This is a genomic window from Microbacterium testaceum StLB037, assembly GCF_900104345.1.
Classification (GTDB): domain Bacteria; phylum Actinomycetota; class Actinomycetes; order Actinomycetales; family Microbacteriaceae; genus Microbacterium; species Microbacterium testaceum_A.
In genome coordinates this window covers 510,172-565,290 of the sequence record NZ_FNJN01000003.1, presented here as the reverse complement: position 1 = coordinate 565,290, position 55,119 = coordinate 510,172, and the positions used below count along the sequence as shown (strand labels likewise).

Below are 55,119 nucleotides of genomic sequence, written 5' to 3'. Positions count from 1 at the left end.
CGACCCCACGGCCGCGATCCTCTCCGTCGCCCTCCTGCTCGATCACCTCGGGCTCACCGACGAATCCGCCCGCGTCACCCGCGCGGTCGAGGACGACATCGCGAACCGCGACGGGGTCCGCACCACCGCCCAGATCGGCGACGCCATCGCCGAGCGCGTCCGGGCGTAACCTGGACCGATCGGCGAGCATCGCCCCCGGCACTCGACAAGCTTTGGACAACGAATGACCACCATCGACACCGATCCCGACACCGGACTCGACCCGCTCGAGTTCGCCGTCACCCGCAACCTCGCGGCCAAGAGCGCCACCGACCGCGATGCGATCCTCGCCAACCCCGGCTTCGGGCAGAGCTTCACCGACCACATGGTCGACATCTGCTGGTCTGTCCGCGGCGGCTGGCACCGCCCGCGCGTCTCGCCCTACGGACCCATCTCGCTCGACCCGGCGGCCGCGGTGCTGCACTACGGCCAGGAGATCTTCGAGGGCATCAAGGCCTACCGTCACGCCGACGGCTCGGTCCACACCTTCCGCCCCGACCAGAACGGCCGCCGCCTGCAGCGCTCGGCCCGTCGCCTGGCCCTCCCCGAGCTGCCCGTGCCGTACTTCCTGCAGTCGCTGCGCGAGCTCATCGCCGTCGATGGCGCATGGGTGCCCTCCGGCGACGATCAGAGCCTGTACCTGCGTCCGTTCATGTTCGCGAAAGAGGCGTTCCTCGGCGTCCGCCCCGCGCACAAGGTCGCGTACTACCTGATCGCCAGCCCCGCCGGCGCCTACTTCAAGGGCGGCGTGCAGCCGGTGTCGATCTGGCTCAGCGAGGACTACTCCCGCGCCGGCAAGGGCGGCACCGGAGCAGCCAAGACCGGTGGCAACTACGCCGCGAGCCTGCTGCCGCAGTCCGAGGCGTACGAGAACGAGTGCGACCAGGTCGTCTTCCTCGACCAGGACCGCAACGTCGAAGAGCTCGGCGGCATGAACGTCGTGTTCGTCTACAAGGACGGCTCGATCGTCACCCCGCAGTCCGACTCGATCCTCGAGGGCATCACGCGCGACTCGATCCTGCAGCTCGCTCGTGACCGCGGCCACCACGTCGAGGGACGCAACGTCTCGCTCGACGAGTGGCGTCAGGGCGTGGCATCCGGAGACATCGTCGAGGTGTTCGCGTGCGGCACCGCCGCGGTGGTCACCCCGATCGGCATCCTGAAGGGCCGCGACTTCATCGACGAGCAGCCGACCGGCACCCTCGCGCTCGAGCTGCGCGAAGAGCTCACGAACATCCAGTACGGCCGCGCCGAAGACAAGCACGGCTGGCTGTACCGCCTCGACGCCTGACCCGCGTCGTCTCACGGAGGGGTTCCCGGATGCCGGGGGCCCCTCCGTCGCGAGTGTGGGGGTCGCAGCCCATCCGCGGCCCGAGCGCCCCGTGATCCACGTATGAACGCGACGCGCGCGCAGAAACGCGTGCGCCCGTGTTTCTCGGCGAGGGGCGTCTTCACCCGGGGAGAGGGACGGGGGCGGCCCCGCGCGTGTCGGAGGGCGCGGATAGGCTGGCACGGTGAAGATCGCTCGTTTCAGCCACCAGGATGCCCTTCGCTACGGGATCGTCGACGACGGCGAGCTCGTGGTGCTCGCCGGAGACCCGATGTTCGCCGGATTCGACACGACGGGGGAGCGCATCCCCCTGTCCGAGGTCGCGCTGCTCGCGCCGGTCATCCCGCGCTCGAAGGTCGTCTGCATCGGCAAGAACTACCACGACCACGCCGCCGAGATGGGCGGGGAGGCACCGGCCGAGCCGCTGATGTTCCTCAAGCCCAACACCTCGGTCATCGGCCCGAACGATCAGATCGTGCGCCCGACGAAGCTCAGCTCGCGCACCGACTACGAGGGTGAACTGGCCGTCGTCATCGGTCGCATCGCCAAGAACGTCCCCGCCGAGCGCGCGGGCGAGTACATCTTCGGCTACACCGTCGCCAACGACGTCACTGCTCGTGACCTCCAGGCCACAGACGGCCAGTGGTCCCGCGCCAAAGGCTTCGACACGTTCTGCCCCGTCGGCCCCGTCATCGAGACCGACCTCGACCTGAAGGCCGCGTCCATCACGACGCGCGTGAACGGCGAGGTGCGTCAGCAGGGCCCCGTGTCCGACATGATCCACGACATCCCCGCCCTCATCGCCTACGCCAGCGCCGTGTTCACCCTGCTCCCGGGCGACCTGATCCTCACCGGCACGCCGGCGGGCATCGGCTCGTTCGACGCCGGCGACGTCGTCGAGGTCGAGATCGACGGCATCGGGGTGCTGCGCAACACCGCGCGAGATGCCTGAGATCCCGACGCCCGCGGGCGTCGATCTCGCCGCCACTCAGCGCCGGACGGTGCGAGTGCTCGCGGCGGGGCAGGTGCTCACGGGTGTCGCGTTCGGGGCGACGCTGTCGCTCGGGGCGTTGCTGGCCGCCGACCTGTCGGGTCAGGAGGCGTTGTCGGGCTTCGCGACGGCATCGGTCACCCTGGGCGCGGCGCTCACCGCGATCCCGCTCGCTCGACTGGCCGGCCGCCGAGGCCGGCGTGTCGCCCTGACGACGGGCAACATGGCCGCGCTCCTCGGCATCGCGGTCGTCGTCACCGCGGCGGCGCTGCGCGCGTTCCCCCTGCTGTTGGTCGGCATCGCCCTGATCGGCGCCGGCAACGCGGCGACCCTGCAGTCGCGGTTCGCCGCCACCGACCTCTCCACCACCTCGCGCCGCGGGCGCGACCTGGCGACCGTGGTGTGGGCGACGACGGTGGGCGGTGTGGTCGGGCCCCTGCTCCTGGCACCGGGTGAGCTCATCGGCGCGAGCGTGGGCATGCCTCCGCTCACCGGGGCGTACCTGTTCTCGTTCGCCGCGCAGGTCTGCGCCTTCGGGCTGTACGTGCTCGTGTTGCGCCCGGATCCGCTGCTGCTCGCCCAGCGCCTCGACCGCGAGCGCACGGCATCCGCCACCGCTCCCGCCCCCGAGGCCGATCGTCCGTTGACCGCCCGCTTCGCGATGCTCGCGGTCGCGGCCTCGCACGTCACGATGGCGTCGGTCATGGCGATGACTCCGGTGCACCTCTCGCACATCGTCGCTCCGGATGCCGTGACCCTGGCCGTCGGTGTCACGATCGCCCTGCACGTGTTCGGTATGTACGGGCTGTCGCCGCTGTTCGGCGGGCTGGCGGACCGGTGGGGGAGGATCCCCGTGATCCTGCTGGGGCAGGTGCTGCTGGCCGCATCGCTCGCTGTGGCCGCCGCCTTCTCGGACACGCAGGGCGGAGTCCTCGTCGCCCTCGTTCTGCTCGGGCTGGGGTGGAGCGCGGCGACCGTGGCGGGCTCCGCGCTGTTGACCGAAGCCACACCCCTCGCCCTGCGTCCTCGACGTCAGGGCCGCAGCGACACCCTCATGACCGCGTGCGCGGCGGTGGGTTCCGTGCTCGCCGGAGTCATCCTCGGCCTCGTCGGCTACGGCGGACTCGCGCTGTGGGCGTTCGTGCCGGTCACGCTGGTGTGCGCGGGGGCGGTCGTCGTCGGGTCCCGCCGGCCGATACCCGCCGCGTGAGGCACGGGGCGTGTCGTTTCGAGCCCCGTCCTCGTGACGGTCCTCGGTGGCTCACGCGTCAACGCGCCGCCGGGTGAGCCGACGGGCGTGGGGCGCCTCAGATCGCGTAGACCAAGCCGTCGAAGGCCGAGAGGTCCTCGCCGCCGCGGACGCCGAGCGCGTGCAGAGCCCGGTCGACGTCGAGTTCGTCGTTGAACACGTGGAATGCCACGCGGGCTCGACCCGCGCGCCCCGACGCCGTGATCCCGTGGGCGGTCAGTTGGGCGAGGGCTTCACCCGTGGCATCCGGCCAGGTGACGATCGCCGAGGGGCGCTCGGGGTGCTCCAGGCCGAGGCCCTCGCGGAAGCGTGCCGCCAGGCCCGTCACGTGCGCGTAGGTCGCCGTGATGTCGGTGTCGGCGAACAGGGCGAGCGCGGGGGCGGCCCCCACGAACGCCTGCCACGCGGGCGAGACGTCGAAGCGGCGGGCATCGGCGGCGAGGGTGCCGCCCGTGCCGTAGCAGGACGACCACGGGTCGTCGCCCGCGTACCACCCGGCCTGTACGGGCCGGATCTCGCTCGCGAACGCGGGCGTGATCGTGAGGAAGGACACGCCGCGGGGGCAGCAGAGCCACTTGTAGGCGTGGCAGATCGTCGCGTCGAACATGGTCGCGTCGACGGGGAGCCACCCCGCGGCCTGGGTGAGGTCGCAGAGGGTGCGCGCTCCGGCGCGGGCGGCCGCGGCGGCGATGCCCGCGGCATCCGCGACCTCTCCGGTGGCCGACTGCACGAGCGAGAAGGCGACGAGCCAGGTGTCGGGGGAGACGGCGGCGGCGAGTTCCCGAAGGGGAGCCGTGCGCAGTCGCACGCCCCGGCCCGCGTGGGCGAACGGGGCGACGAGCGACGAGAAGTCGCCCTCGGCGCACAGCACTTCGGCGCCATCGGGCACCGAGGCGGCCAGCAGCGCCACCTGGACCGACGTCTGCGAGCCGATCGCGACGTCGCTCACCGGGGAGCTCACGAGACGCGCGTACGAGGCTCGAGCCTCTTCGACGGCCAGGGACGCAGCGACGACGTCGGGTCGACCGGATGCCGCCGACTCGAGGTCGGCGCGGACCGCGGCCACCGTGGCGCGCGAGGGCAGGCCGAGGGTGCAGGCTGCGAGGTAGTCGCGGCCGCCGGCGAAGTGCGATGCGAGGCTGCTCATGAACCCAGGATCTCGCCGCGCGTGTCATTGCACCAGAACAGGTGTTGCATGAAAACCATCACGTCTGCTTATGTATGCCCATGGTCGACATCGACGACTCCCTCGACGCGAACGCCCTGCGGGTGGTCAAAGCCATCGCCGACACCGGGTCGATCACGGCCGCCGCCCGAGCCCTCGGCTACAGCCAGCCCGCGGTGAGCCAGCAACTGCGGCGGCTCGAACGACGGGCCGGGATGCCGATCGTCGAACGCGTCGGCCGAGGCGTGCGTCTCACCGAGGCCGGGTCGATCCTCGCCCGTCACGCCGCCGCCGTGACCACGGCCCTCGACGCCGCAGCCGGGGATCTCGCCGAGCTCCGGGGACTTCGCGCCGGCCGGGTTCGCATCGCCGCCTTCCCCTCCGCATCGTCGACCGTGGTGCCGCGCGTGATCGCCGCCGTCACCGCGCGCCGCCCGGGCGTCTCGATCAGCTTCGTCGAGGCCGAGCCGCCCGAGGCCATCGCCGCCGTGCGCGAGAACCGTGCCGACATCGCCCTCACCTACAGCTACCCCGGTGATCGGCGCGAACATCTCGAGTCCGCGGCATCCGGTCTCTCGTCCCGCCTCATCGGCGACGACGACACCGTCGTGGTCGTGCCCACCGGTCACCCGGCCGCCGCGCACGACCCCATCGACCTGTCGCAGCTCGCGGGGGAGCGATGGATCGCGGGCTGCCCGCAGTGCCGCGGGCACCTTCTCGAAGCGTGCGGCCGGGCCGGGTTCACGCCAGACATCGCGTTCGAGACCGACAACTTCATCGCCGTCGAGAATCTGGTCGCCCAGGGGGTCGGCATGGCGATCCTGCCGCGGATGGCGGTGGCGTCGCTCCCGATGCTCGCGGGCATCGCGGCTCCTCGATTGCCCGCGGCCGAGGCGCGCACCCTGCACGTCGTGACCGCGCGGGGGGCCGAGCACGTGCCCGCGGTCGGAGCGGCGTTGGAGGTCATGGGCGAGGTGCTGGCCGATCACCTCCGGCACTCGGGAAGCGACACCGCCCGCCGGTAGGATCGAGGGGATGTCTGCCACGCCCGATCCCCGCACCACGACCGCCACCGGCGCCGACGTTCGCGTCCGCTTCTGCCCCTCACCCACGGGGCTGCCGCACGTCGGTCTCATCCGCACCGTCCTGTTCAACTGGGCCTACGCCCGGCACAACGGCGGCAAGCTCGTCTTCCGCATCGAAGACACCGATGCCGCGCGCGACAGCGAGGAGAGCTACCGGCAGCTCCTCGAGGCGCTGCGGTGGATGAACATCGACTGGGACGAGGGTGTCGAGGTCGGCGGACCCCACGCTCCGTACCGTCAGTCGCAGCGCCACGAGATCTACCGCGAGGTGCTCGACAAGCTCATCGCCGCGGGTGCGGTGTACGAGAGCTACTCGACCGCCGAAGAGATCGACGCGCGCAACGAGGCCAACGGCCGCGCGAAACAGCTCGGCTACGACAACTTCGACCGCGACCTCACGGACGAGCAGAAGGCCGCCTTCCGCGCCGAGGGTCGCGAGCCCGCGTGGCGCGTGCGCGTGCCCGACGAGGACCTCACCTTCGTCGACCTCATCCGCGGCGAGGTCACCTTCCCGGCCGGGTCGTTCCCCGACTTCGTGATCGTGCGCGCCGGCGGCATCCCGCTCTACACGTTCGTGAACCCCGTCGACGATGCGCTCATGGGAATCACCCACGTCATCCGCGGCGAAGACCTCATGCCCTCGACCGCTCGTCAGCTCGCGCTGTACCGCGCGCTGCTCGACGCCGGCGTCACCGACTTCCTGCCGCGCTTCGGCCACATGCCGCTCGTGCTGGGCGAGACCGGCAACAAGAAGCTCTCCAAGCGCGACCCGCAGGCCGACCTGTTCCTGCAGCGCGAGAAGGGCTTCATCCACGAGGGCCTGCTCAACTACCTCGCGCTGCTCGGCTGGTCGCTCGCGAGCGACCGCGACGTGTTCTCGCTCGACGAGATGATCGCCGCCTTCGACATCGCCGACGTGAACCCGAACCCGGCGCGCTTCGACCAGAAGAAGGCCGAGGCCATCAACGGCGATCACATCCGCATGCTGGATGCCGATGACTTCGCGACCCGGATCGTCCCCTACCTCGCGGGGGCGGGCTTCATCGCGGAGCAGCCCAGCGAGGAGCACCGCGCGATCATCGCCCAGGCGGCTCCGCTCGTGCAGGAGCGCGTGCAGCTGCTGGGCGAGGTCCCCGGCATGCTCGGCTTCCTCTTCGTGTCCGAGGTCGACTACGCCGAGGATGCGCTCAAGGGTCTGCCCGCGAATGCGGCGGAGGTGCTCGCGGCATCCGTTCGTGCCCTCGAGGGTGTCGACGACTTCACTGCCGCCGCCGTGCAGGAGGCCCTGTCGACGGCCCTCGTCGAAGAGCTCGGGCTTAAGCCCCGCGTCGCCTACGGCCCGCCGCGCGTCGCGCTGACCGGCCGCCGCATCTCGCCGCCGCTGTTCGAATCGATGGAGCTGCTCGGCAAGGCCGAGTCGATCCGCCGCCTCGAGGCGCTGGTCTCGCACCTGGGCTGAGACGCCCCCCGATCCCCGTGGCCTTCCGGTCGCGGGGATCGCGCGTTCTCGAGCGCGCGGCGGCGCCCGACGCAGAGGATGCGACGCGGATCGGTGAGCGAACCTCCGTCGTCGGCGCGGCTGGCGACGAGTCACCCGGGACGCGCCCGGGACGCGCCGAGCGGGGCGCCGGTTTGGCGCAGGGCTCCGCGTCACGTAAGATTGATCCTCGGCACGAGTTACGGCTCGAAGCCATTGGGGTATGGTGTAATTGGCAACACGGCGGTTTCTGGTTCCGTTGTTCTTGGTTCGAGTCCAGGTACCCCAGCTCTGTGAAAAGGCCCGGTGATCGGAAGATCCCGGGCCTTTCGCGTACCTCGCGCCGCGGCGGTGAGCGGCTCCGGGCCATCGAGGTGCGAACCGTAGGATGACCGGATGCGCCCCCGCGTCCCTTTTCTCGTGGTCGTCTCGCTCGTGGCCGTGCTGATGGCGGGCTGCAGCGCCTCGCCCGCGGCTCCGCGAGAGGCCAGCCCCACATCGACGTCGGCGTGCGCCGCGGCTTCGAGTCTCCCCTCGGGCGAGACGACACGGCTGTCGTTGACCGTCGCGGGCGAGGACCGCCTCTTCGACGTCCACGTGCCCGCCGGCCACGACGGCACCACACCGTCGCCGCTCATCCTGGGGTTCGCCGGGTATCGCGCGCCGGTCGGCGAACTCGAGCGCGAGGTCGGATTGAACGACAGCGGTGCGGTGGTCGTCTACCCTCAGCCCGCCAGTTCCGCCGTCGGCACGGGCTGGCAAGGAGCGCCGTACTCGTCCGGCGCCGATGACGTGGCCTTCACCACGGCGGTGCTCGACGACGTGGAATCGCGTCTGTGCATCGACACCGCGCGCGTGTTCGCGGCGGGAATGTCCAATGGCGGAGGGTTCGTCTCGCTGCTCTCGTGCGCTCTGCCCGAGCGCATCGCCGCGTTCGCGGTGGTCTCGGGAGCCGTGTACCCCGCGACCAACCCACCGTGCCCGGATGCCCGGCCGGTCCCCGTCATCGAGTTCCACGGCACCGCGGACGACGTCATCCCCTATGACGGCGGCACCCGCCACGACGCCGGGGTCGTTCCGGTGACGCTGTGGCTGTCGCAGCTCGTGGCCCGCAACGGGTGCACCCCGGAGCCACGGTCGGAGACGGTCTCCACGGGGGTCGAGAAGCAGAGCTGGACGGGATGCCGGGACCATGTCGCCCTCGTGCACTACCGGATCGACGGGGGAGGGCACGTGTGGCCCGGCGCCCCGGGGTCGGGCGAACACGTTGACGCGACGACCCTGATCGAAACCTTCTTCACAGCTCACCCTCTGCCGTGAACGGCGGATCGGCGAGAGGATGGCTCCATGGGACTCTTCGTACAGCGACCCGAGGAACCGAGCGAGTGGGCCGGGCTCCCCGGCGAACCGGCGCGGCCGAAGACCCGGGCCGAACTCCTGCCCGACGATGAGCACCCCGCGGCCGTTCCCGGGCTGCTCGACCTCGACGGTTCTTCGGTGACCTCGGTCGAGATCCCTCTCGGCGACTGAACCCGGCGCGCGCTCGGCGCGATCAAAGACTTCGCGGGTTAGCATCCGAGCGGGGACGCAGGATGTCTCCCTCCTCGCGGAAGAAGGTCCTCGTGAAGCGCTCCCTCGCTCTTCGGCTCGCCCTGGTCGTCACGGTCGGCGTCCTGCTCGCGGGCTGCGCGCCCGCGGCATCCGACACTCCCGTCGCGCCCGCGGCGGACGCTCCGAGTCCCGCCGCGTCGGTGGACGACCAGGCCTTCGCCCCCACGGTCGTCTCTCCCGAGGACCTCGACGGCAAGGACGCGACCGTGAAGATCGGCACCTCGCTCGTGCTCGCGGTCCCCGACGGCACCGAGGCCGAATGGACCGGGTCGACGGCCGACGTGGCGATCGCCGACTTCTCCCCGGGAGGGCCTTCCGAGGGTTCGGTGTTCCGCCCCGGCTTCCTGCCGCACGAGATCGGTCAGACGGCGGCCACCCTCACGGGCCCGGACGGCAAGACCCTCCGCTTCACCCTCTCCGTCATCGCCCCCTGAGAGGGTGGACGGAAGGGATCAGGATGCCAGCGGCCCGTCGAACAGGATCGTGGAGCGCCCGGTCTCGGCATCCGGGATCACTCTCGCCCTCACCTCGTACACCTCGGCGATGAGCGCCGGCGTGAGCACTTCGGCGGGGGCTCCCGCGGCGACGACGGCGCCCTCGCGCAAGACGAGCACGCTGTCGCAATAGGTCGCCGCGAGGTTGAGGTCGTGCAGGGCGATGATGCTCGTCACCGGCAGGGCAGCGACCAATGCCAGCACGTCGAGCTGGTGACGGATGTCGAGGTGGTTCGTCGGCTCGTCGAGCAGCAGCTCGCGGGGCTCCTGCGCCAGGGCGCGGGCGATCTGCGCACGCTGACGCTCTCCACCGGACAGGGTGTGCCAGAGGCGGTCGGCCTTGTCCGTCAGGGCGACCCGCTCGAGCGCCGCGGCGATCGCCTCCTCGTCGCCGCTGGTCGACCCGCCCCAGATCGGGCGGTGCGGAGTGCGACCGAGGCGCACGACATCGCGGACCATGATGTCGGCGTCGGTCTCGGCGTGCTGCGTGACCACCGCGACCGTGCGGGCGAGATCGCGGCGGCGCCACTGCGTCAGCGGCCGCTCGTCGAGCAGGACCTCGCCGGAGTCCGGCCGCGCCGCGCCCTGCAGCAGGCGCAGCAGCGAAGACTTGCCCGAGCCGTTGGGCCCGAGCAGACCCACGGTGGTCCCGGGGTCGGGATGCAGCGAGACGCCGTCGACGACGAGGGTTCCCCCGCGCGTCCAGCGCACCTCGCGGGTTTCGAGCGTCATGCGCGTCCCCTCCGTCGAACGAGCAGAGCGACGAAGACGGGGACGCCGACGATCGCCGTCCCGACCCCGACCGGCAGGGGCGTCGGAGCGAAGAGCGTGCGCGTCGCGGCATCCACCCACACCATGAACACGGCGCCGACGACCGCCGCGAGCGGGACCACGCGCATGTGACGCTGGCCGACCAGCAGGCGGACGGCGTGCGGCACGACGAGGCCGACGAAGCCGACCGCGCCGACGACGCTGACCAGGGCCGCGGTCATGAGGGCCGTCACGATGAGCAGCCCGACGCGGGTGCGGGCGACGGGAATGCCGAGCGAGGCGGCCACGTCGTCGCCGAACGTGAAGGCATCGAGGGCGCGTGCCGCGAACAGGCACACCGCACCCCCGACGACGACCACGACGGCGCACAGGACGACCTTGTCCCAGCGCATGCCCTCGAGCGAGCCGAGGAGCCAGAACATCACGCCCCGCGTCTCGTCGCTGTCGGCGACCGCGAACACGACGAGAGAGGTCAGCGCCGAGAAGAACTGCGTGCTGGCGACACCGGCCAGGATGACGCCCGAGGTACCGCCCGAGGTGAAGCGCGACAGCAGCAGCACGAGACCGAACGCGACCAGTGCGCCGACGAAGGCTCCGCCCGACAGGCCGAGGACCCCGCCGCCGATCCCGAGCACGCCGATCACGACCGCGCCGGTCGACGCCCCCGACGACACGCCCAGCACGAACGGCTCGGCGAGCGGGTTGCGCAGCAGCGACTGCATGACGACCCCGCAGAGCGCGAGACCTGCCCCGGCGCAGGCGGCGACCAGGGCGCGGGGGAGACGCTCCTCCCACACGATGGCGTTCTTCGCGGCCTTGACCGGGATGTCGGCGAGACCGAGGTGGTTCAGCAGCACGTCGCGCACGTTCACCAGCGACACGTCGGCGGGGCCGAGCGTGACCGCGACACCCACCGAGATCACCAGGACGACGAGGCCGGCGAGAGCGAGCAGGATGCCGAGTCCCGCGGAACCCCGACCGAGTCGGGCCCGCGAGACGACGGGCGCGCTCAGAGCGTGCTCCCGTTCTCGTCCCACCAGGCGCGGATCTTGTCGAGCGCGTCGACGAAGCGGATCGAGGGGTTCAGTTCCGCGCCGTGCAGCGCGATGTACCGCTTCTCCTTCACGGCGGTCATGGTGCTGGTGAGCGGGTCGCTCTCGAGGAACGCGATCTTGTCGGCGAGCCGGTCGCCCGGGAAGCGGTCCCGCTGCAGGTCGCCCAGCACCAGCACGTCAGGGTCGGCCGAGACCATGCTCTCCCACCCGACCGCGGGCCAGTCGTCGGTCTGCCCGGCGAACACGTTGGTCATCTTGGTGGTGGATGCCAGGAGTGCGGCGTTCGAGAATCCGCCCGCGACGTAGGGGGTCTTGGTGTCGGCGAACCAGAAGGCGACGCTGTGGCCCTCGAAGTCGATGCCCTCGGTCGCGGCGGCGGCCCGCTGCTGCAGCGAGGAGATCAGCGCCTCGCCGCGATCCGAGACGTCGAAGACGCGGGCGAGGTCGCGGATCTCGCCGTACAGCGCGTCGATCGTCAGCGGGGTGGTCCGCTTTCCGCCCGCGTTGAAGCTCACGTCTCCGTCGCAGTCGGTGGGGGAGAGGTAGGAGGCGATACCGGTCTCGGCGAAGCGATCCCGCGTGGCGACGCCACCCTGGGCGAAGTGGCGGCCGAACGAGGCGGTGACGAAATCGGGATCGGTTCCGAGCACGGCCTCGTACGAGGGGGCGTTGTCGGACAAACGGGGAATGGCGGCGTTCGCCTCGGCGAGCGAGTCCAGGACAGGATCGGTCCAGGATGCCGTGCCGACCATGCGGTCCTGGAGCCCCAGCGACAGCAGGATCTCGGTGGAGTCCTGGTCGAGCGAGACCACGCGGCTGGGGGCCTGATCGACCGTGATCTCGCGCCCGCAGTTCTCCAGCGTCAGGGGGTAGACCGTGGCGCCCTCTCCGGCCGAGGTGGCGGAGGCTTCGGGAACGACCTCCGACGCTCCGCAGCCGGTCAGAGCGGCTGCGGCGGTCAGCAGGACGAGGGGGAAGGCGAGGGCGCGGGCGCGTGGCATCCGGGAACTCCGTAGGGATCGTGGAACGAGCGGCCCGACGGCGGACCAAAGGTAAGGATAGCCTCACTTTCTGCGCGGCCGAGTCGCGGTTCTTCGTTCGTGTGGCAAATCGCGCTGTCGCTGGATTGCTTTCCCCGTTCGCATTTCTGCTGCCGTGTGTGGTTTCGTGTTGTATCGTGTGGGAATCTTCGAAGGGGATTCCCGTGTACGCAATGGAGCGCCAGCAGCTCATAGAGCGCGAACTGCGCGACGTCGGACGCGTCAGCGTCGTCGACCTCGCCCGCCGCTTCGACGTCACGACCGAGACCGTCCGCCGCGACCTGGACCGCCTCGAGTCGCTCGGATCCCTGCGCCGCGTCCACGGCGGGGCGGTCGACATCGGTCGCGCCAGCACTGCTGAGTCCCCCCTCACCGAGCGCCGCGAGCGCCACCGCGATGCCAAGCGCGCGATCGCCACCGAAGCCGTGTCTCTGCTCGGACCGGACTTCCGCGGCTCGATCTTCGTCGACGCCGGCACGACCCCCGCCGAGGTCGCCTCGCTCCTTCCCGCCGCTCTCGGAGCGGGCATCGGCGGTGTCGAGGTGGTCACGCACTCCCTCGAAGCCGCACACCTGCTCGCCGGAGAGGAGCGTCTCTCGCTCACCACCATCGGCGGGCGCGTGCGCGGCGTCACCGCGGCCGCGGTCGGAGCGCACACCGTCCGCGCGATCGGACAACTGCGTCCGGATATCGCGTTCGTCGGAACGAACGGTCTCAGCGCCGGTTTCGGACTCAGCACCCCCGACCCCGAAGAGGCCGCGGTCAAGGCGGCCATCATCCAGTCCGCCCGTCGCGTGGTCCTCCTCGCAGACGCGGCGAAGTTCGGTGAAGAGCTGCTCGTCCGCTTCGCCCGACTCGACGAGCTCGACGTGCTCGTGACCGACGCCGCCCCTCCGGCGGCCCTTTCCGAGGCCCTCGCGGCCGCCGACATCGAGGTGCGCGTCGCATGATCGTCACTCTGACCGCCAACCCGTCCGCCGACCGCGCCGTCGTCCTGTCCGAGGCCCTGCAGCCCGGCGAGGTGCAGCGCGCCCTGTCGTCGCGCGAAGACGCCGGAGGCAAGGGCGTGAACGTCGCCCGCGTCGTCTCGGCCGCGGGAGCCCCCGCGCGCGCCGTGGTGCCGGTCAACGCCCACGACCCCTACCGGATGCTCCTCGAAGACACCGGCATCGCCCTCGACGCGATCGAGGTGGCCGGTCGGGCCCGGGCGAACCTCACGATCACCGACCCGGCGGGCGAGACGACCAAGCTCAACCTGCCGGGTGCCGAACTCTCGGCGGCCGAAGCCGACGCCCTCGTCGCGGGCGTCGTCGCCGCGTCGCAGGGCGCGACCTGGCTCGTCCTCGCCGGCTCGCTTCCGCCCGGAGTGCCGGTGTCGTTCTACGCCGACCTCATCGCCGCGGTGCGCGAGCGCTGGGGCGCCGCCGCCCCGCTCATCGCTGTCGATGCCTCCGGGCCGGCGCTCAGCGCCGTCGTCGCCACCGCCCGCCCCGACCTCATCAAGCCCAACCACGAGGAGCTCGCCGAACTCGTCGGCGAAGACCCCGCAGCCGACGACGACGTGCACGACGCCGCCTCGCGCCGCGCACGCACGCTGGTTCCGGGCCGCGTGGCATCCGCCCTCGTGACCCTCGGCGCTGACGGCGCCCTGCTCTTCACGGCTGACGGAACCTGGCGCGGTCGCGCCCCCCGCATCCAGGTCGCCAGCACCGTCGGCGCGGGCGACAGCTCGCTCGCCGGCTACCTGCTCGCCGACCTCGAGGGCGCGACCGCGCCCGACCGTCTCGCGCGCAGCATCGCCTACGGAGCGGCCGCCGCCACTCTGCCCGGCACGCAGGCGCCGACCCCCGACGATCTGCCCGCGGGGCCGATCGCCGTCACCGAATTCCCCACCCCCATCGCAACATCCTGACCACGGAGGTCACTGACAATGTCCGACATCATCACTCCGGAGCTCGTCACTCTCGACGCGCCCCTGGGCACCGACAAGCAGTCGGTGATCCGTGCTCTCGCCGAGCGCGTCGTCGCGCAGGGCCGCGCGCGCAGTGCCCAAGAGCTGTTCGACGACGCGTGGGCGCGTGAGCAGAAGGACGAGACCGGCCTGCCCGGCGGCATCGGCATCCCGCACGCGCGCAGCGCCTCGGTCACCGAGCCCACCCTCGCCTTCGCGCGGCTCACGCCCGGCGTCGACTTCGGTGCCCCCGACGGACCCGCCGACATCGTGTTCCTCATCGCGGCGCCCGAGGGTGCCGACGAGGCTCACCTCTCGGTGCTGTCACAGCTGGCCCGCAGCCTCATGAACAACGACTTCATGTCGGGCCTGCGTTCCGCGCAGACGCCCGCCGAGGCCGTGACGCTCATCACGGCTGCCATCACCCCGGCCGCCGCACCCGCGGCAGCCCCGGCGGCGGCAGCGCCCGCGGCCACGCGCGCCGAGGCCCGCACCGCCACCAAAACCAAGAAGATCGTCGCCGTCACCGCGTGCGCCACGGGCATCGCCCACACCTTCATGGCCGCCGACGCGCTCACCGCCGCCGGCGCCGAGACCGAGGGCGTCGAGCTCATCGTCGAACCGCAGGGCTCGAGCGGCTACAAGGCCCTTCCGCAGAGCGTGATCGACGACGCCGACGCCGTGATCTTCGCGGTCGACGTCGACGTGCGCGAGCCGCAGCGCTTCGCGGGCAAGCCCGTCGTCCGCGCGGGCGTCAAGCGCGGCATCGAGCAGCCGAAGCAGCTCATCGCCGAGGCCCTCGCCGCCAGCGAGAACCCGAACGCCGCTCGCGTGCAGGGCGGTGGCGCCGCGGCATCCGCTCCGGACGCCCCCGTCGCGCAGCAGTCGGTGGGGCGCCGCATCCAGCGCTGGCTGCTGACGGGTGTCAGCTACATGATCCCGTTCGTCGCCGGTGGTGGTCTGCTCATCGCGCTCGGCTTCCTGCTCGGTGGCTACGAAGTCACCAAGAACGCCGCGAACGTCATCATCCAGAACTCGCTCTGGGACCTGCCGACCGAGAACATCACCTCGTCGTTCGGCCCGGTGGGTCAGTACCTCGGGTCGGTCGCCTTCATGATCGGCGCCACGTCGATGGGCTTCATCGTCGCCGTGCTCGCGGGCTTCATCGCCTACGCGATCGCCGACCGCCCCGGCATCGCGCCCGGCTTCGTCGCCGGTGCCGTCGCCGTGCTCATGAACGCCGGCTTCATCGGCGGCATCATCGGTGGTCTGCTCGCGGGCTTCATCGCCTGGTGGCTCGGTCGCTTCGACGCGCCCCGCTGGCTCCGCGGCCTCATGCCCGTGGTCATCGTGCCGTTCCTCGGTTCGATCTTCGCCTCGGGGCTCATGATCCTGTTCCTCGGTCGTCCGATCGCGGCCCTCATGGCGGCGCTCACCGACGGTCTGACCTCGCTCGCCGCCAGCGGTGCCGGAGCCATCGTGCTCGGCGTCATCCTCGGTCTGATGATGTGCTTCGACCTCGGTGGACCCGTCAACAAGGTGGCGTACGTCTTCGCCACCACGGGGCTCGCCGCCGCGACCCAGACGAACACCACCCCGTACCTGATCATGGCGGCCGTCATGGCCGCCGGCATGGTGCCCCCGCTCGCGATGGCCCTCGCCTCGACGCTGCTCGCCCGCAAGAAGTTCACCCCGGTCGAGCGCGAGAACGGCGCGGCCGCGTGGCTGCTCGGTGCGTCGTTCATCTCCGAGGGCGCGATCCCGTTCGCCGCGGCCGACCCGCTGCGCGTCATCCCCGCGTCGATGGTCGGTGGCGCTATCACGGGTGGTCTGAGCATGCTGCTCTCGGTGCAGTCGTTCGCACCTCACGGAGGCATCTTCGTCTTCTTCGCGATCAACCCCTTCTGGGGTTTCGCCCTCGCAATCGTGGCGGGTACCGTCGTGACAGCGCTGATCGTCGTCGCCCTCAAGGGCATCGGCCGCAGCACGCAGGACGCCGCCGTCACCGAGGCTGCTCCCGCAGCCACGGTCGCCGCGTAACACCCCGTCGAATCGGAAGGATTCACCATGGCAGAACGTCAGGCCACCATCGCGAGTGCCTCGGGCCTCCACGCCCGCCCCGCGAAGCTCTTCGTGCAGGCCGTGCAGGAGAAGAAGATCCCCGTCACGATCGCCGCCGAGGGCGGTGCCGACCTCAACGCCGGCAGCATCCTGTCGCTCATGGGCCTCGGCGCCGGTCACGGCACCGTCGTGACGCTGAAGGCCGAGGGTGAGGGTGCCGAGCAGGCGCTCGACGAGCTCGTCGCCCTTCTCGAGACCGATCTCGACGCGCAGTAAGCGCCTCTTCCCAGAACACCGGATGCCACGGCCCCAGGGCTCGTGGCATCCGGTGTTTTTGGCGTCAGGGGGTGCGGAACTCCTGAGAACTCGACAACCGATGCTGATCTCTCGGGTCTCCGCTCGCACGCTCGCCGCATTCTCAGGGGATGGGGCACGCTGCGGTCGTCACACCTCGACCGAGTCGCCCGGCTTGAGGTCGACGAACGAGCCGCCGTTCTGCTCGACGGCCCAGGTGAGGCGCGCGTCGCCCATCTGCTTGCCGGCGACCGACAGGGTCATGTCGTGCGTGGCGAAGACGCGCTCGGGCTTGACGTCGAGGACGTAGTCGATGACCTCGCCGATCTTCAGCCAGGGGGCGCCGACCGGTGCCGCGAGCAGGGCGATCTTCTTGTGCTTGGGCACCGCGTAGGAGTCGCCCGGGTAATACACCGCGTCGTTCACGAGGACGCCGACGTTGTCGACCACCGGAATGGAGGAGTGGATGACCGCGTGCTTCCCGCCGAAGAACTCGAGGTGGAAGGGGCCGAGGTCGAGAGTGTCGCCCGGGTGTACCACGGTGACCTCGAAGCCCGCGGCGGCCTCGCTCACGCCCTCGGGTCCGTAGATCGGCACGCCCGGGTGCGCCTTCTGCAGGCGTGTGAGGTGCTCTGGCGTCCAGTGATCCGCGTGCTCATGCGTGATCACGACCCCCGCGAGGTTCGTGAGGTCGTCCAGCGGCGAGGTGAAGCTGCCCGGATCGATCACGAGCGAGTGACCGGATTCGACGAGGACCAGGGCGGCGTGTTCGTGCTTCGTGAGGCGCATGTTCCGAGTCAACTCCCGACGGCGGGAGAGAGGCAAGCGCTGGCGCGAAGGGTGAACAGCGTCTAACGGCTCTTCCCTGAGCGCCCAACTCGCGGTACCGTGGCCGGACACGCCCGGGATTTCGACGGCTCGGCCTCGATTTTGCGTGCGCGTCAATCGTGATGCATACTTGAACGGTTGCGACGCGGCCCCATCGTATAGCGGCCTAGTACGCCGCCCTCTCACGGCGGTAACGCGGGTTCGAATCCCGCTGGGGTCACCAACACGACGAAGAGCTTCGACCGAATGGTCGGAGCTCTTCGTCGTTGTGGTGGGTGCGGCCGGGGAGAAGGAGCTCGCGAACGCTCGAGTGGACTCGGATGCCGAGACGATCCGGCATCCGATCCCCGGCTCCTTCCGTCGGTCCGAGGCTGCTGAGCGTTGCAGCTCAGCCTTCGCGCGCCTCGCGACGGCGCCGCAGCGCCCGGCGCACGCCCCACGTCACCGCGAGGACCACTGCCGCGACCGCGATCCAGGGCAGCAAGAAGCCGAGGCCGATCACGATGCCGTTGAGCGTGGCCACCAGACCGTTCCAGCCGGCGCCGAGCCCGTCGCCGAAACCGGCGGGGTCGGCGGCGACGGCGGGGGAGCGTTCGACGAGCTGCACGCTGAGCGACGACATCGCGACCTGTGTCTCGACCGACTGCAGCACCTGACGGTCGGAGTCCAGTTGCGCCTGTCGCTCGGCCAGGGCGGATTCCGCCGTGATCAGGTCGGACACCGAGCCCGCCTTCGCCATCAGCTCCGTCAGTCGCGCCACCGAAGCCTCGCCGGCCGCGACGCGCGCGCGCAGGTCGACCGTCTGCTCGGTGACGTCGGAGCGGTTGACGGTCGTGGCCGTGATCACTCCGACCTGGCGCAGTCCGTCCATCGTGCTCGCGAGGGCGGCGGCGGGGACGCGCACGGTGATCCAGCCCGAGGATGCTGCGGGCCCGGTCGCCGAGCCCTCATACGGCACCGCGCCGATCGCACCGCCCAGCTGCGACGACTCGACGTATCCGCCCGCCCCGGTCGCGGCGGAGCCGATCGCGTCGATCGCCGCGGCGATGTCGTCCACTTCGACCGTGCTGGAGCCGGTGGCGACGATGTCGCGGCTCGCCGCGTCGCGCGCCGCCGCGTCTCCCGCGGCGGCCCCGGACGACGAGGACGACCCCGCGGCCTGCTCGCCCGGGGCGATCGGCGCGACGGGTGGGTTTAGGGCGGATCCGCTCGAGTACTGGTCCGTGAGCCCCTGGCTCTCGGCCCCGGCGACGGTGCTCGATCCGCTGGACCCCGAGGTGGCGGTCAGCGACGGGCCGACGAATGCGGCGACCACGACCACGGCGGCCGCGGCTCCGGCGCCCGTCCAGATCCCGCGACGACGGCGGCGCGTGCGCTCGCGCTCGTCGGCGATCCGGCCGAAGACGGCGGCTTCGATGGCATCCATCCGGTCGGCGGGGAGAGGGGGAAGAGTGGGCGTGGTCATGGGGTCTCCGTCTCCATCGCGGTGGCGCGCACCCGGGAGCGGATGCGGGAGAGGCGGTTGCGAACGGTCCCGTGCGACACGCCCAGCGAGGCGGCGGCGGCTTCGTACCCGTAGCCCTCGGCGGCGCACAGGCGGAAGATCTCGCGGTCGAGGTCGCTGAGCCGATCGACGGCGGCCAGCATCGCGGCCACGGTCTGCGCCTGCACGACCTGAGCCTCGACGTCGACGGCCGAGGGGATCTCGTCGTCGAGCGCCGCGTGCGATCCATGGCGACGACGCGCCCTCAGTCGGTTCTGCGCCTGCAACCGGCAGACGGTCGCGAGCCAGGGCAACAGGGACTCGCCCTCGAGCCGCAGCGACGGAATCTTCCGCCAAGCGACCACGAACGTCTCCTGCACCACGTCCTCGGCGTCCGCGGGCTCGCCGACCAGACCGAAAGCGATCCAGTACACGGGTCGCGCGTACGCCCGATACAGCTCGCGATACGCGACCTCCGACCCGCCGGCGGCGCGCGCCACGAGGGCCCTGTCGTCGATGACTCCGTGGGTCATGGCATCCGTTCCGCTCTCCGGGTGAGCCCCGGGAAGCACTCTCTCACTCAGAGGTGTCCGGCCCGCGCGGATCGTCTCACGGATGTACGCACGTTATGAGCACTAGGTGCACAACCCCGTGCCCGGCGGGAGCGAGCGGATAAACTCGAGCGTTTCCCCGATGAAAGGCCCCGCGATGGAGCTGCAGCTCGACCCCCTCTTCCAGACGATCACGCTCGTCGTGCTCGTGCTGATCCTGGTCGCCGACCTGCTGATCATCCTCAAACGCCCGCACATCCCGGCGGCGAAAGAGTCGACGCTCTGGGTCGTGTTCTACGTGACCCTCGCGCTCATCTTCGCCGGCGTCCTCTGGATCGTCGCCGGGGGAGAAGTCGCGGGACAGTTCGTGGCGGGCTGGCTGACCGAGTACAGCCTCTCGATCGACAACCTCTTCGTGTTCGTGCTGATCATGGGGCAGTTCGCGGTGCCGCGTCGGTACCAGCAGGAGGTGCTGATGGTGGGAATCATCATCGCGCTCATCCTGCGCGGCGCCTTCATCCTGGTCGGCGCGACGATCATCGAGAACTTCAGCCCGATCTTCTACCTGTTCGGTGCGTTCCTGGTCTACACGGCGATCCGCCAGGCGTTCCCGGGCGACGACCACGACGACGACTCGCAGAAAGAGAACCTCATCGTGCGGACGCTGCGTCGCGTGCTGCCGATGAGCGACTCGTACGACGGCAAGAAGGTCATCACGCGCGTCAAGGGCAAGAAGCTCTTCACCCCGATGATCATCGTGTTCGTCGCGATCGGCGTGACCGACCTGCTGTTCGCGATCGACTCGATCCCGGCGATCTTCGGCATCACGCAGAGCCCGTTCATCGTCTTCACGGCCAACCTCTTCGCGCTGATGGGTCTGCGCCAGCTGTACTTCCTGCTCGGCGACCTGCTCGACCGCCTGAAGTTCCTGCACTACGGCATCGCGTTCATCCTCGCGTTCATCGGTGTGAAGCTGATCCTGCACGCGATGCACGTCAATGAGCTCTCGTTCATCAACGACGGTGAGCCCATAGAGTGGGCGCCCGAGATCTCGACGTGGGTCTCTCTCGCGGTGATCGTGGTGTCGATGGCGGTCGCGACGATCGCCAGCCTCATCGCCGCCCGCCGCGAGCCTGCGTCCGTCGACGGCCCTCGGGATGCCGCGGCCGACGTCGCCAACGAGAAGGGGACGCCCCGCACGGTCGAGCAGCCGAAGGGCGACTGAGCCGACGAGGACCCTGCGCGTCGACGACCCGCAGCCTGTCGAAGGGTCCGGGCCCCCGCAACCCCCGCCGGGCTCAGCCACCTGAGGCCACGGCATCCGGAATCTAGAACGCGCGCAGATTCGCCTGAAGTCCGCCGTCGACGTACTCCTCGCGGAGGATGCCACGCCGACGCAGGATCGGCACGAGGTCATCGAGTACGCGATGCACGGTGACAGGGTGCAGGTCGCCCCACAGCAGGACGCCGTCGTTGCCCCACTCGCCGAGTTCTTCGATGCGGTCGGCGAACTCGTCGGCCGTCCCCACGAAGCCGGAGCCGTCGTTCAGGCGGCCCAAGCGTGCGTGCGCGGCGAGGATCGTGCGCAGGGGAGCGTCGTCGTCGTGCTTTCCGACGAGCCGCTTGATGCTGCCCTCCGACACGTGCTCGCCGAAGATCGACCGGTCGAGCGGCTTGTCGAGGTCGAGACCGGTGAGGTCGGTCTCGAGATCGCTCGACTGCTTGCGGGCGATGGTGACGAGCGCCTCGTCATCGGGGTGAGCGGATGCCGCGACCAGGCGGTCGGCTTCCTCCGGCGACGAGACGAGCACGGGCTGGATCGCGAAGAGGATCTTGATGTCTGCCGATGTGCGCCCGGCGGCCTCGGCTGCCGCGTGGATGCGGCCGCGGTAGGCCCGGATGCTCTGTTCGTCGAGAGGTGCGAGCGCGAGCTGCACGTCGGAGTTGTGCCCGGCGAACGACAGGCCGCGGCCGGATCCGCCGGGGGACACGATCGCGGGCTCGCCGTCGGTGAAGGGCACCGCGTTCAGCGGCCCGTCGAAGCCGAAGTGCTCTCCCCGGTGCCGCACCGCCTCGAGCTTCGTGCCGTCGGCATAGACACCCGTCTCTTCATCGGCGACGAGAGCGCCCTCGCCCCAGCTGTTCCAGAGCTTCCGGATGCCGTCGAGCCACTCCTCCGCCCGGTCGTAGGCCGCATCGTGCCCGAGCTGCGGCGCGGTCGAGAAGTGGCGCGCGCTGCCGGTGTCGGTGACGACGTTCAGGCCGAGACGGTGGCCGCTCAGGTGCTGGAGCGTCGCGAACTGTCGAGCGGCGGTGTACGGCAGGTACGCGGCCGGGTTGACCGTCGGCACCACGCCCAAATGCTGCGTCGCCGCGAACAGGTACGGTGCGAGCAGTAGCGGGTCGTGCTTGGGCCCGCCGAAGGCGTGACGCACGCGCAGGTCGATCGTGTCGGCGCTGCCCAGCGAGGGCGCGTCTTCGATGATCAGCAGGTCGAAGCCGGCCTGCTCGAGCGTGCGGGCGGAGTCCTGGTAGAGGCCGGGCTCGGTCCAGCGGTGGTTCCAGCGCAGGTAGGGGTGGCCCCACCCGTGGGGGCCGAAGCCGCGCGCGAGGAACCAGCCGAAGTGCTGCAGCCGGCTCACAGCACGACCGTCTCGCGCTCGAGCACGGGGACGCGCACGAGCGCCTGTTCGAGGTCGGCGAGCAGGTCGTCGATGTCTTCGATGCCGATCGACAGGCGGATCGTGCCGGGGAAAACGCCCGCCCGCTCGCGCTCGGCGACGGTGCGGGCGGCGTGCGAGGTGCTCTGCGGGTGCAGCACGAGCGAGCGCACGTCGCCGAGGTGGGTCATGTGCGTGATGACCTCGACCGACTGCACGACGTGGCGCGCCGCCTCGAGACCGCCGCGCAGGGTGACGGTGAAGACCGACCCGAAGCCGCGCGTCAGGTAGCGCTCACCGAGACCGTGGTGGGGGTGCGAGTCGAGACCGATGTAGTCGACGCGCTCGACCTCGGGGCGCTGTTCGAGCCAGCGGGCGACGGCGAGGGCGTTCTGCGACTGCCGCTCGACGCGCAGGCTCAGGGTCTCGATGCCCTGGCCGATCAGGAAGGCGTTCAGCGGCGAGGGCGAGGGGCCGAACCGCGGCGCCACGCTCTCGCGGATGTACTGCCCGCGCGCGCGGGCGCCGTACTTCTCGGCGTAGCTCGCCCCGCCCAGACGGTCGGTCTGCACGAGGTGGGCAAAGCGGTGACCGGATGCCGCGGCGTCGAATCGACCGTCGTCGACGATGACACCGCCGAGCACGGCACCCTGACCCGCCAGGAACTTGCTCGCCGAGTGCACGACGACGGCGGCCCCGTGCTCGATCGGGCGAAGCAGGTACGGAGTGGTGAACGTGCTGTCGACGACGAGCGGGATGCCCTGCTCGGCGCCGATGGCCGCCACCGCGGCCACGTCGAGCACGTCGTTGCGGGCGTTCGAGAGCGTCTCGGCGAAGAGGGCCCGCGTGCGGGGCGTGATCGCGGCGCGCCAGGCGTCGAGGTCGTCGGTGTCGACGAAGGTCGTTTCGACGCCGAGGCGCGCGAGGTTGTCGAGCAGGAGGCCGCGCGTGCCCTCGTAGATGTGCTCCGACACGACGACGTGGTCGCCGGCTCCGGCGAGGGCGAGCAGCGCGACGGTGACGGCCGCCTGACCGCTCGAGACGAGCACGGCCTGGTCGCCGCCCTCGAGCGAGGCGAGACGCTCTTCGACCGCGTGCACTGTGGGGTTGCCGGTGCGGCTGTAGCCGAAGCCCGTGCCCTCGCCGAAGTGCGCGGCCGACTCGTCGAGGTCGCTGAACGTGAAGCCCGCCGTGAGGTAGATCGGGGTCGCGCGCGGGCTCGCCTGCGCGGTCGCCGCTCCTGCGTGGACCTGGCGAGTGGAGAAACCGGTGTCGGCGCCTGCGGCCATGGCGCACTCCTTCCTTCGGGTCGGCCCAGATTCGCACGCGCGGGCTCCGGGCGGCGAAACGTGCGTCGCTCTGTGACGCCGCCGACGCGGCATCCGCCACCCGTCCCCGGCGGCGGGGGTGTCGGACGCCGGTGGTATCGTGACGACGTGCGGATCGCTCGCCTCCTCCTTAGCGGCCGCGACGAGACCTTGTTCTAGGCCTCTCTCGTCGCGGAGTTCGTCGCGGGCCTCACACCCCCTTCCGAGGAGAAACGCAAACATGAGCACGATTCCCGAGAACCCTCGCACCCTGGCCGAGAAGGTCTGGGACGACCACCTCGTGGTTAAGGGCGAGAACGGTCAGCCCGACCTCATCTACATCGACCTCCACCTCGTGCACGAGGTGACGAGCCCTCAGGCCTTCGACGGCCTGCGCGCCGAGGGTCGCCCCGTGCGCCGGCTCGACCTGACGATCGCGACCGAAGACCACAACACCCCGACCCTCGACATCGACAAGCCGATCGCGGACCTCACCAGCCGCACGCAGATCGAGACGCTGCGCCGCAACGCCGACGAGTTCGGCGTGCGCATCCACTCGCTGGGCGACAAGGAGCAGGGCATCGTCCACGTGGTCGGCCCGCAGCTCGGCCTCACCATGCCGGGCATCACCGTCGTGTGCGGCGACTCGCACACCTCGACCCACGGCGCGTTCGGCGCGATGGCGTTCGGCATCGGCACCAGCGAGGTCGAGCACGTGCTCGCCACCCAGACCCTGCCGCTCAAGCCCTTCAAGACGATGGCCATCACCGTGGAGGGCGAGCTGAAGCCCGGCGTCACCGCGAAGGACATCATCCTCGCGATCATCGCCAAGATCGGCGCCAACGGCGGCCAGGGCTACGTGCTCGAGTTCCGCGGCAGCGCGATCCGCTCCCTCTCGATGGAGGGGCGCATGACGATGTGCAACATGTCGATCGAGGCCGGCGCCCGCGCGGGCATGATCGCCCCCGACGAGACGACCTTCGCCTACGTCAAGGACAAGCCCCACGCCCCGCAGGGCCAGGACTGGGACGACGCGGTCGCCTACTGGCGCACGCTGCCGAGCGACGAGGGCGCGGTCTACGACGCCGAGGTGTTCCTCGACGCCGCCGAGCTCGAACCCTTCGTCACCTGGGGCACGAACCCGGGCCAGGGCGTCTCGCTCAGCGACGTCGTTCCGACCCCGGCCGACATCGCCGACCCCAACGAGCGCGCCGCCGCCGAACGGGCGCTCGAGTACATGGACCTGCAGGCCGGCACCCCGATGAAGGACATCCCAGTGGATGCCGTGTTCATGGGTTCCTGCACCAACAGCCGCATCGAAGACCTCCGCGCCTTCGCCTCGGTCATCGAGGGACGCACCAAGGCCGAGAACGTCCGCGTCATGGTCGTGCCGGGATCGGCGCGCGTGCGCCTCGAAGCCGAGGCCGAGGGCCTCGACAAGGTCTTCACCGACTTCGGCGCCGAATGGCGCTTCGCGGGGTGCTCGATGTGCCTGGGCATGAACCCCGACCAGCTGGCCCCGGGGGAACGCTGCGCGTCGACCTCGAACCGTAACTTCGAAGGACGCCAGGGCAAGGGCGGGCGCACGCACCTCGTCTCGCCGCTGGTCGCCGCGGCCACGGCCGTGCGCGGAACGCTGTCGAGCCCGGCCGATCTGGGCCCCGTTCCCACCGAGACCGTTTCGACCGGGGCGGAGGCCTGACATGGAGAAGTTCACCACGCACACCGGTGTCGCCGCGCCTCTGAAGCGCTCCGCCGTCGACACCGACCAGATCATCCCCGCGGTGTTCCTCAAGCGCGTCACCAAGACCGGCTTCGAAGACGCCCTGTTCTCGAACTGGCGCCAGGACCCCGGGTTCGTGCTCAACCAGGACGCCTACCGCTCGGCATCCGTCCTCGTCGCCGGCCCCGACTTCGGCACCGGATCCAGCCGCGAGCACGCCGTGTGGGCGCTGCGCGACTACGGGTTCCGTGTCGTGCTGAGCCCCAAGTTCGCCGACATCTTCCGCGGCAACTCGGGCAAGCAAGGCCTGGTCACGGGCGTGATCACCGAGGACGAGGTCGAGCAGATCTGGGCCGTCCTCGAGGCGAACCCGGGCATCGAGATGACCGTGGACCTTACCGCGAAGACCGCCACGGTCGGCGACCTCCAGGTCTCGTTCGAGATCGACGATTACACTAGGTGGCGGCTTCTCGAAGGGCTCGATGACATCGGGCTCACTCTGCGTGACGAAGACAAGATCACGCAGTTCGAGGCGCGCCGCGAGGCATGGCGGCCGCAGACCCTTCCGGTCCGCTGAGCCCGATCGACCCGATCGGGTCGATCTGCCGCCCCTCGTCCACGAAGTGAGGTCCACCCCCCATGAGCACACTCGTCACCGACTCCGGAGACCAGAACCCCGGACAGCCCGACTGGGAGGCGGCCGAAACTCTTTCGATCCGCGGCGGTCGGCCCCTGCGCGGGACCGTCGAGGTCAAGGGCGCGAAGAACCTGGTGACGAAGGCCATGGTGGCCGCGCTCCTGGGCGAGACCACGAGCACGCTCCGCGACGTGCCGATGATCAGCGACGTCAAGGTCGTCCGGTCGCTCCTCGAGGTGCACGGCGTCACCGTGACCGAGGGTGACGAGGAGGGCACGCTTCACCTCGACCCCTCGGGCGCGGTCGCCGCGCACTTCGAAGAGATCGACGCGCACGCGGGGGCCTCGCGCATCCCGATCCTGTTCTGCGGGCCGCTGCTGCACCTGCTCGGCGAGGCGCTCATCCCCGACCTCGGCGGATGCCGCATCGGCGATCGCCCGATCAACTTCCACATGGACGCCCTGCGCGCCTTCGGCGCCGTCGTCGACAAGAGCTACGAGGGCATCCGCATCACGGCCCCGAACGGCCTCCACGGCGCCAATATCACCCTGCCCTACCCGAGCGTCGGCGCGACCGAGCAGGTCCTGCTCACCGCCGTCCGCGCGAAGGGCGTCACGGAGCTGCGCAACGCCGCGATCGAGCCCGAGATCATGGATCTCATCGCCGTCCTGCAGAAGATGGGCGCGATCATCTCGTACGAGCCCAACCGCGTCATCTTCATCGAGGGCGTCGACAAGCTCGTCGGCTACGACCACCGCGCGATCTTCGACCGCAACGAAGCCGCCTCGTGGGCCTGCGCCGCGCTGGCGACCGACGGCGAGATCTTCGCCAAGGGCGCCCGCCAGCAGGACATGCTGACCTTCCTCAACGTCTTCCGCAAGGCCGGCGGCTGGTTCGACGTCCGCGAGGACGGCATCCTGTTCCGCCGCGGCGACGCCCTCAAGCCCGTCATGGTCGAGACCGACGTGCACCCCGGCTTCATGACCGACTGGCAGCAGCCGCTCATCGTCGCCCTGACGCAGGCCCCCGGCACCTCCACCGTCCACGAGACCGTGTACGAGAACCGCCTGGGCTTCACCGAGGCGCTCAACAAGATGGGCGCCGACATCGTCGTGCACCCCAAGGGCATCTCGAGCCCCGATCGTCGGGTGCCGCGTCGCGACCTCGAGCAGGCGGCCGTCATCAACGGCCCGACGCCGTTGCACGGCGCCGACGTCGAGGTCCCCGACCTGCGCGGCGGCTACAGCTACGTGATTGCGGCCCTGGCCGCCGAGGGCGAGTCGACCGTGCGCAACATCGGCATCATCCGCCGGGGCTACGAGAAGTTCCTCGAGAAGCTGACCGCTCTCGACGCCGACTTCGACGTCGTGGGCTGACCCGTGGCCGCCTCGCCCGAGAAGACGAAGCCGAGCGCCTTCTGGCCGCTCGCGGCGATCATCGTGCCGATCACGGGCCTGTTCGCCCGGATCGAGATCCGCGGGGGCGAGAACCTCCCGAGCGAGGGCGCCTACGTCATCGCTCCGAACCACAACTCGGAGTTCGACCCGGTGATCGTGGCCGTCGCCGTCTGGCGGCTCGGTCGCGCCCCGCGGTTCATGGCCAAAGAGAGTCTGTTCAAGGTGCCCGTCCTCGGTGCGGCGCTCCGTGCCACCGGCATGGTGCCGGTGCCGCGGGCCTCGACCAGCGCGAACCAGTCGATGAAAGCTGCCGAGCAGATCGCCCGCGACGGCCGCGGTGTGATCGTGTACGCCGAGGGAACCCTCACGCGCGACCCCGACCTGTGGCCGATGCGCGGCAAGACCGGGGCGGTTCGCCTGGCCCTCGCCGCCGATCTGCCGCTCATCCCCATGGCGCAGTGGGGCGTGCAGCAGATCCTCCCGCGGTACGGGAAGCTGAAGTTCCCCCGCCGCTCGCACGTCATCGTCGAGTTCGGCCCCGCCATGGACATGAGCGCCTACGCCGCCACGCGCACCCAGCCGGCCACCCTGACGAAGGCCACTGACGCGATGATGAACGAGATCACCGCGATGCTCTCCGGCATCCGGGGTCTTCCCGCTCCCGCGGAGCGCTGGAACCCGTCGCAGCACGGGCAGAACGAGACGGGTCGCCTTGAGTCGTAAGAGCCCCGCGCCGGTCGCCGGACCGAAGGTCGCCGTCGTCGGCGCGGGCAGCTGGGGCACGACATTCGGCAAGATCCTCGCCGACGGCGGAGCCTCGGTGGTCATGTGGGCGCGCCGCCCCGAGCTGGCCGCAGAGATCACCGAGTCGAAGCGCAACAGCCGCTACCTCTCGGGCATCAACCTGCCGCGGACCATGACGGCCACCACCGACCTCGCCGAGGCGCTGAACGGCGCGGAGCAGATCTTCCTGTCGGTGCCGAGCCAGTCGCTGCGCGAGAACCTCGCCGCCATACGACCCCTTGTCGAGCGCACCGACGTGCCGCTCGTCTCGCTCATGAAAGGCGTCGAGAAGTCGACCGGGCTGCGCATGAGCCAGGTCATCGAACAGGTGCTCCAGTGCGACCCGGCCCGCATCGCCGTGGCATCCGGTCCCAACCTCGCCCTCGAGATCGCCCGCGAGCAGCCCACCGCGGCCGTCATCAGCTCGCTGAGCCCCGAAACCGCCGAGGCCGTGGCCCGCCGCGCGCGCAACAGGTACTTCCGCTCGTTCGTGAACACCGACGTGATCGGCACCGAGTTCGGCGGCGTGCTGAAGAACCTGATCGCCGTCGCGATCGGCATCGTCGACGGCGTGGGCTACGGCGAGAACACGAAAGCCTCGATCATCACGCGCGGCCTCGTCGAGATGACCGACTTCGCCGTGGCGCAGGGCGCCCAGCCCGAGACCCTGCAGGGCCTCGCCGGCCTCGGCGACCTCATCGCGACGTGCCAGTCGCCGCTCAGCCGCAACAACACCGCCGGGCGCCTGCTCGGCCAGGGCTACGGCTACAAAGAGGTCGTGACCCAGATGCAGCAGACCGCGGAGGGCTTGGCATCCGTCGCCCCCGTCCTACAACTCGCGAAGCAGGTCGGCGTCGACATGCCCATCGTGCAGCAGGTCAAGATGGTGCTGGACGGGACCATGGACCCGCGCGACATCGCACCGCACCTGACGACAGACGACGACCAGCCGCAGGGCGAGAGGACGCAGAATGACCAAACCGGTGGTGGTGGTGCTCTTCGGCGGGCGCTCCAGCGAGCATTCGATCAGTTCCGCCACGGCGGGCGGGGTGCTGCGGGCGATCGACCGTGACCGCTTCCGGGTCATCCCGGTCGGCATCACCCGCGACGGCGCCTTCGTTCTCGAAGACGACGATCCCGACAAGTTCGCGTTGATCCCCGACGCGCTACCCGAGGTGCGCGACAACGGCACGCGCGTTCGCCTGCCCGACTCGACGCTCTCGCGCGAGTGGACGGTGACGGATGCCGAGGGCACCCGCTCCCTCGGAGACGTCGACGTCGTCCTGCCGATCCTGCACGGCCGCTTCGGTGAGGACGGCACGGTGCAGGGGCTGCTCGAGCTGCTCGGCATCCCGTACGCCGGCGGCGGAGTGCTCATGTCGGCGATCGGCATGAACAAGCACGTGACCAAGCAGGTGCTGCGCGCGGCGAACGTGCCCGTGGTGCCGTGGGTCGCGGTGACCCGCGCCGATCTCGCGCGCGACCGCTCGCTGTGGGAGCGCCGCATCCACGCGCTCGACCTGCCCGTGTTCGTCAAGCCGAACGAGGCCGGTTCCAGCGTCGGCGTCACGAAGGTGTCGCAGTGGGACGACCTCGACGCCGCTCTCGACACCGCGTTCGCAGAGGACGGCCTGGTGCTGGTCGAGAAGGCGATCGTCGGTCGCGAGGTGGAGTGCGGCGTGCTCCCCGGGCGGGATGGCGGACCGGTGCGTGTCAGCGTCGCCGGCGAGATCGTCGTGACGGGACGCGAGTTCTACGACTTCGAGGCGAAGTACCTCGGGGCTGCCGGCGTCGAGCTCGTGTGCCCCGCCGACCTGCGCGACGGTGAGCTCGCCGAGATGCAGCGGATCGCCGCCCAGGCGTTCGAGGCGATCGGTGGCCAGGGCCTCGCGCGCGTCGACTTCTTCTACACCGGCACCGAGTTCTACGTGAACGAGGTCAACACCATGCCCGGGTTCACGCCGATCTCGATGTTCCCGACCTGCTGGATCGCCTCGGGCCTGTCCTACCCCGACCTCATCAGCGACCTGCTCGACGCGGCCCTCGCGAAGGCCTGAGTCGCGGCCCGGCTCGCCGTGCGCAACGGCGGGCCGGGCCGGCGGCGCGCCGTCGCCGGGGTCGGTGACGCCGGTGTGTCGGGAAGAGTCCCGCGGTCGTGCACCTGGGGTCGGACGCGGCGCGCGCTACGGCGTCGGGCTCGGCGAGGGCGCGACGTCGGACGCCGAGGTGCACACGGCGCCCGTCGACGGCAGGTACTGGCTGATCAGCGGTCCGAGGGCCTGGGCCACATCGGCGCTGCTGGCCTCTTTGTAGTCCAGGTAGACCTGGACCGCGGGGCTGCGCCCGAACGTCGTCAGCGTGTACCGGTTGTCGGCCGCCTGCGACTCGTCGACCAGCCAGTCCACGCCGTTGAACGGGCGGCACGGCAGGGTGGACGGGCCGGGCGTCTCGAGCCCGCACGTCATGAGGATCGCGGCGGGATCTCCCCACGCACCGGTCGACTGCGCGTCGGTCCAGCGGCGGTTCTGCCCCGAGATCGTCTGGGGCAGTCGCGAGGTAATCTCGGCGCACGCCGGGTCGTTCGCGTCCTTGGCCGGCTGCATCGCGACCGTGGTGCTGCACGCCGCGAGCCCGGGGAGGAGGGCGGCGGCGGCGAGGAGCGCGAGGAGGCGGGAGGAGCGGGGCACCCCTCCAGGCTAATAGCGTGGGGGAGTGACCGACGCCGAGACCACCCGTGCAACCACTGTGGGCGAGCTGTCCGAGGGACAGATCCTGCGCGGCATCCTGGACCGTCTTCCGCCGTCGACCGCCCCGGTCGGGCCCGGTGACGATGCCGCTGTGCTGTCTGTTCCCGACGGGCGGGTCGTCGCGACGACCGACACGCTCGTGCACGGGCCCGACTTCCGGCTGGCGTGGTCGTCGCCGTTCGATCTCGGCTTCAAGTCCGCGGCGGTGAACCTCGCCGATGTCGCCGCGATGGGTGCGCGCCCCATCGCTCTGCTCGTCGCGCTCGCGATGCCCGACGACACTCCCGTCTCGTTCGTCCGCGGGTTCGCCGACGGCCTCGCGGCGGCCTGCGCCGAACTGGCACCGGACTGCGCGGTCGAGGGCGGCGACCTCACGGTCTCGGACACCCTGACCATCGCCGTGACGGCCCTGGGGAGCCTCGACGGCCGCGATCCCGTGCGTCGCTCCGGTGCCCGCGTCGGAGACGGCGTCTACGTGATCGGCGAGCTCGGCGAGGCCGCGCGGGGACTCGAGGTGCTCTTCGCGCGGTTCCGGGATGCCGACGGCACTCCCGTCGTGATCACGTCCGAGGCCCGGGCGGCGCTCGGTGCCGACGACGCGCGCGGACTGGCTCGCCAGCTCACGCCGCGACCGCCGATCGCGGAGGCTTTGCGGGCCGCGGATGCGGGGGCCACCGCGATGATGGACATCTCCGATGGGCTCGTCCTCGACGCCACGCGCCTGGCCGATGCCTCGGGGGTCACGATCGCGCTCGACTCCGCGACCCTCGGCGACGACCCCGACCGCGCGCTCGGCGGGGGAGAGGACCATGGGTTCCTCGTGACGTTCGCCGCCGAAGCGGACCCGCTGGGCCGTCGTGTGGGAACGGTCGTGGCGCGCGGGAGCGAAGCCGTCACCGTCGACGATCATCCCTGGTCGGGCCGGGGCGGCTGGGATCCCTACCGCGACTGGGACGCCGGTCGCGGCTGAGGGATCAGACGCTTCGCGGTCGTCCCCACCACATCGTGGTGTCGCCGTAGGCGCGGTCGCGCTCGGCCTCGAGTCCGGCGGCGGCCCACTCGGGGGCGGCGGATCGCTTCGCCCGCTCGACGATCACCGTGCCGTCGGGGTGCAGGCGCGGCGCGAGCGCGACGAGCGCTTTCGTGAGCTCGTCGTCGGCGAGGTCGTAGGGCGGATCGAGGAAGACGAGGTCCCATTCGAGGGTGGATGCCGAGAGGAACGTCGTGACGTTCGCCTTGTGCACGCGCGCGGGGGCGGTGACGCCGGCCCCCTTCACCCGTTCTGCGTTCTTGCGGATGAGGGCCGCGGCGGGTGCCGACAGCTCGACGAGGTCCGCGGAGGCGGCGCCGCGGCTGAGGCTCTCGAGCCCCAGGGCGCCGGAGCCCGCGAACAGATCGGCCACGCGTGCGTCGTCGAGCAGGCCCGCGGACTCGAGCGCTCCGAAGAGCGACTCGCGGACGCGGTCGCTCGTGGGGCGGGTGCCCTTGGGGGGTACGTCGAGGACCGTGCCTCCGGCCCGGCCCGAGATGATGCGCGTCACCTCTCCAGCCTAGGGTCCTCGGTGCGGCGGTCGCGTGCGCGCGAGCGAACGGCGATGTCCGGGGGCCTGCCTAGACTCGGAGCATGCCCGGATTCTCGCTCGCGTCGCGCCTGGACGGCGCCATCGGCGGCAAGACCGCGACGGCATTCGAGAAGGCGTTCGGCGTGAAGACGGTGGGTGAGCTGCTCGAGCATTACCCCCGCCGCTACGCCCGTCGGGGTGAGCTCACGCCCATCGATTCCCTCCCGCTCGGCGAGCCGGTCACGATCGTCGCCGAGGTGGTCAGCGCGAACGAGCGTCGCATGCAGAACCGCCGCGGCTCGCTGCTCGAAGTCGTCATCAGCGACGGCGACGGGCGCATGTCGCTCACCTTCTTCAATCAGCCCTGGCGCCTGAAAGACCTCACTCCGGGGCGCCGCGGCATCTTCTCGGGCAAGGTCGGCGAGTATCGTCGCCAGACGCAGCTGACGAACCCCGACTACGAGCTGTTCGACGACATCGCCGAGGCTCGCGCCGAGGCCGAGGTGACGGCGAAGCGGCCCATCCCGATCTATCCCGCGACGAGCTCGATCCCGAGCACGCTCGTGCAGAAGACGATCTCGCTCGTGCTCGACGGACTCGGAGAGGTCGAGGACCCCTTGCCCGACGACCTGCGAACCCGCCGCGGTCTCCTCCCGGCGCGCGCGGCGTTCGAGCAGATCCATCGCCCCGAGACCGATGACGACATCCCGCCCGCGATCGCGACCCTGCGCATGCACGAGGCCTTCGTGCTGCAGACCGCCCTGCTCCAGCAGCGGCAGTTCGTGCGGGCGCTGTCGGCGACCAAGCGGCCGGCGGCGCCCGGTGGTCTGCTCGAGCGCTTCGACGCGATCCTTCCTTTCGAGCTGACCGCCGACCAGCAGAGCGTCGGCGCCCAGCTCGAGGCCGACCTCGTCGCCGACTGGCCCATGAACCGCCTGGTGCAGGGCGAGGTGGGCTCGGGCAAGACGTTGGTGGCGTTGCGCGCGATGCTGCAGGTCGCCGAATCCGGCGGGCAGTCCGCCCTCATCGCCCCCACCGAGGTGCTGGCCGGTCAGCACCTGCGCTCGATCGCCCGCATGCTCGGTCCCGAGCTCGCCCCCGAGGTCATGCCGACCCTGCTCACCGGGCAGATGCCGGCGGCAGAGCGTCGCCGCGCAGCCCTGCGGGTCGCCTCGGGCCAGGCGCGCATCGTCGTGGGCACCCACGCGCTCCTGAGCGCGACCACCACCTTCGCCGACCTCGGCTTCGTCGTCGTCGACGAGCAGCACCGTTTCGGCGTCGACCAGCGCGAGGCGCTGCGCGCCAAAGGCAGTTCTCCGCACACGCTCGTGCTGACGGCGACCCCCATCCCGCGCACCGTCGCCATGACCGTGTTCGGCGACCTCGACGTCTCGACCATCCGCACCATGCCCGCCGGGCGAGCCGGCATCCAGTCGTTCGTCGCCCCGCTCGCCGAGAAGCCCGCCTGGTTCGCCCGCGTGTGGGATCGCGTGGCCGAAGAGGTCGCCCTCGGGCGCCAGGCGTTCGTGGTGTGCGCCGCGATCGACTCGGACCAGCTCACCGCCGACGAGAAGACCGACGAACCGGCGGACGCACCGGCCGCCGCCGCCGAGGGCGCCCGCACGCGGTGGGGTGTCGTGCAGGTCGAGGCGTTGCTGTCGCGATTGCCGACGTTCAGCGGCATCCGCGTGCAGATCCTCCACGGCAAGATGCCCTCCGACGAGAAAGACGCCGTGATGCAGGCCTTCGCGCGCGGAGACATCGACGTTCTCGTCGCCACCACCGTGATCGAGGTCGGCGTCGACGTGCCCAACGCCTCCACGATGGTCATCCTCGAAGCTGATCGCTTCGGCGTCTCGCAGCTGCATCAGCTGCGCGGACGCGTCGGGCGAGGGGGGCTCCCGGGCCTTTGCCTGCTGGTGACCGAAGCCTCGCCCGGAACCTCGGCGCGCTCACGCGTCGAGGCGGTGGCAGCGACCCTCGACGGCTTCGCCCTGGCCGAGGTCGACCTCGACCTGCGCGGCGAAGGTGACGTGCTCGGCGGCGCGCAGTCGGGAGCGCGTTCGTCGCTACGTCTGCTGCGAGTGGTCACCGACGCCGACCTCATCACCGAGGCCCGCGCCGAGGGCGAGAGACTTCTCGCCGACGATCCGGCTCTGCGCCGGCATCCCGGGCTCGCCGCCGCCCTCGAGCGCCGTGTCGGAGTCGAGGAGCGCGCTGCCCTGGCGAAGTCCTGACCGTCGGGTCGCTGCCCCGGTCGCATCGGTAGGCTGGCGGCATGAACCCCCGGATCGCCGTCGTTCCCGGCTCGTTCGACCCTCCCACGCTCGGTCACCTCGATGTGATCCGGCGCGCGGCGGGTCTCTTCGACCAGCTGCACGTGCTCGTGGTCCACAACCCGGGCAAAGAGGCGATGCTCCCCATCGCTCAGCGGCAGAGTCTGCTCGAGCAGTCGATCGCCGAGGCGGGCGTCGAGGGCGACGTGATCGTCGCCGCGTGGAGCATGGGCCTGCTCGTGGACTACTGCACCGAGGTGGGAGCGAAGGTGCTCGTGAAGGGCATCCGTTCGCAGGTCGACGTGGCGTACGAGACGCCCATGGCGATCGTGAACCGCGACCTCGCCCACGTCGAGACGGTCTTCCTGCTCCCCGACCCCTCTCATGCGCTGGTCTCGAGCTCGCTCGTGCGTCAGGTGGCGGGTCTCGGCGGCGATGTCTCGCCGTACGTCCCGCCCGCGGTGGCGCGGTTCCTCGACACCGGCGCCCGCGGCATCTGACACGCTCGGACCGTCGGGCAGGCGACCGTACCGCCGCGCCGACGGGCGACGCCCGGCCCCCGCCCAGGAGCGCACGGGTAGCATTGACGACCGTGAGAACTCGCCGACCCGGACCTTTCCAGCTCCCCGTACGCGACATCGAGCGCCACCCGGGCGAGATGCGCGAACACACGCTCGACCTGCCCACCCCCGAGAAGTGGGGGGAGGGCCTGCTCGCGGTCCCCGAGGGCGAGATCCTCGAGCTCGACGTGCGTCTCGAGTCCGTGCACGAGGGCATTCTCGTCTCGGGCACCGTCGACACCACTGCCGTCGGAGTGTGCGGACGCTGCTTGATCGACATCGCCGAGCCTGTCGAAGTCGAGTTCCAGGAACTTTTCGCGTATCCTGGGGACGAAGCGAACGACTTCGACGTTCAAGACGACCACGTGGATCTTGAAAATCTGGTCCGGGATGCCATTGTCCTTTCGCTTCCGTTCCAGCCGGTGTGTCAGCCGGACTGCCCCGGGCTCGACCCGAACACGGGCGAGAGGCTGACGGAAAGCCCCGGCACCACGGAGCAGACGCCTGTCGATCCTCGATGGGCTGCGCTCCAGCAGTACACCCCAGACGACGGCGATGCGCCCCGCGCCGCCCCCAAGACAGAGAAGAGCTAGTCATGGCAGGTAACCCCCCGAAGCGGAAGGTCTCCCGCTCCAACACCCGCTCGCGTCGTGCGCAGTGGAAGGCTGAAGCCCCCGCGCTGGTCAAGACCATCGAGAACGGCAAGGTCGTCTACAGCCGCCCCCACCAGGCGAAGGTCGTCACCGACTCGCAGGGCACCGAGCTCTTCCTCGAGTACAAGGGCCGCAAGGTCGCCGACGTCTGATCGGCGATTCGTGACGCGTAACAACGTCGAGCGCGCAGCGCTCACCGAGAAGCTCGGGGTCGAGATCGACCCCGAGCTTCTTTCTCTTGCTCTGACCCACCGTTCGTTCGCGTACGAGAACGGCGGCATTCCGCACAACGAGCGCCTCGAGTTCCTCGGCGACTCCGTGCTCGGCCAGGCCGTCACGGTCCGGCTGTTCACGCGGCATCCCGATCTCGACGAGGGAAGCCTCGCCAAGCGGCGCGCGAGCGTCGTGTCGACGGTCGCGTTGGCCGAGGTCGCCCGCACGATCGGACTCGGCGACCACGTGCGGCTGGGCCGCGGCGAGATCCTCACCGGTGGCCGCGACAAGGACTCGATCCTCGCCGACACCATGGAGGCGCTGATCGGCGCGACCTTCCTGTCGGCCGGCCCCGACGCGGCGACCGGCATGGTGCTGCGCCTGGTCGAACCGCTTCTCGCGGACCCCGAGCGGTACGGCGCGGCGATGGACCCGAAGACGAGCCTGCAAGAGATCGCGGCCCGACTCGGTCTCGCGGCTCCTGTCTACACGGTCGAGGCGACCGGGCCCGATCACGACCGCCGGTTCACCGCCACCGTCACCACGGGCGACGTCGTGACCACGGGCGTCGGCTCCAGTAAGAAGCACGCCGAGATGGCTGCGGCTCTCACCGCGTGGCGCGAGCTCGACGCGCGTGCCTGAGCTTCCCGAGGTCGAGGTCGTCCGCGCCGGTCTCGAACCCGCCGTCACGGGCGCCCTCATCTCGTCTGTCGATGTGCGCGACGACCGCGCGCTGACCCGTCACACCGGGGGAGCCGCGCACTTCGAGGCGGAGCTGACCGGCCGACGCATCGCGTCCGCCGTGCGCAGAGGCAAATTCCTGTGGATGCCGGTGGCCGACGACGAGGCCATCGTCACCCATCTGGGAATGAGCGGCCAGATGCTCCTCCGTGCCCCCGGAGCGCCGGAGGAGCGACACGAGCGCATCCGCATCGAGCTGGAGCACCCGGTGCACGGGCCGCTGTCGGTCGTGTTCGCCGATCAACGCACGTTCGGTTCGCTCGCGATCGACAGCCTGGTCGACACGCCCGACGGCGCTGCCGGCGGCCGCGGCTCGGATCTCGCCCGCGTACCGACGCAGGTCGCGCACATCGGGCGCGATCCCCTCGACCCCGCATTCGACGCCGTACGATTCCGCGCGCGATTGGCGCGTACCTCCTCGGGGATCAAACGCGTGTTGCTGGATCAGACGGCGGCGAGCGGCATCGGCAACATCTACGCCGACGAATCGCTGTGGGCTGCGCGCATCCACCCCGAGACCGCGGCATCCGATCTTCCGACGCGCGCGGTGAACCGCCTGCTCGCCGAAGTGCAGGCGGTGCTCGAGAAGGCCCTCGCCGAGGGCGGAACGAGCTTCGACGCCCAGTACGTCAACGTCAACGGGCAGGCCGGCTACTTCGCGCACTCGCTCAATGCGTACGGGCGCACCGGCCAGCCGTGTCCGCGGTGCGGGCGACCGATCGTGCGCGTGTCGTTCATGAACCGGTCGAGCCACTTCTGCCCGCACTGCCAGAAGCGGCGTTGAGAGTAGAGGCGTCATGTGGTTCTCGCGTGCACGTTCTGACCCCTCTGGGCTCGCGGTTCCCGCGGTCTCGGCATCCGTCGTCGACCTCACGACGGATGACCCGTCCGAGAACCGCATACACCGGATGCTCGACGAACTCGGGGTGCCGTGGGCCGTGCCCCTGCGCGAACTGCCGACTCGGTTCGGTGTGACGCGTCATCCCGTCTACGACTGGGACGTCATCGCCCCTCCGCTTCCGAAGCTCACCCTGCCCGGCATGCTGTTCCCCTTGTCGACGAACGCCTTTCGTCTCGCGGCGCCGAGCCCCGCCGACTTCTTCTCCACCGTCGTATCCGTGGCAGATGACCCCCGCATCAACGTCGAGGCGGCCGTCGAGTTCTTCTCCGCATGGCTCGGTGAAGCAGCCATCGAGGCCTCCGGCGGCTTCGCGTTCTGTGCAGAGTGGACCGCAGGTCCTGCGTCGGTGTCCCTCCAGGCGTCCGGACCCCATCCGTACTGCACCCCCGAACCGTCGGAGGCGGACCGACGTGAACCTCGACTTCGTCGGGCGTGCTCGGTCGTGATCGAACCAGGTTTCCGCCCGGCGCTCTCCGTCCTCGAGAGAGAGCAGCTAGAGAGTTCCCGGCTTCTCCTGCGCCTCGATGATGACGCGGCACCGCGCAGCCTGGACGACCTCCGCCGCCGACGACCCTCCGTGACAAACGCGCCGTTCGCGCGCGAACCGGATGATTCGTGCCGGCGTCTGCTGGGCGGTCTGCACGTCTCTGCTGACGGACGGACGCTCGTCGTCTGTCGCGATCAGCTCCTCGTCATCCCTCGAGAGCGAGTCACCGCGGTGCGGGTGAGCAAGCTCACTCGAGCGCGGGGTCCTGCGGGAAGCTGGCTCGACCTCATCTGCGTGGACGAGGCGTCGGACGACGGCCTGAGCGCCGTCACCGTCCTCGAGAAGAGCCGGACCGACCAACTGGACGGACGGGCACGAAGTCTCGGGGCCACGCTCGGAGTCCCGGTGGACATCCGGCCCGCGCAGCAGAACGCGTGACCTCCGGCACCCTATATGCCCGCGGTGCGGGTGACCGATCGTGCGCGTCTCGTTTCGTGAACCGGTCGAGCTACTTTCGCCCGCCCTGTCAGCGTCCGCCGAACGATCGGGCGGCTCTGCAGCAGGGTTGATGCTCATGTTACGCTCACGAGCATTGTGGCTGTGGGGTCTGCGATGGGGGACGGTTTCGCATGGGGCTGATTGAAGTAGACAGCGACGCCTACGACATTGTGCGTCAAGCACTCACGCAGGCGGCCGGGTCGCTGAACTCCGCCAGCGGGCAGTTGGGGTCGGCCGTCCCAGGGATGGCATTCGGTCCTCTAGCCGCCTTTATTCCGCCAGGGTTCAACGCGCTGGGCGGCTTAATAGAGAGCGCATCGTCCTTCGTGGGTGATCGCGCGCAGCGCACCGCGGACGGGCTTCAGGTCGCGGTGTCGGAATTCGAGCGGGTCGAGGACGCCGCACAGGTCGACTTCCAAAAGCTCGGCGGTGACATCTGATGGCACCGATCACCGTCGCGCCCGCAGCGGATGCAGCCGCGGCAGCCCTCGGGTCGTCAGATTGGCAAAGTGGTCTTCCCGCGCCCGGTGCCGGTGGCGACGGATGTGGGAGCGGACTCGCCGGCTTCGCGTCGGTGATCGCACAATTCGTGCAGCCGCTCGAAGAGCTGCTGGAGCAGGTCACCGGCGACCCGGCAGGTCTCTACCACGCTTCTCACGCGTGGGAGGTATACGCGGGTGACGTCCAAGCCGTCTCGCAGATTCTCAACGACACACTCGCTCAGATCCAGGGCCACGTTCAGGGCATCACCGCTGCCGTCGTTGAAGGCTCGCTCCGGGTCCTCTCGGCGGCCACGCACTCCATTGCCGACTGGTCGAAGGTGGTTAGCCAAGTCCTCCAACTTTGCGTGCGCGCCGTCGAGATCATGCGCTCACTCGTATGCAGCGGATTCGAGTTGTTGTCCTCGGCGGCCGGGGTGATCGGTGACGTGCTGTTCGGCAGCTGGCCGTGGGAGGTCGACGAGAAGACCCAGGCCATCCGGGACTTCGCGAACAACTGCGCGCAGGTCATCGACGAAGTTGTGGAGAACATCGACCGGGTTCTTCAGGCTCTGCGTGAGCTGGTGCGACTGCTGACGGACCTGTATCGGGCGATCATCCCGTTTCACCAAGACCTCGAAAATCTGATCGGTCAGCTCCTGGCCGATTACCCGCCGGGGGACATCCCGGGACTCGGAGGTTTGCCCGGGCTCGTGCCGGGAGACGGATCCCTGGGCGACACGTACAACCCGGGACGTGTGCCGTACCCGGGCTCCGATCACGTGTTCCGTCACGAGTACTCGCAGGGCTACCAACATCAGTACGACCTGGGGACGACAGACATGACGACTGCAGAGCTCAACGCCATGCTGCGCCAGCAATTCGGTCACGTGTTCCTCCCTTCTCGGGAAGGCGACAACGGGCAACTGAATATGCAGCTGACCGGAGAAGGTCAGATCATTCACACATCTCTATTCGGCATGGGTGTTCCGGGCGTGACAGCGGGGGATATCTTGGTGCAGCAGGTAACCGACGACGGATTCGTCATCGCCGCGCAGCCGGGTCACCCCGAGTGGCCGGGCGAAGTGGCATTTAGGCTCCGTAACGTCGACGGGCGAGCCGTTTTCGAAGTGACCGGGTCCTACAACGACACGATCCTCGCGAACCTCGGTTTCGACGGAAACACAAACGGCGCTTACGCAGGGATTTCCGATGTCAGCATCTGGGCCGACATGCAATATCGACTTGAGGACATGATGAACTATGGCCCGTCTTAACCGATGGATCGCGGCAGCGATTGTCGTCAGTGGAATCGCTGCGTTGTCCGCTTGCACCCAACCGCGTCGAGACGAGGTTCCTCACAACGCCTCCGCCGGGGGGCAAACTCAGAGTGAAATGCAGGCCGCCGTGTCGAACATCCCCGGGATCTCTGTGGACATCGCGGGGGGCGGCCCGCCCAACGTCAAAGGCAACACAGGCTACGCCATCGCTGTAACCGTGGATCCGGGATATCGGATCACCGATGGTCCCGCATTGATTTCGTTCTTGATTGAGTCAGCGTGGTCTGTGCGCGACGCATATATGCCCAACGCCGAGATCTCAGTCAGCGTCAAAGATGAAACCGACTCCAGCTTCGATGCATCAGCGGCGGCGTCTGAGGCGGGATGGATCGAGCCGTTGGATCCTCCTCCCGGGGGCGCCGGTTTCACCATCGCTGCCGTGGACATCCGCGACGGATCGCCCGCGCGACAGCGCTTAGGCGATTGGCCCGGCGACGTTCCCGCTGTTCCCGCCAACGTGACCGCCGCGAAGTGATTCGAGGACTCGAGATGACCGATCCTTTCACCGGCATGGATGCCGGCTTCGAAAACGCCCGACGCCAACTGCAGGAGATCCGCGTCAAGGCACAGAGCAACAAGCTCCGGGCGGACGCCCTAGCCGACGATGTGGACGCGATCTCCGAAGAGGTCCGCAGCGCCCGCGGCGAGGTGACTGTTCGCGCCGGTGTAGGCGGCCGAGTGCGCCTGATCACCTTCGGTGCCGAGGCGGAGCGTCTCAGTCTCGACGCACTCGGACGTCTCACCACCCAGACGATTGCCGAGGCGCAGCACGCAGCGATGGCCCGACTCGCGGATCGCAGCGCCGAACTCTTCGGCCCCGAATCCGATATCGCCCTAAGCATGCGCCGCGATGCGGACCGGGGCTACCCACGTTCGGGTACGTCATTCTCGTGAGGAGGCTCTGATGCATCTCAAAGGAGACACGAACTCGATCGCCGCATCGGCACAGGTCCTCGCCAGCGCGGCCGACGCGCTGAGCGCTGAGGTGGACACGTTGTCTAATGCCTCGCAGACGATGCGTGCGGGTTGGCAGGGCGATGCTCAAATTGCTTGGACGGGTCGGCACGCGCAGATGGACAGCACCCTGCGTCACAAGGCCGCGACGCTGCGTGTCGCGAGTCAGCATGCATCGCAGTACGCCGAGGACCTCGTCCGGGCGGACGTCGCTGGCGCTCGCGCAGTGCTCGGGTTCTGAACGATCCCGAGATCGACCGGCGCGACAAGCGTTCTCGCTCGCGGCGGAGGCCCACTCGGCGCAGCGCCGGAGGGGCGGGACTTCGCCCCCGCCCCTCCACTGCGTCACAGCACCTTCTTCCACACCCCTTCGTACGAGATCGGTGCGAACCCGATGGCCTCGTTGATCGAGAGCATGGGGCGGTTCTCCTCGGCGTTGTAGGTCAGCACGCGGGGCGACCGGGGAGCGACGTCGTTCCAGGCCAGGAGCCCGGCGCACTTCACGAGCATTCCGAGCCGGTGGCCTCGGTGCGACGCGACGACGAGGGTGTCCTCCTGGCTGGTCGCCGCGGTGCGGTCCTTGCCGATGACCAACTCGTTGAAGGCCGCGAGCTCGCCGGTGTCGACGTGCTGGGCGGCGGTGACGAGCATGTGCCGCCCCGCGTCGGTGTAACCCGCTTCGTAGCGGCGGACGCGAGCGGCATCCCAGACCTCCTCGTCGAACTCGAGGTCCGCCGAGGGGGCGTCCGTCACCATGCGGGACTTCATCCACGCGAAGGAGTCGACGAACTCGTCGGGAGTGGGGAGCGCCCACTGAACGATCCGGTACCCGACGGCCGCCTGCTCCGCCTCGGTGAGGAGTTCCTCGAGACGCGGTCGAGCCCCGGCGAGATCAAGCGCGCTCACCCGAACGATCTGCTCGAGCGAGAATCCGGATGCCAGAAGGAACCGCGCCGCTCGATCCCGGGGAATCGAGCCGAACCCCGTCGGCGCCTCGAGGCGCGGTCCCTCGGCGGCGGGGTGCTCGGCCCACGACTGCAGGACGGTACGCCCGTGCTCGCGCGCGATGTTCTCGATGAGCGCGTAGGCGGCGCGCCCGATTCCGTGCCCCCACGCGGAGCGGCGCAATTCGATGAGCCAGAACCCGGTGCGGGCGCCCTCCTCCTGCGGGAAGTCGAGACCCACGCGCCCGACGACCTCGCCGTGGTGAACGGCGATCCACGCGAATCGCTTCATCTCGGGTCGGGGGTGGTAGAGCGGGAGGAGTTCGTCGGCGGGCATCGACGAGTCGTCGTGGCCCGAGATCTCGGAGGAGATCAGGTTGCGGAGGCGGACCATCTCGCGGAAGTCCGTGGCATCCGGAGCATCGATCCGGGAGGGGATGTGAAGAGGGCGCAGCTCGAGGCAGGCGGGGAGGGAAGTCACTGGAAGGTCTTTCGTCGGATGAGGAGAGGGTGGGGGTGGGGTCGACCCGAAGGCCGACCCCACCGGGATCAGAACGGCGGGCGGCTGAACGCCGCGGCGCTCTGCCAGGCCTGCTCGCGGCGGGCGCGCTCGGCGGCCGCGTCGCGGGCTCGAAGAGCCTCGACTGCTCGGGTGTCGAGGGCGCGGGCTCTGTTGGCATGCCGGTTCAGCAGCCAGAGACCCAGACGCAGCGACAGGCGGTCGAGCAGACCCAGCGGCCGGTACGCCGTCGTGTCGAACGTGATCGTCGAGGGGGTGGGCAGGGGGGAAGGCGCGGCCGAGGAGTGCTGCGGCGCGCGCGTGAACAGGGCGTTCATGCGGAAGCTCCGTAAGAAGATCTAGCGAGGGAGAGACGCGTCGAGCAGACAACTCACGCGGGGCGGACGCAGAGGGTCCGGGTGGCCGACGTCGAGAAGACGGGGCTCACGAGAAGCGGAGACGACGCGGCGTCTCGACGCGACGAACTAGCGCTGACGAGGGGGCATGCCGACGGCGGTGGTCACTCCCGTGGCGTATGCGGAGAGCACGGGGACGGCGGTGAAGCCTGGGGCGGTGAAGCCGGTCGTGGTGCGAATCATGGAAGTAACCTCCTTTCGACGTCGGTTGCGACCTCAGACGCTAGCGAAGGCTGTCAGCGAATGTCAAGCTCTCGCTCAGATTCGGATGGACGCCGGGCGCGTCGAACTCCGCGCACCGGCCCGCCGCCGCGGAATCCCGCGGTTTCTCGGCTACCGTGAACACGCGGGTCGATCGAGCGGAAGGCGGGTGACATGCACCTGAAGAGCGTGACGCTCAAGGGCTTCAAGTCGTTCGCCCAGTCGACCACCTTCGCGCTCGAGCCGGGGGTGACGTGCATCGTCGGCCCGAACGGCTCGGGCAAGTCCAACGTCGTCGATGCGCTCGCCTGGGTCATGGGGGAGCAGGGGGCGAAGACCCTCCGCGGCGGCAAGATGGAGGACGTCATCTTCGCCGGCACGTCGACGCGAGGCCCCCTGGGTCGCGCCGAGGTGCAGCTCACCATCGACAACGCCGACGGGGCCCTCCCGATCGACTACAGCGAGGTGACGATCAGCCGCACGCTGTTCCGCACCGGCGCGAGCGAGTACGCGATCAACGGGCAGACGTGTCGACTTCTCGACGTGCAGGAACTCCTCAGCGACTCCGGCCTCGGCCGCGAGATGCACGTCATCATCGGGCAGGGACGCCTCGACACCGTGCTCCAGGCGTCGGCGGAAGACCGGCGAGGCTTCATCGAAGAGGCCGCGGGCATCTTGAAGCACCGCCGCCGCAAAGAGAAGACCGTCCGCAAGCTCGAGGCGATGGAGACGAACCTCACGCGCTTGAGCGACCTGGCGGGCGAGCTGCGTCGGCAGCTGAAGCCACTGGGCAAGCAGGCCGAGATCGCTCGCGAAGCCGCCACGATCGCCGCCGTGGTCCGAGACGCGAAAGCGCGACTGTACGCCGACGAGCTCGTCCGTCTGCGCGCCGAACTGGCTGACGCCGCACGCGCCGAGAGCGAGCGCCACACCGAACGCCTGGGCCTGCAGGAGCAGTCCGAGGGAGTCCGCGGACGAGTGGAGCGCCTCGAACACGACCAGCGTTCGGAGGCCGTCGATCGTGCGCGCAGCGTTGCCTTCGCCCTCGAGCAGGTGCAGGAGCGACTCCGCGGGCTCTATACGCTCGCGGGCCAACGACTGACACTCCTCGGCGACGACGAGACCGACGGAGCCGGGTTCTCGCCCACCGTCACCCAGTCGATGATCGACGACGTCCGCGCCGAGATCGACGAGATCGCGGCGGGCCTCGGAGATGCGCAGGATGCCGCGGCTGAGGCGGCCCGCGCCGTGACGCGCGCCCGCAGCGACCTCGACGCGCTGGACGTCGACATCGCTGCGCAGAGCGCCCTCGTGTCGGAGCACGACATGAAGATCACGAGCCTACGGGGCGCGGCGGACGCCGCGAACTCCGCCCTCGCCGCCGTGCGCGCCGGGGTCGAACGCCAACAGCGGGCGCTCGACGCCGCTCTCGTTCGACGGGCCGAGGCCGAGCAGGCGCGAGCCGAGCTCGACCCCGACGTCGTTCCCGAAGCCTCCACCGCCGAGCACGCGGCCGCCTACGAGCGCGCGCAGCGCGACGCCAACGACGTCGAGGCGCGAGTCGCCGCACTCCGCGAACGGCTTCACGCGGCTGAGCGAGAGCGCGACGCGCTCACGGCCCAGACCACGGCGCTCGGCCGTGCTCTGGATGTCCGCAACGCGGCCGCCGAGCTGATCGCGGCCGGGGGTGCCGGCATCCGGGGTCTGGTCGGCGACGACGTAAAGGTCAGAGCGGGGTACGAGGCGGCGGTGGCCGCGGTGCTGGGCACCCTCGCCGAGGGACTGCTCGTCGACGACGCGGCGTCCGCCTTCACCGCCGCGCACACCGCGGCCGAGGCCGATCTCGGTCTGGTCGAGATCGTCTTGGCGCACGCTCCCGGGCCGGATTCGTCCGGGCCCGTGCTCGAGGGAGCGATCGCCGCGACGGATGTCGTGACGGCGTCGCCCGGGGTGCTCGGCATCCTGTCTCGCGTTCTCATCGTCGACAATCTCGACGCCGCGCGCGCGGCGCAGTCGAACCTCGCGAACGACGTGACGGTGGTCACGCGCGCCGGCGAAGTCGTGACCGCGCGGACCGTCCGCGCCGGCTCGGGATCGGGGCGCTCACGCCTCGAACTCGCCGCCGAGAGGGATGCCGCCGCCGAGCGACTCGACGAGATCGTCGTGATCGCCGACTCGCTCCGCGAGGCGCTGGCCGACGAGCAACGCGCCCAGGTCGATGCGCGTCAGCGCACGAAAGAAGCACTCTCGACGCTGCGCGCCCACGACGCGGCCCTCGCGGCCCGCGCCGAGAAGGTCAATCGGGTGACCGTACGCCACGAGGCGGTGGTCGCCGAGTGCGATCGCCTGGCCGCGGGTCTCGCGCAGACCGAGACGGCTGTCGCCGAGGCCGAAGAGGCGGCGCGCCGCGCCGACGAGGCCCTCACCCGCGCGCTCGAGGCGCCGCGTCCCCTGCTCGACGCGTCGGCCCGCGAAGGTCTCGCGGCCGAGGTCGACGCCGCGCGGGAGGGCGAGATGCGCGCACGGCTCGACATCGAGACGCTGAAGGAGCGTGTTCGCGCGGGGGAGGCCCGTATCGTCCAGCTCGAACAGCAGCGCGAGCGCGAGCGCTCCGCGGCCGCGGAAGCCGCACGGCGTGCGGTGCTGCGTCGCGCGCAGCGAGAGATCGCCGCCGAGGTCGCAGGTCACCTCCCGGCCCTGCTCGACTCGGTGGACCGCTCGGTCAGCCAGGCGCGTGTCGAGCTCGCGGCCGCGGAATCCGCCCGCACGGCGATCACCGCAGAGCTCGCGCGGGCGCGCGCCGACGAAGCCCTCGTGCGCGAGCGTCTCGCGCGGCTGACCGAGAGCGTGCACGGGCTCGAACTCCAGATGCACGAGAAGAAGCTGCACGTGACGGGGCTGCTCGAACGCGTCCAGTCCGAACTCGCCCTCGACGAGAACATTCTCGTTTCGGAATACGGTCCCGACCAGCCGATCCCCGCCGAAAACACCGAGGCGGGGGTCCCGTTCGAGCGGGCCGCGCAGAAGCGCAGGCTGCAGGATGCCGAGCGCAAGCTCTCACAACTCGGCAGGGTGAACCCGCTGGCGCTCGAGGAGTTCGCCGCTCTCGAACAGCGGCACGCCTTCCTCACCGAGCAACTGGCGGATCTGCAGCAGACCCGCGCGGATCTGCAGACGATCATTGCCGACCTCGACGAGCGCATGCAGACGATCTTCGTCGCGGCCTTCGAGGACACGCGGGCCGCCTTTACCGAGATCTTCCCGATCCTCTTCCCCGGAGGCGCGGGGAGCATCTCGCTCACCGACCCCGACCACCCGCTGACGACCGGCATCGAGGTGGCGGTGCGTCCGGTGGGCAAGAAGATCGAGCGGCTCTCACTGCTGTCGGGCGGGGAACGCTCGCTCGCCGCCGTGGCCTTCCTCACGTCGATCTTCACGGCGCGACCGAGCCCCTTCTACATCCTCGACGAAGTGGAGGCGGCACTCGACGACGCGAACCTCGGCCGCCTGCTCGGGGTGTTCGAGAAGCTCCGCGCGAGCAGCCAGCTCATCGTCATCACACACCAGAAGCGCACGATGGAGATCGCCGACGCGCTGTACGGGGTGTCGATGCGTCAGGACGGGGTCTCAGCCGTCGTCGGTCAGCGGGTCGGCGATCGCGCCGCCGCCGGCGCCGAGGCGACTCCCGCGGCATCCGTCGACGCAGCCCGTGACGAAGCCACCCCCGTAAGCTGAAGCAATGGCTGAGAACTCCTGGTCGCTGGGCCGCGCGCTGCGCGGACTGTTCGTCAAACCCACGATCGACGAGACCACGTGGGACGACCTCGAGACCGCTCTGCTGACGGCCGACTTCGGCCCCGACGTGACCGAGCGCCTCGTCGACGAACTCCGCGAGAAGGTCGAGCGCTTCCGCACGACCGACCCGCGCGACCTGCAGCGCATGCTCCGCGAGACGCTCGAGGAGCACTTCGCGAAGTTCGACACGACGCTGCGGCTCACCGAGCGCCCCGCGGTGGTCCTGGTCGTCGGCGTCAACGGCGTCGGCAAGACCACCACGATCGGCAAATTCGCGAAGTTCCTGCAGCGCTACGGCCGCACCGTCACGGTCGGGGCCGCCGATACGTTCCGCGCCGCCGCCGTCGATCAGCTGGCGACCTGGGCCGAGCGCGGGGGAGCGACGATCGTCCGCCCCCAGCACGAGGGTCAGGACCCGGCATCCGTCGCCTTCCAGACCGTCGCCCACGCCAAGGAGACCGGCACCGAGATCGTCCTCGTCGACACCGCCGGCCGCCTGCACACCAAGGGCGGCCTCATGGACGAGCTCGGAAAGATCAAGCGCGTCATCGAGAAGCAGGCGCCCATCAGCGAGGTGCTGCTCGTGCTCGACGCGACGACCGGTCAGAACGGCCTCATGCAGGCCCAGGCCTTCCTCGACAGCGCCGGGGTCACGGGACTGGTGCTCACCAAGCTCGACGGTTCCGCGAAGGGCGGCTTCGTCCTCGCGGTGCAGGAGCGCACCGGCATCCCGGTGAAGCTCCTCGGCCAGGGCGAGGGCATCAACGACCTCACCGGTTTCACCCCGCACGTCTTCGCGGCCTCGCTCGTCGACTGAGCCCCGCGCGCCTTTACCGCACGCACCGACCGTGGCGGGTCGTCTTCCCGAACACCGGGCGGACTGCTTACATGGAGGCATGGCGATCGAGCACGACTTCTTCGGACTCCTCGAGTCGGGCCCCGACGGGTCGATCTTCTGGAGCGAGAACGTCGAGTTCGGCGACCAGAGCGTGACCGTCGATCTGACCGCACCCGACCAGGACGACGTGTCGGTCGAGGCGCTCGATGTCGCGGCATCCATGGTCTCCTCACTCGAGTCGATCGACCTCGCCGCGCGCAACGCCATGGTGAACGAACTCGATTCGCGCACCAGCGAGGTGACCGAGTACATCCTTCAGCAGCAGGCGACCCTCGGCGAGGAGCTCGAGGACCTTCTGACGGACGTCTCGGGCGACACGCACATCGACGTCATCAAGGCGCTGCAGTTGATGAGCATGACGATCCTCGCCGACGAGCACGGGGGTGCCGACCCCTTCGCCGTCCTCGAGTACGCGCTGGACCCCGACGCGACCGACGACGTGCTCCTGGTGAACCTCGCCTCCGACGGCAGCGTCCAGTCGGTCACCAGCGCCGACTGAGCGCGTGCAGACCTTCCTGCCGTACCCCTCGTTCACGGCATCCGCCGCCGCCCTCGACCTCAAGCGCTTGGGCAAGCAGCGTGTCGAGACGTTCCAGCTGTTGCGCGCGTTGACCGTACCCGACCATGGCTGGCGTCATCATCCGGCGGCGAAGATGTGGGACGGACACCTGCCGGCGCTCGTGTCGTACGGCCTCGTCATGACGGACGAGTGGATCGCCCAGGGTCGAGCCGACACCGTCCGAGAGAAGATCCGCGTCTTCGCGCCCGAGGTCGACGGCCTCACGCAGAACGAGCTCGACCTCCCGCCCTGGATCGGAGACGAGGCGTTCCACCTCGCGCACCGCTCCAACCTCGTGCGCAAGGACCCCGAGTTCTACGTCCCCCGTTTCGGGGACGTCGCCGACGACCTGCCGTACGTCTGGCCGGTCTGATTCACTTCCCGTGGAAAAGCGGGATCACCAGGTAGATCCCGTAGACCACCGCGGCGGCGACGCCGGCGAAGCAGACGAGACCGGCCATGGTGGCGGGCAGCGGTCGCGGCGTCTCGCGCGGCGCGACCACCGCGGTCGGTCCTTCGGGGTCGTCTCCATCCGGCACTCGAACGTCGGGGGCGCCGACGGCGAAGAATCGGATGCCGAGGGCGTACAGCCCCACGATGATGAGGGTGGCGGCCAGCCCCACCACGAAGACGAGCAGGATCGACCCTGCTTCGGTGCCGAGCCAGCCCGAGGCGCCGGCGCTTTCAAGGGGAGTGATCACGCGCGTTCTCCTTCGGTCTGGCGCTGGCCGATGCGATCGGCATCCACCGCCTCATCGTTGACGTTCTCGGCCGACACCGGGCGTCGGCGAGCGAGCAGGAACAGGCCCACGCAGACGGCCAGGCCGCCCACCAGCACGACCACGAGGCCGGCGATGCCCGACGAGGCCGCCCATGCGGCGCCTCCGCCGACGACGGCGGCCGCGGGCAGCGTGACGACCCACGCGAAGGCGATCCGGGTGACGACGTTCCAGTGCACCGACGCGAGACGCTTGCCGAGCCCCGAGCCGATCACGGCGCCGGAGGTGACCTGCGTGGTCGAGAGCGGGAAGCCGAGGGTCGACGAGATGAGGATGGTCGAGGCGGCGCTCGTCTCGGCTGCGAAGCCCTGCGGAGGTTTCACATCGGTGATGCGCTTGCCGACCGTGCGCATGATGCGCCAGCCGCCCAGGTAGGTACCGAGGGCGATCGCGAGGCCCGCCGACAGGATGACCCACAGCTGCGGACCGGTGCCCGCCTCTTGGAAGCCGGCGACGATGAGGGTCAGCGTGATGACACCCATCGTCTTCTGGGCGTCGTTGGTGCCGTGCGCCAGCGACACGAGCGAGGCCGAGACCGTCTGGCCGTGACGGAAGGCGGTGGACGATCCGGCGACGGTCGCCATCTTCGTCACGCGGTACACGAGATAGGTCGCGGCGAGGGCCACGATCCCCGCGATGAACGGCGACAGCAGCGCGGGCAGCACGATCTTCGACAGCACCCCTCCCCACTCGACGGCCTGGACGCCGACGCCGATCACCGCGGCGCCGATGAGGCCGCCGAAGAGGGCGTGGGTCGAGCTGGAGGGCAGCCCGAGCCACCAGGTCAGCAGGTTCCACACCACGGCGCCCATGAGCCCCGCGAAGATCATCGGCACGGTGATCTGCGGAAGCCCCTGGTCGTTCTGAGCGAGGATCCCCTCCGACACCGTCTTGGCCACCGCGGTCGACAGGAACGCGCCGACGAGGTTGAGGATCGCGGAGATGAGCACCGCGACTTTGGGGTTCAGCGCGCCCGTGGCCACTGACGTCGCCATGGCGTTGGCGGTGTCGTGAAAGCCGTTGGTGAAGTCGAAGAAGATCGAGAGGGCGACGACGAGAAGGACGGGGACGAGGACGGTGAGATCCACCGCGACTCCGATCGAGGGGTGATATCGGAAGCGGGTCGGTTGGCCCGGCGACACGGTAGACCTCGGCGGTGAACGAAGTGTTCCCTATCCCGTGGGAGCGGAGAGGTCTACTATCCGCTCTGCGCGCTCACACCGCCTGCGCGAAGCCCGCGTCGACGGACGCGATGTCCTTGGCCAGGTGCGCGAGGTGCGGAGGGATCTCGCGGCCCTTGGACACCATCGACTGCGCCCACAGGCGTCCGGCGCGGTATGACGACCGCACCAGGGGCCCGGCGAGCACGCCGAGGAAGCCGATGCGCTCGGCCTCTTCCTTGAACTCCACGAACTCGGCCGGCTTCACCCAGCGCTGCACGGGGAGGTGGCGAGGGGTGGGGCGCAGGTACTGCGTGATCGTGATGATGTCGGTGCCCGCCGCGTGCAGGTCTTCGAGGGCCTGGACGACCTCTGCGGGCTCTTCGCCCATGCCGAGGATGAGGTTGGACTTGGTGATGAGTCCCGCCTCTCGCGCCGCGGTGAGCACGCCGAGGGAGCGTTCGTAGCGGAACGCCGGGCGAATGCGCTTGAAGATGCGGGGCACGGTCTCGACGTTGTGCGCGAAGACCTCGGGTCGCGACGAGAAGACCTCTTCGAGGTGCGCCGTGTTGCCCGAGAAGTCGGTCGCGAGGATCTCGACCCCGGTACCCGGGTTGTCGGCGTGGATGCGGCGCACGGTCTCGGCGTGCAGCCACGCGCCCTCGTCCGGCAGGTCGTCGCGGGCGACGCCGGTAACGGTGGCATAGCGCAGCTGCATCCGGGTGACGCTCTCGGCGACGCGGCGCGGTTCGTCGCGGTCGTAGTCGGCGGGCTTACCGGTGTCGATCTGGCAGAAGTCGCAGCGGCGCGTGCACTGCGAACCGCCGATGAGGAAGGTCGCCTCGCGGTCCTCCCAGCACTCGAAGATGTTGGGGCAGCCCGCCTCCTGGCAGACCGTGTGGAGTTCCTCGGTCTTCACGAGGTTCTGCAGGGCGGTGTACTCGGGGCCCATCTTGGCCTTGGTCTTGATCCACTCGGGCTTGCGCTCGATCGGCGTCTCGGCGTTGCGCACTTCGAGGCGCAGGAGCTTGCGGCCGTTCGGAGCGGTGGATGCCGGCACCCCGGCGTTCCCGGTTCCGCAGGCGCTCACGCCGCCACCACCACGTCCTCGGCGCGGAAGACGCGCTCGATCACGGGGACGAGGTCGGCGGGGGAGACGTCGGCGCCGAGCACCTCGCTGACGGTGGTCACTCCGGCATCCGTGATCCCGCAGGGGACGATGTGGCGGAAGCCCGCGAGGGTGTTGTCGCAGTTGACGGCGAAGCCGTGCATGGTCACTCCTTTTTCGACGCGGACTCCGATCGCCGCGACCTTGTCCACACCGAGGGGGCGCCGTACCCAGACGCCGCTTCGTCCCTCGACGCGGAAGCCGTCGACGCCGAGGGCGCCGAGAGCGTCGATGAGCAGGGCTTCGAGGCGCCGGACGTGCGCGACGACGTCGATGGGTTCGGGGAGCCGCACGATCGGATACCCGACGAGCTGGCCCGGGCCGTGCCACGTGATCTTCCCGCCGCGGTCGACGTCGATCACGGGGGTGCCGTCGTCGGGGCGTTCGTGCGCCTCCGTGCGCTTTCCCGCGGTGTACACCGCCTCGTGTTCGAGGAGGAGCAGGGTGTCGACGCGGGCTCCCGCGACGACGTCGGCGTGGATGCGACGCTGATGCGCCCAGCCGTCGAGGTAGGGAACGTAGTGCGGGGACAGGCCCACCTGCTGGATGTCGATCATCGACCGCCTCCGATGTTGGATCGCGTCCAACAATACACGCGAGGCGCGCCCGTAGGCTGGGGCCGTGACCCTTGAGCCTCGAAGCGGACGACCGCGCGCCTCTTCGCGCGAAGTGCTCTCCGAGGCGGCCTGCGAACTGTTCCTGGAGCAGGGCTACGACGCGACCAGCGTGTCCGACATCACCCGCCGCGCGGGAGTGAGCCGGTCGAGCTTCTTCAACTACTTCTCCGCCAAGAGCGACGTGCTCTGGTCGGGATACGACGAGCAGGCGGATGCCGCGATCGAGCGCCTCCGCGAAGGCCAGCCGGTCGCCGAGTGCCTGACGGCGATCGGCGCGGGTCTCGCGCCCGACGCGCTCGCCCTCGCGATCACCAACGCCGACGCCATGGGCATCTCCGTCGAGCTCGACCGCGACCGGGCCGTCCGGCAATTCCGGCTGCAGCGGGAGCTCGCGGCGCGGTTCGTGCGCGATGGCACGCCGGAGCTGGCCGCCCAGGTCCGCGCGGGCGCGCTCGCGGCCGCCGTCCTGGCCGCCGTGTGGGCGTGGGCGGACCGCACCGCCGCCGGGCGGCCCCTCGCCGAAGTGCTGGACGCCGCGCTCGCTCTCGCGTGACGCGACAGGGCCGTCCACCCCACCCCCGAGAGATGGCCGGGGTCAGCGGCATCCCTCCGAGGAGGGTCCGGGTTCGGCGGATTGCCCGCGTCGCGCGCCCGGCGGGTGAGTGCGCGGCGGCGAACGCGGCGCGCCCCGCGTAAACTCGTCACATCATGGCGACTTTCGGCACCCTCTCCGACCGGCTCACAGAGACCTTCCGCAACCTCCGGAAGAAGGGCCAGCTCACGCCCGCCGACGTCGACGGGACGGTGCGCGAGATCCGCCGCGCCCTCCTCGACGCCGACGTCGCGCTGCCCGTGGTCAAGGAGTTCACCGCCGCGGTCCGCGAGCGCGCCCTGGGCGATGAGGTCAACCGGGCGCTGAACCCCGCGCAGCAGGTCGTGCAGATCGTCAACGACGAGCTCATCGGCATCCTGGGCGGTCAGCAGCGTCGCCTGCAGTTCGCCAAGAACCCGCCGACGGTCATCATGCTCGCCGGCCTCCAGGGATCCGGTAAGACGACCTTCGCCGGCAAGCTCGCCAAGATGCTCGAGAAGGACGGCCACACCCCGCTCCTCGTCGCGTGCGACCTCCAGCGCCCGAACGCCGTCACCCAGCTGCAGGTCGTCGCCGAGCGCGCCGGAGCCGCGATCTACGCTCCCGAGCCCGGCAACGGCGTCGGCGACCCGGTCAAGGTCGCTCGCGACGGCGTCGCGTACGCCACCCGCCAGCAGCACGACATCGTTATCATCGACACCGCCGGTCGCCTGGGCGTCGACGCCGAGCTGATGAAGCAGGCGTCCGACATCCGAAAGGCCACCGAGCCCGACGAGGTGCTCTTCGTCATCGACGCGATGATCGGTCAGGACGCGGTGAACACCGCGAAGGCGTTCCAGGACGGCGTCGACTTCACCGGCGTCGTGCTGTCGAAGCTCGACGGCGACGCCCGCGGTGGTGCCGCGCTGTCGGTCGCCTCGGTCACGGGTCGCCCCATCATCTTCGCCTCGACCGGTGAGGGTCTCGACGACGTCGAGCCCTTCTACCCCGACCGCATGGCATCCCGCATCCTCGACCTCGGTGACATCCTCACCCTGATCGAGCAGGCGCAGTCGGCCTTCGACGAGGCCGAGGCGATGAAGGTCGCCGAGAAGCTCGCGACCGAGACCTTCACGCTCGAGGACTTCCTCGAGCAGATGCAGCAGATGAAGAAGATGGGCTCCATGAAGAAGATGCTCGGGATGCTCCCGGGCATGGGAAACATGAAGCAACAGCTCGAGAATTTCGACGAGCGCGAGATCGACCGCACCGAGGCGATCATCCGCTCGATGACCGTCGCCGAACGACGCAACCCCAAGATGCTCAACGGCTCGCGCCGCCTGCGCATCGCCCGCGGTTCGGGCATGACGGTCACCGACGTCAATCAGCTCGTCCAGCGGTTCGACCAGGCCGCCAAGATGATGAAGACCGTCGCGCGCGGCGGGGTGCCCAACATCCCCGGCATGGGACCCGTCGGCGGCAAGCCCGGCGCGTCGTCCAAGCGCGGAAAGCAGCAGAAGGCGAAGGGCTCGCGTTCGGGCAACCCCGCCAAGCGCGCGGCCGAGAACGCCGGTATCGCGGCATCCGCACCGGCCACCGGCTCGGGCTTCGGCCTGGGCGGGCAGGCGGCGCCGAGCGAGGCCGATCTCGCTGAGCTGCAGAAGATGCTCGGACGCGGCTGACGCCATCGCCCGGGTGAGACCCCGGCGTCCGCCTTAGGGCAGGACGTCGGCGTCCTGCAGGGCGGACATGACCGTCTGCTCGATCGCGCGCTGACCGCGCGGGGTGGGGTGGACGTCGTCCTCCTGCATCCACTCCGGGTGGCCCGCGAGGGGCTGCCCGACGTCGATGAAGGTTCCCCCGACCTTCTCGACGGCGTCCTTGAGCGCGTCGGAGGTCACCTTCGTGTCGGTGGGGACGTCGGCGTCGTCGTTCCAGATCGTGCTCAGGCCGATGATGCGGGCATCGGGAGCGGCCCCGTGCAGCTGGTCGACGGTGTCGGCGGTGTCGGTGCGGATCTCGTCCTCGTCCTCCCAGAAGTCGTTGCTGGAGGACTCGACGACGAGCAGCTGCGGCTGCAGAGCGGCGACAGCGGGAATCAGGCCGGCGTAGGCGGTTC

Annotated in this window: 57 protein-coding genes and 2 tRNA genes (2 of these 59 cut by a window edge); 41 read left to right on the top strand and 18 right to left on the bottom strand. The window is 70.0% G+C overall.

The annotated features are described in order from the left end of the window. From BLS25_RS09050 to BLS25_RS09035, 4 genes are all read left to right on the top strand, one after another. Positions 1-169, top strand: the final stretch of a protein-coding gene (locus tag BLS25_RS09050; protein WP_074695142.1) for a 3-isopropylmalate dehydrogenase. The gene continues 881 nt to the left of window position 1, outside the view; 169 of the gene's 1,050 nt are visible here — the last part of the coding sequence; its start codon lies off the left edge, out of view; the stop codon is at positions 167-169. Positions 170-223: 54 nt separating this feature from the next. After that, positions 224-1,330 carry a branched-chain amino acid aminotransferase gene (locus BLS25_RS09045; RefSeq protein ID WP_074695141.1) on the top strand — a complete coding sequence of 369 codons (1,107 nt, stop codon included), beginning with the start codon at positions 224-226 and terminating at the stop codon, positions 1,328-1,330. A 223-nt stretch (positions 1,331-1,553) separates the two neighbouring features. After that, on the top strand, positions 1,554-2,321 hold the full coding sequence (locus tag BLS25_RS09040; RefSeq protein WP_074695140.1) for a fumarylacetoacetate hydrolase family protein: 768 nt from the start codon (positions 1,554-1,556) through the stop codon (positions 2,319-2,321). Beyond that, a complete protein-coding gene (locus BLS25_RS09035; protein ID WP_074695139.1) occupies positions 2,314-3,570 on the top strand; it encodes an MFS transporter in 1,257 nt (418 codons plus the stop codon). Before BLS25_RS09040 ends, BLS25_RS09035 begins: the two co-directional genes overlap by 8 nt. Before the next feature lie 97 nt (positions 3,571-3,667). On the opposite strand, the gene BLS25_RS09030 is transcribed toward BLS25_RS09035, so the two are convergent. Further along, entirely contained in the window at positions 3,668-4,756 is a 1,089-nt protein-coding gene (locus BLS25_RS09030) for an aminotransferase class V-fold PLP-dependent enzyme (protein ID WP_074695138.1), read from the bottom strand. Positions 4,757-4,836: 80 nt separating this feature from the next. Here BLS25_RS09030 and BLS25_RS09025 point away from each other — a divergent pair, with 80 nt between their 5' ends. From BLS25_RS09025 to BLS25_RS09000, 6 genes are all read left to right on the top strand, one after another. Then, a complete protein-coding gene (locus BLS25_RS09025) occupies positions 4,837-5,799 on the top strand; it encodes a LysR family transcriptional regulator (RefSeq protein WP_056230663.1) in 963 nt (320 codons plus the stop codon). A 10-nt stretch (positions 5,800-5,809) separates the two neighbouring features. Continuing rightward, the gene (gene gltX / locus BLS25_RS09020) at positions 5,810-7,318 is read left to right on the top strand and encodes a glutamate--tRNA ligase (RefSeq protein WP_074695137.1); all 1,509 of its coding nucleotides are present in this window, start codon (positions 5,810-5,812) and stop codon (positions 7,316-7,318) included. A gap of 235 nt (positions 7,319-7,553) precedes the next feature. Then, positions 7,554-7,625: transfer RNA gene (locus BLS25_RS09015), tRNA-Gln, on the top strand. A 107-nt stretch (positions 7,626-7,732) separates the two neighbouring features. Next, positions 7,733-8,656: a CE1 family esterase gene (locus BLS25_RS09010; RefSeq protein ID WP_074695136.1), complete on the top strand. Its 924-nt coding sequence runs from the start codon at positions 7,733-7,735 to the stop codon at positions 8,654-8,656. 27 nt (positions 8,657-8,683) lie between these two features. Continuing rightward, on the top strand, positions 8,684-8,866 hold the full coding sequence (locus tag BLS25_RS09005; RefSeq protein WP_074695135.1) for a hypothetical protein: 183 nt from the start codon (positions 8,684-8,686) through the stop codon (positions 8,864-8,866). Positions 8,867-8,958: 92 nt separating this feature from the next. Beyond that, on the top strand, positions 8,959-9,381 hold the full coding sequence (locus BLS25_RS09000; RefSeq protein WP_143017879.1) for a hypothetical protein: 423 nt from the start codon (positions 8,959-8,961) through the stop codon (positions 9,379-9,381). Positions 9,382-9,399: 18 nt separating this feature from the next. Here the strand turns inward: BLS25_RS09000 and BLS25_RS08995 are convergent, their stop codons facing one another. Genes BLS25_RS08995 through BLS25_RS08985 form a run of 3 tightly spaced genes read right to left on the bottom strand, consistent with a single transcriptional unit; the run spans position 9,400 to position 12,268 of the window. After that, the gene (locus tag BLS25_RS08995) at positions 9,400-10,173 is read right to left on the bottom strand and encodes an ABC transporter ATP-binding protein (RefSeq protein ID WP_074695133.1); all 774 of its coding nucleotides are present in this window, start codon (positions 10,171-10,173) and stop codon (positions 9,400-9,402) included. Then, positions 10,170-11,168, bottom strand: coding sequence for a FecCD family ABC transporter permease (locus tag BLS25_RS08990; RefSeq protein ID WP_256335561.1), 999 nt, complete (start codon positions 11,166-11,168; stop codon positions 10,170-10,172). The genes BLS25_RS08995 and BLS25_RS08990 overlap by 4 nt, the downstream gene beginning before the upstream one ends. A gap of 53 nt (positions 11,169-11,221) precedes the next feature. Further along, entirely contained in the window at positions 11,222-12,268 is a 1,047-nt protein-coding gene (locus BLS25_RS08985; RefSeq protein WP_074695131.1) for an ABC transporter substrate-binding protein, read from the bottom strand. 203 nt (positions 12,269-12,471) lie between these two features. On the opposite strand from BLS25_RS08985, the gene BLS25_RS08980 reads away from it, so the two are divergent. Genes BLS25_RS08980 through BLS25_RS08965 form a run of 4 tightly spaced genes read left to right on the top strand, consistent with a single transcriptional unit; the run spans position 12,472 to position 16,595 of the window. Continuing rightward, positions 12,472-13,257, top strand: coding sequence for a DeoR/GlpR family DNA-binding transcription regulator (locus BLS25_RS08980; protein ID WP_074695130.1), 786 nt, complete (start codon positions 12,472-12,474; stop codon positions 13,255-13,257). Beyond that, the gene (locus BLS25_RS08975) at positions 13,254-14,219 is read left to right on the top strand and encodes a 1-phosphofructokinase family hexose kinase (protein ID WP_074695129.1); all 966 of its coding nucleotides are present in this window, start codon (positions 13,254-13,256) and stop codon (positions 14,217-14,219) included. The genes BLS25_RS08980 and BLS25_RS08975 overlap by 4 nt, the downstream gene beginning before the upstream one ends. A gap of 18 nt (positions 14,220-14,237) precedes the next feature. After that, positions 14,238-16,298: a PTS fructose transporter subunit IIABC gene (locus tag BLS25_RS08970; protein ID WP_074695128.1), complete on the top strand. Its 2,061-nt coding sequence runs from the start codon at positions 14,238-14,240 to the stop codon at positions 16,296-16,298. Positions 16,299-16,325: 27 nt separating this feature from the next. Next, entirely contained in the window at positions 16,326-16,595 is a 270-nt protein-coding gene (locus tag BLS25_RS08965) for an HPr family phosphocarrier protein (RefSeq protein ID WP_056230686.1), read from the top strand. Positions 16,596-16,763: 168 nt separating this feature from the next. Here BLS25_RS08965 and BLS25_RS08960 read toward each other — a convergent pair whose 3' ends face one another. Continuing rightward, positions 16,764-17,402 carry an MBL fold metallo-hydrolase gene (locus BLS25_RS08960; RefSeq protein WP_056230688.1) on the bottom strand — a complete coding sequence of 213 codons (639 nt, stop codon included), beginning with the start codon at positions 17,400-17,402 and terminating at the stop codon, positions 16,764-16,766. 186 nt (positions 17,403-17,588) lie between these two features. Here BLS25_RS08960 and BLS25_RS08955 point away from each other — a divergent pair. Continuing rightward, positions 17,589-17,664, top strand: a tRNA-Glu gene (locus BLS25_RS08955). Between the two features lie 165 nt (positions 17,665-17,829). Here the strand turns inward: BLS25_RS08955 and BLS25_RS08950 are convergent. Then, positions 17,830-18,906, bottom strand: coding sequence for a DUF4349 domain-containing protein (locus BLS25_RS08950; RefSeq protein WP_056230820.1), 1,077 nt, complete (start codon positions 18,904-18,906; stop codon positions 17,830-17,832). Further along, complete coding sequence (locus BLS25_RS08945; RefSeq protein ID WP_074695127.1) at positions 18,903-19,457, bottom strand: RNA polymerase sigma factor; 555 nt, start codon at positions 19,455-19,457, stop codon at positions 18,903-18,905. The genes BLS25_RS08950 and BLS25_RS08945 overlap by 4 nt, the downstream gene beginning before the upstream one ends. 175 nt (positions 19,458-19,632) lie before the next feature. On the opposite strand from BLS25_RS08945, the gene BLS25_RS08940 reads away from it, so the two are divergent. Continuing rightward, positions 19,633-20,700, top strand: coding sequence for a TerC family protein (locus BLS25_RS08940; protein ID WP_056230825.1), 1,068 nt, complete (start codon positions 19,633-19,635; stop codon positions 20,698-20,700). 103 nt (positions 20,701-20,803) lie between these two features. On the opposite strand, the gene BLS25_RS08935 is transcribed toward BLS25_RS08940, so the two are convergent. Further along, complete coding sequence (locus tag BLS25_RS08935; RefSeq protein WP_074695126.1) at positions 20,804-22,117, bottom strand: LLM class flavin-dependent oxidoreductase; 1,314 nt, start codon at positions 22,115-22,117, stop codon at positions 20,804-20,806. Further along, positions 22,114-23,424, bottom strand: coding sequence for an O-acetylhomoserine aminocarboxypropyltransferase/cysteine synthase family protein (locus tag BLS25_RS08930; protein ID WP_056230829.1), 1,311 nt, complete (start codon positions 23,422-23,424; stop codon positions 22,114-22,116). Before BLS25_RS08930 ends, BLS25_RS08935 begins: the two co-directional genes overlap by 4 nt. A 259-nt stretch (positions 23,425-23,683) precedes the next feature. Here BLS25_RS08930 and leuC point away from each other — a divergent pair, with 259 nt between their 5' ends. The 6 genes from leuC (at position 23,684) to BLS25_RS08900 (ending at position 30,039) form a co-directional block, all read left to right on the top strand. Further along, positions 23,684-25,144, top strand: a complete 1,461-nt coding sequence (gene leuC, locus BLS25_RS08925; RefSeq protein WP_074695125.1) for a 3-isopropylmalate dehydratase large subunit — start codon at positions 23,684-23,686, stop codon at positions 25,142-25,144. A gap of 1 nt (position 25,145) precedes the next feature. Beyond that, complete coding sequence (gene leuD / locus BLS25_RS08920) at positions 25,146-25,742, top strand: 3-isopropylmalate dehydratase small subunit (RefSeq protein ID WP_074695124.1); 597 nt, start codon at positions 25,146-25,148, stop codon at positions 25,740-25,742. Between the two features lie 62 nt (positions 25,743-25,804). Then, positions 25,805-27,178, top strand: a complete 1,374-nt coding sequence (gene murA / locus BLS25_RS08915; RefSeq protein WP_074695123.1) for a UDP-N-acetylglucosamine 1-carboxyvinyltransferase — start codon at positions 25,805-25,807, stop codon at positions 27,176-27,178. 3 nt (positions 27,179-27,181) lie between these two features. Further along, positions 27,182-27,922 (top strand): lysophospholipid acyltransferase family protein, encoded by a 741-nt coding sequence (locus tag BLS25_RS08910; protein WP_074695122.1) that lies wholly within the window; start codon positions 27,182-27,184, stop codon positions 27,920-27,922. After that, positions 27,912-29,054, top strand: a complete 1,143-nt coding sequence (locus BLS25_RS08905) for an NAD(P)H-dependent glycerol-3-phosphate dehydrogenase (RefSeq protein ID WP_074695121.1) — start codon at positions 27,912-27,914, stop codon at positions 29,052-29,054. The genes BLS25_RS08910 and BLS25_RS08905 overlap by 11 nt, the downstream gene beginning before the upstream one ends. Continuing rightward, positions 28,954-30,039, top strand: a complete 1,086-nt coding sequence (locus BLS25_RS08900) for a D-alanine--D-alanine ligase family protein (protein ID WP_074695120.1) — start codon at positions 28,954-28,956, stop codon at positions 30,037-30,039. The genes BLS25_RS08905 and BLS25_RS08900 overlap by 101 nt, the downstream gene beginning before the upstream one ends. Positions 30,040-30,165: 126 nt before the next feature. Here BLS25_RS08900 and BLS25_RS08895 read toward each other — a convergent pair whose 3' ends face one another. Next, positions 30,166-30,669: a DUF3515 family protein gene (locus tag BLS25_RS08895; RefSeq protein WP_056230842.1), complete on the bottom strand. Its 504-nt coding sequence runs from the start codon at positions 30,667-30,669 to the stop codon at positions 30,166-30,168. A 25-nt stretch (positions 30,670-30,694) separates the two neighbouring features. Here BLS25_RS08895 and thiL point away from each other — a divergent pair, with 25 nt between their 5' ends. Then, positions 30,695-31,699 (top strand): thiamine-phosphate kinase, encoded by a 1,005-nt coding sequence (gene thiL / locus BLS25_RS08890; protein ID WP_074695119.1) that lies wholly within the window; start codon positions 30,695-30,697, stop codon positions 31,697-31,699. Between the two features lie 4 nt (positions 31,700-31,703). Here the strand turns inward: thiL and rsmD are convergent, their stop codons facing one another. Further along, positions 31,704-32,270 (bottom strand): 16S rRNA (guanine(966)-N(2))-methyltransferase RsmD, encoded by a 567-nt coding sequence (gene rsmD / locus BLS25_RS08885; protein ID WP_074695118.1) that lies wholly within the window; start codon positions 32,268-32,270, stop codon positions 31,704-31,706. 83 nt (positions 32,271-32,353) lie between these two features. On the opposite strand from rsmD, the gene BLS25_RS08880 reads away from it, so the two are divergent. From BLS25_RS08880 to BLS25_RS08825, 12 genes are all read left to right on the top strand, one after another. Beyond that, entirely contained in the window at positions 32,354-34,528 is a 2,175-nt protein-coding gene (locus BLS25_RS08880) for an ATP-dependent DNA helicase RecG (protein WP_074695117.1), read from the top strand. Between the two features lie 41 nt (positions 34,529-34,569). Beyond that, on the top strand, positions 34,570-35,067 hold the full coding sequence (gene coaD, locus BLS25_RS08875) for a pantetheine-phosphate adenylyltransferase (RefSeq protein ID WP_074695116.1): 498 nt from the start codon (positions 34,570-34,572) through the stop codon (positions 35,065-35,067). A 158-nt stretch (positions 35,068-35,225) separates the two neighbouring features. Next, the gene (locus BLS25_RS08870; RefSeq protein WP_074695115.1) at positions 35,226-35,720 is read left to right on the top strand and encodes a YceD family protein; all 495 of its coding nucleotides are present in this window, start codon (positions 35,226-35,228) and stop codon (positions 35,718-35,720) included. A 2-nt stretch (positions 35,721-35,722) separates the two neighbouring features. Continuing rightward, positions 35,723-35,932, top strand: a complete 210-nt coding sequence (gene rpmF, locus BLS25_RS08865; protein WP_013586329.1) for a 50S ribosomal protein L32 — start codon at positions 35,723-35,725, stop codon at positions 35,930-35,932. Positions 35,933-35,942: 10 nt separating this feature from the next. Further along, entirely contained in the window at positions 35,943-36,635 is a 693-nt protein-coding gene (rnc, locus tag BLS25_RS08860) for a ribonuclease III (RefSeq protein ID WP_056230854.1), read from the top strand. Continuing rightward, positions 36,628-37,518, top strand: coding sequence for a bifunctional DNA-formamidopyrimidine glycosylase/DNA-(apurinic or apyrimidinic site) lyase (mutM, locus tag BLS25_RS08855; RefSeq protein WP_074695114.1), 891 nt, complete (start codon positions 36,628-36,630; stop codon positions 37,516-37,518). The genes rnc and mutM overlap by 8 nt, the downstream gene beginning before the upstream one ends. 13 nt (positions 37,519-37,531) lie before the next feature. Further along, on the top strand, positions 37,532-38,560 hold the full coding sequence (locus BLS25_RS08850) for a hypothetical protein (protein ID WP_074695113.1): 1,029 nt from the start codon (positions 37,532-37,534) through the stop codon (positions 38,558-38,560). A gap of 191 nt (positions 38,561-38,751) precedes the next feature. Continuing rightward, positions 38,752-39,060 carry a hypothetical protein gene (locus BLS25_RS08845; protein WP_074695112.1) on the top strand — a complete coding sequence of 103 codons (309 nt, stop codon included), beginning with the start codon at positions 38,752-38,754 and terminating at the stop codon, positions 39,058-39,060. Further along, positions 39,060-40,376, top strand: a complete 1,317-nt coding sequence (locus BLS25_RS08840; RefSeq protein WP_143017878.1) for a hypothetical protein — start codon at positions 39,060-39,062, stop codon at positions 40,374-40,376. Before BLS25_RS08845 ends, BLS25_RS08840 begins: the two co-directional genes overlap by 1 nt. 118 nt (positions 40,377-40,494) lie before the next feature. Beyond that, on the top strand, positions 40,495-40,914 hold the full coding sequence (locus BLS25_RS16640) for a hypothetical protein (protein WP_143017877.1): 420 nt from the start codon (positions 40,495-40,497) through the stop codon (positions 40,912-40,914). Between the two features lie 14 nt (positions 40,915-40,928). Then, positions 40,929-41,333, top strand: a complete 405-nt coding sequence (locus BLS25_RS08830) for a hypothetical protein (RefSeq protein ID WP_074695109.1) — start codon at positions 40,929-40,931, stop codon at positions 41,331-41,333. Positions 41,334-41,343: 10 nt separating this feature from the next. Beyond that, on the top strand, positions 41,344-41,634 hold the full coding sequence (locus BLS25_RS08825; protein WP_074695108.1) for a hypothetical protein: 291 nt from the start codon (positions 41,344-41,346) through the stop codon (positions 41,632-41,634). A gap of 104 nt (positions 41,635-41,738) precedes the next feature. Here the strand turns inward: BLS25_RS08825 and BLS25_RS08820 are convergent, their stop codons facing one another. Continuing rightward, positions 41,739-42,818 carry a GNAT family N-acetyltransferase gene (locus BLS25_RS08820; protein ID WP_074695107.1) on the bottom strand — a complete coding sequence of 360 codons (1,080 nt, stop codon included), beginning with the start codon at positions 42,816-42,818 and terminating at the stop codon, positions 41,739-41,741. Positions 42,819-42,886: 68 nt separating this feature from the next. Next, positions 42,887-43,174: a hypothetical protein gene (locus BLS25_RS08815; RefSeq protein WP_056230865.1), complete on the bottom strand. Its 288-nt coding sequence runs from the start codon at positions 43,172-43,174 to the stop codon at positions 42,887-42,889. Between the two features lie 453 nt (positions 43,175-43,627). On the opposite strand from BLS25_RS08815, the gene smc reads away from it, so the two are divergent. From smc to BLS25_RS08795, 4 genes are all read left to right on the top strand, one after another. Beyond that, positions 43,628-47,188, top strand: coding sequence for a chromosome segregation protein SMC (gene smc / locus BLS25_RS08810; RefSeq protein ID WP_074695106.1), 3,561 nt, complete (start codon positions 43,628-43,630; stop codon positions 47,186-47,188). Positions 47,189-47,192: 4 nt separating this feature from the next. Continuing rightward, a complete protein-coding gene (gene ftsY, locus BLS25_RS08805; protein ID WP_056230868.1) occupies positions 47,193-48,065 on the top strand; it encodes a signal recognition particle-docking protein FtsY in 873 nt (290 codons plus the stop codon). A 79-nt stretch (positions 48,066-48,144) separates the two neighbouring features. Further along, positions 48,145-48,645, top strand: a complete 501-nt coding sequence (locus tag BLS25_RS08800; protein ID WP_056230870.1) for a DUF2004 domain-containing protein — start codon at positions 48,145-48,147, stop codon at positions 48,643-48,645. Between the two features lie 4 nt (positions 48,646-48,649). Further along, positions 48,650-49,078 (top strand): MSMEG_6728 family protein, encoded by a 429-nt coding sequence (locus BLS25_RS08795; RefSeq protein WP_056230872.1) that lies wholly within the window; start codon positions 48,650-48,652, stop codon positions 49,076-49,078. A gap of 1 nt (position 49,079) precedes the next feature. Here the strand turns inward: BLS25_RS08795 and BLS25_RS08790 are convergent, their stop codons facing one another. The 4 genes from BLS25_RS08790 to lipB all read right to left on the bottom strand — a co-directional run bounded on the left by BLS25_RS08790 (position 49,080) and on the right by lipB (position 52,369). Beyond that, on the bottom strand, positions 49,080-49,406 hold the full coding sequence (locus BLS25_RS08790) for a hypothetical protein (protein ID WP_056230874.1): 327 nt from the start codon (positions 49,404-49,406) through the stop codon (positions 49,080-49,082). Then, a complete protein-coding gene (locus tag BLS25_RS08785) occupies positions 49,403-50,572 on the bottom strand; it encodes an inorganic phosphate transporter (RefSeq protein WP_074695105.1) in 1,170 nt (389 codons plus the stop codon). The genes BLS25_RS08790 and BLS25_RS08785 overlap by 4 nt, the downstream gene beginning before the upstream one ends. Positions 50,573-50,699: 127 nt before the next feature. Continuing rightward, on the bottom strand, positions 50,700-51,704 hold the full coding sequence (gene lipA / locus BLS25_RS08780; RefSeq protein WP_056232290.1) for a lipoyl synthase: 1,005 nt from the start codon (positions 51,702-51,704) through the stop codon (positions 50,700-50,702). Positions 51,705-51,730: 26 nt separating this feature from the next. Beyond that, positions 51,731-52,369: a lipoyl(octanoyl) transferase LipB gene (gene lipB, locus BLS25_RS08775; RefSeq protein WP_074695104.1), complete on the bottom strand. Its 639-nt coding sequence runs from the start codon at positions 52,367-52,369 to the stop codon at positions 51,731-51,733. A 64-nt stretch (positions 52,370-52,433) separates the two neighbouring features. Here lipB and BLS25_RS08770 point away from each other — a divergent pair, with 64 nt between their 5' ends. Together BLS25_RS08770 and ffh are read left to right on the top strand one after the other, a co-directional pair. After that, positions 52,434-52,982: a TetR/AcrR family transcriptional regulator gene (locus tag BLS25_RS08770; protein ID WP_074695103.1), complete on the top strand. Its 549-nt coding sequence runs from the start codon at positions 52,434-52,436 to the stop codon at positions 52,980-52,982. 155 nt (positions 52,983-53,137) lie between these two features. Then, positions 53,138-54,682 carry a signal recognition particle protein gene (gene ffh / locus BLS25_RS08765; protein WP_074695102.1) on the top strand — a complete coding sequence of 515 codons (1,545 nt, stop codon included), beginning with the start codon at positions 53,138-53,140 and terminating at the stop codon, positions 54,680-54,682. Positions 54,683-54,715: 33 nt separating this feature from the next. Here the strand turns inward: ffh and BLS25_RS08760 are convergent, their stop codons facing one another. After that, positions 54,716-55,119 carry the 3' portion of an SGNH/GDSL hydrolase family protein gene (locus BLS25_RS08760; RefSeq protein WP_081349751.1) on the bottom strand. 322 nt of this gene lie beyond the right edge of the window, so 404 of the gene's 726 nt are visible here — the last part of the coding sequence; its start codon lies beyond the right edge, outside the window; the stop codon is at positions 54,716-54,718.

What these genes read in the sequence shown, in the direction of transcription:
- BLS25_RS09045 (WP_074695141.1), top strand. Translation starts at nt 224, where the DNA reads ATGACCACCATCGACACCGATCCCGACACCGGACTCGACCCGCTCGAG.
- BLS25_RS09035 (WP_074695139.1), top strand. Translation starts at nt 2,314, where the DNA reads ATGCCTGAGATCCCGACGCCCGCGGGCGTCGATCTCGCCGCCACTCAG.
- BLS25_RS09030 (WP_074695138.1), bottom strand. Translation starts at nt 4,756, where the DNA reads ATGAGCAGCCTCGCATCGCACTTCGCCGGCGGCCGCGACTACCTCGCA.
- BLS25_RS09025 (WP_056230663.1), top strand. Translation starts at nt 4,837, where the DNA reads ATGGTCGACATCGACGACTCCCTCGACGCGAACGCCCTGCGGGTGGTC.
- gltX (WP_074695137.1), top strand. Translation starts at nt 5,810, where the DNA reads ATGTCTGCCACGCCCGATCCCCGCACCACGACCGCCACCGGCGCCGAC.
- BLS25_RS09010 (WP_074695136.1), top strand. Translation starts at nt 7,733, where the DNA reads ATGCGCCCCCGCGTCCCTTTTCTCGTGGTCGTCTCGCTCGTGGCCGTG.
- BLS25_RS09005 (WP_074695135.1), top strand. Translation starts at nt 8,684, where the DNA reads ATGGGACTCTTCGTACAGCGACCCGAGGAACCGAGCGAGTGGGCCGGG.
- BLS25_RS08995 (WP_074695133.1), bottom strand. Translation starts at nt 10,173, where the DNA reads ATGACGCTCGAAACCCGCGAGGTGCGCTGGACGCGCGGGGGAACCCTC.
- BLS25_RS08985 (WP_074695131.1), bottom strand. Translation starts at nt 12,268, where the DNA reads ATGCCACGCGCCCGCGCCCTCGCCTTCCCCCTCGTCCTGCTGACCGCC.
- BLS25_RS08975 (WP_074695129.1), top strand. Translation starts at nt 13,254, where the DNA reads ATGATCGTCACTCTGACCGCCAACCCGTCCGCCGACCGCGCCGTCGTC.
- BLS25_RS08970 (WP_074695128.1), top strand. Translation starts at nt 14,238, where the DNA reads ATGTCCGACATCATCACTCCGGAGCTCGTCACTCTCGACGCGCCCCTG.
- BLS25_RS08965 (WP_056230686.1), top strand. Translation starts at nt 16,326, where the DNA reads ATGGCAGAACGTCAGGCCACCATCGCGAGTGCCTCGGGCCTCCACGCC.
- BLS25_RS08960 (WP_056230688.1), bottom strand. Translation starts at nt 17,402, where the DNA reads ATGCGCCTCACGAAGCACGAACACGCCGCCCTGGTCCTCGTCGAATCC.
- BLS25_RS08950 (WP_056230820.1), bottom strand. Translation starts at nt 18,906, where the DNA reads ATGACCACGCCCACTCTTCCCCCTCTCCCCGCCGACCGGATGGATGCC.
- BLS25_RS08945 (WP_074695127.1), bottom strand. Translation starts at nt 19,457, where the DNA reads ATGACCCACGGAGTCATCGACGACAGGGCCCTCGTGGCGCGCGCCGCC.
- BLS25_RS08940 (WP_056230825.1), top strand. Translation starts at nt 19,633, where the DNA reads ATGGAGCTGCAGCTCGACCCCCTCTTCCAGACGATCACGCTCGTCGTG.
- BLS25_RS08930 (WP_056230829.1), bottom strand. Translation starts at nt 23,424, where the DNA reads ATGGCCGCAGGCGCCGACACCGGTTTCTCCACTCGCCAGGTCCACGCA.
- leuC (WP_074695125.1), top strand. Translation starts at nt 23,684, where the DNA reads ATGAGCACGATTCCCGAGAACCCTCGCACCCTGGCCGAGAAGGTCTGG.
- leuD (WP_074695124.1), top strand. Translation starts at nt 25,146, where the DNA reads ATGGAGAAGTTCACCACGCACACCGGTGTCGCCGCGCCTCTGAAGCGC.
- murA (WP_074695123.1), top strand. Translation starts at nt 25,805, where the DNA reads ATGAGCACACTCGTCACCGACTCCGGAGACCAGAACCCCGGACAGCCC.
- BLS25_RS08900 (WP_074695120.1), top strand. Translation starts at nt 28,954, where the DNA reads ATGACCAAACCGGTGGTGGTGGTGCTCTTCGGCGGGCGCTCCAGCGAG.
- BLS25_RS08880 (WP_074695117.1), top strand. Translation starts at nt 32,354, where the DNA reads ATGCCCGGATTCTCGCTCGCGTCGCGCCTGGACGGCGCCATCGGCGGC.
- coaD (WP_074695116.1), top strand. Translation starts at nt 34,570, where the DNA reads ATGAACCCCCGGATCGCCGTCGTTCCCGGCTCGTTCGACCCTCCCACG.
- BLS25_RS08870 (WP_074695115.1), top strand. Translation starts at nt 35,226, where the DNA reads ATGCGCGAACACACGCTCGACCTGCCCACCCCCGAGAAGTGGGGGGAG.
- rpmF (WP_013586329.1), top strand. Translation starts at nt 35,723, where the DNA reads ATGGCAGGTAACCCCCCGAAGCGGAAGGTCTCCCGCTCCAACACCCGC.
- BLS25_RS08850 (WP_074695113.1), top strand. Translation starts at nt 37,532, where the DNA reads ATGTGGTTCTCGCGTGCACGTTCTGACCCCTCTGGGCTCGCGGTTCCC.
- BLS25_RS08845 (WP_074695112.1), top strand. Translation starts at nt 38,752, where the DNA reads ATGGGGCTGATTGAAGTAGACAGCGACGCCTACGACATTGTGCGTCAA.
- BLS25_RS08840 (WP_143017878.1), top strand. Translation starts at nt 39,060, where the DNA reads ATGGCACCGATCACCGTCGCGCCCGCAGCGGATGCAGCCGCGGCAGCC.
- BLS25_RS16640 (WP_143017877.1), top strand. Translation starts at nt 40,495, where the DNA reads ATGCAGGCCGCCGTGTCGAACATCCCCGGGATCTCTGTGGACATCGCG.
- BLS25_RS08830 (WP_074695109.1), top strand. Translation starts at nt 40,929, where the DNA reads ATGACCGATCCTTTCACCGGCATGGATGCCGGCTTCGAAAACGCCCGA.
- BLS25_RS08825 (WP_074695108.1), top strand. Translation starts at nt 41,344, where the DNA reads ATGCATCTCAAAGGAGACACGAACTCGATCGCCGCATCGGCACAGGTC.
- BLS25_RS08815 (WP_056230865.1), bottom strand. Translation starts at nt 43,174, where the DNA reads ATGAACGCCCTGTTCACGCGCGCGCCGCAGCACTCCTCGGCCGCGCCT.
- smc (WP_074695106.1), top strand. Translation starts at nt 43,628, where the DNA reads ATGCACCTGAAGAGCGTGACGCTCAAGGGCTTCAAGTCGTTCGCCCAG.
- ftsY (WP_056230868.1), top strand. Translation starts at nt 47,193, where the DNA reads ATGGCTGAGAACTCCTGGTCGCTGGGCCGCGCGCTGCGCGGACTGTTC.
- BLS25_RS08800 (WP_056230870.1), top strand. Translation starts at nt 48,145, where the DNA reads ATGGCGATCGAGCACGACTTCTTCGGACTCCTCGAGTCGGGCCCCGAC.
- lipB (WP_074695104.1), bottom strand. Translation starts at nt 52,369, where the DNA reads ATGATCGACATCCAGCAGGTGGGCCTGTCCCCGCACTACGTTCCCTAC.
- ffh (WP_074695102.1), top strand. Translation starts at nt 53,138, where the DNA reads ATGGCGACTTTCGGCACCCTCTCCGACCGGCTCACAGAGACCTTCCGC.